General features: G+C 30.8%; 46 protein-coding genes and 1 pseudogene. 19 read left to right on the forward strand and 28 right to left on the reverse strand.

All coding sequences use genetic code 11. The annotated features are described in order from the left end of the window. From CHB81_RS18150 to CHB81_RS18160, 3 genes and pseudogenes are all read right to left on the reverse strand, one after another. Window positions 1–2,291: pseudogene (locus CHB81_RS18150) on the reverse strand (PKD domain-containing protein); the annotation flags it as partial. 430 nt (window positions 2,292–2,721) lie between these two features. Beyond that, the gene (locus CHB81_RS18155) at window positions 2,722–3,582 is read right to left on the reverse strand and encodes an alpha/beta hydrolase family protein (protein WP_089353258.1); all 861 of its coding nucleotides are present in this window, start codon (window positions 3,580–3,582) and stop codon (window positions 2,722–2,724) included. Window positions 3,583–3,972: 390 nt separating this feature from the next. Next, on the reverse strand, window positions 3,973–4,845 hold the full coding sequence (locus CHB81_RS18160; protein ID WP_089353259.1) for an AraC family transcriptional regulator: 873 nt from the start codon (window positions 4,843–4,845) through the stop codon (window positions 3,973–3,975). A 450-nt stretch (window positions 4,846–5,295) separates the two neighbouring features. On the opposite strand from CHB81_RS18160, the gene CHB81_RS18165 reads away from it, so the two are divergent. The 3 genes from CHB81_RS18165 to CHB81_RS18175 all read left to right on the forward strand — a co-directional run bounded on the left by CHB81_RS18165 (window position 5,296) and on the right by CHB81_RS18175 (window position 7,558). After that, on the forward strand, window positions 5,296–5,715 hold the full coding sequence (locus CHB81_RS18165) for a T9SS type A sorting domain-containing protein (protein WP_089353260.1): 420 nt from the start codon (window positions 5,296–5,298) through the stop codon (window positions 5,713–5,715). A 675-nt stretch (window positions 5,716–6,390) separates the two neighbouring features. Further along, a complete protein-coding gene (locus CHB81_RS18170) occupies window positions 6,391–6,798 on the forward strand; it encodes a secretion protein (RefSeq protein WP_089353261.1) in 408 nt (135 codons plus the stop codon). A 373-nt stretch (window positions 6,799–7,171) separates the two neighbouring features. Beyond that, window positions 7,172–7,558, forward strand: coding sequence for a secretion protein (locus CHB81_RS18175; RefSeq protein WP_089353262.1), 387 nt, complete (start codon window positions 7,172–7,174; stop codon window positions 7,556–7,558). A gap of 170 nt (window positions 7,559–7,728) precedes the next feature. On the opposite strand, the gene CHB81_RS18180 is transcribed toward CHB81_RS18175, so the two are convergent. From CHB81_RS18180 to CHB81_RS18200, 5 genes are read right to left on the reverse strand one after another with little or no spacing between them, the layout of a single operon-like run. Beyond that, entirely contained in the window at window positions 7,729–8,670 is a 942-nt protein-coding gene (locus CHB81_RS18180) for a hypothetical protein (RefSeq protein WP_089353263.1), read from the reverse strand. Between the two features lie 6 nt (window positions 8,671–8,676). Beyond that, entirely contained in the window at window positions 8,677–9,582 is a 906-nt protein-coding gene (locus tag CHB81_RS18185; protein WP_254921163.1) for a DUF6175 family protein, read from the reverse strand. Between the two features lie 10 nt (window positions 9,583–9,592). Continuing rightward, window positions 9,593–10,060, reverse strand: a complete 468-nt coding sequence (locus CHB81_RS18190; RefSeq protein WP_089353264.1) for a hypothetical protein — start codon at window positions 10,058–10,060, stop codon at window positions 9,593–9,595. 6 nt (window positions 10,061–10,066) lie between these two features. Beyond that, window positions 10,067–10,894, reverse strand: a complete 828-nt coding sequence (locus CHB81_RS18195; RefSeq protein ID WP_089353265.1) for a hypothetical protein — start codon at window positions 10,892–10,894, stop codon at window positions 10,067–10,069. A 1-nt stretch (window position 10,895) separates the two neighbouring features. Beyond that, window positions 10,896–11,486 (reverse strand): hypothetical protein, encoded by a 591-nt coding sequence (locus CHB81_RS18200; RefSeq protein WP_132022416.1) that lies wholly within the window; start codon window positions 11,484–11,486, stop codon window positions 10,896–10,898. Between the two features lie 447 nt (window positions 11,487–11,933). Between CHB81_RS18200 and CHB81_RS18205 the strand changes: the two genes are divergently transcribed. Next, a complete protein-coding gene (locus CHB81_RS18205) occupies window positions 11,934–12,305 on the forward strand; it encodes a flagellar motor protein MotB (RefSeq protein WP_089353267.1) in 372 nt (123 codons plus the stop codon). A gap of 66 nt (window positions 12,306–12,371) precedes the next feature. On the opposite strand, the gene CHB81_RS18210 is transcribed toward CHB81_RS18205, so the two are convergent. The 3 genes from CHB81_RS18210 to CHB81_RS18220 form a co-directional block, all read right to left on the reverse strand. Next, window positions 12,372–13,574 (reverse strand): hypothetical protein, encoded by a 1,203-nt coding sequence (locus CHB81_RS18210; protein ID WP_089353268.1) that lies wholly within the window; start codon window positions 13,572–13,574, stop codon window positions 12,372–12,374. Between the two features lie 118 nt (window positions 13,575–13,692). Further along, the gene (locus tag CHB81_RS18215; protein WP_089353269.1) at window positions 13,693–14,301 is read right to left on the reverse strand and encodes a hypothetical protein; all 609 of its coding nucleotides are present in this window, start codon (window positions 14,299–14,301) and stop codon (window positions 13,693–13,695) included. Window positions 14,302–14,422: 121 nt separating this feature from the next. Further along, entirely contained in the window at window positions 14,423–14,833 is a 411-nt protein-coding gene (locus CHB81_RS18220; protein ID WP_089353270.1) for a helix-turn-helix domain-containing protein, read from the reverse strand. Between the two features lie 207 nt (window positions 14,834–15,040). Here CHB81_RS18220 and CHB81_RS18225 point away from each other — a divergent pair, with 207 nt between their 5' ends. Further along, the gene (locus CHB81_RS18225; protein ID WP_089353271.1) at window positions 15,041–15,373 is read left to right on the forward strand and encodes a hypothetical protein; all 333 of its coding nucleotides are present in this window, start codon (window positions 15,041–15,043) and stop codon (window positions 15,371–15,373) included. An 83-nt stretch (window positions 15,374–15,456) separates the two neighbouring features. Here the strand turns inward: CHB81_RS18225 and CHB81_RS18230 are convergent, their stop codons facing one another. The 5 genes from CHB81_RS18230 to CHB81_RS18250 all read right to left on the reverse strand — a co-directional run bounded on the left by CHB81_RS18230 (window position 15,457) and on the right by CHB81_RS18250 (window position 22,834). Continuing rightward, complete coding sequence (locus CHB81_RS18230) at window positions 15,457–16,653, reverse strand: hypothetical protein (protein ID WP_089353272.1); 1,197 nt, start codon at window positions 16,651–16,653, stop codon at window positions 15,457–15,459. Next, a complete protein-coding gene (locus tag CHB81_RS18235; protein ID WP_176427546.1) occupies window positions 16,646–18,865 on the reverse strand; it encodes an AAA family ATPase in 2,220 nt (739 codons plus the stop codon). Before CHB81_RS18235 ends, CHB81_RS18230 begins: the two co-directional genes overlap by 8 nt. A 539-nt stretch (window positions 18,866–19,404) precedes the next feature. Continuing rightward, window positions 19,405–20,562: an IS3 family transposase gene (locus CHB81_RS18240; RefSeq protein ID WP_089353274.1), complete on the reverse strand. Its 1,158-nt coding sequence runs from the start codon at window positions 20,560–20,562 to the stop codon at window positions 19,405–19,407. 36 nt (window positions 20,563–20,598) lie between these two features. Next, entirely contained in the window at window positions 20,599–21,696 is a 1,098-nt protein-coding gene (locus CHB81_RS18245; RefSeq protein WP_089353275.1) for an IS3 family transposase, read from the reverse strand. A gap of 253 nt (window positions 21,697–21,949) precedes the next feature. Continuing rightward, window positions 21,950–22,834 (reverse strand): hypothetical protein, encoded by an 885-nt coding sequence (locus tag CHB81_RS18250; RefSeq protein ID WP_089353276.1) that lies wholly within the window; start codon window positions 22,832–22,834, stop codon window positions 21,950–21,952. 164 nt (window positions 22,835–22,998) lie between these two features. Between CHB81_RS18250 and CHB81_RS18255 the strand changes: the two genes are divergently transcribed. The 3 genes from CHB81_RS18255 to CHB81_RS18265 all read left to right on the forward strand — a co-directional run bounded on the left by CHB81_RS18255 (window position 22,999) and on the right by CHB81_RS18265 (window position 24,928). Continuing rightward, window positions 22,999–23,325 carry a hypothetical protein gene (locus tag CHB81_RS18255; protein ID WP_089353277.1) on the forward strand — a complete coding sequence of 109 codons (327 nt, stop codon included), beginning with the start codon at window positions 22,999–23,001 and terminating at the stop codon, window positions 23,323–23,325. A gap of 194 nt (window positions 23,326–23,519) precedes the next feature. Next, entirely contained in the window at window positions 23,520–24,584 is a 1,065-nt protein-coding gene (locus tag CHB81_RS18260; protein WP_089353278.1) for an RNase LS family HEPN domain-containing protein, read from the forward strand. 32 nt (window positions 24,585–24,616) lie between these two features. Next, window positions 24,617–24,928 carry a type II toxin-antitoxin system RnlB family antitoxin gene (locus CHB81_RS18265; RefSeq protein ID WP_217899733.1) on the forward strand — a complete coding sequence of 104 codons (312 nt, stop codon included), beginning with the start codon at window positions 24,617–24,619 and terminating at the stop codon, window positions 24,926–24,928. 248 nt (window positions 24,929–25,176) lie between these two features. Here the strand turns inward: CHB81_RS18265 and CHB81_RS18270 are convergent, their stop codons facing one another. From CHB81_RS18270 to CHB81_RS18280, 3 genes are all read right to left on the reverse strand, one after another. Beyond that, window positions 25,177–26,346: a hypothetical protein gene (locus CHB81_RS18270; RefSeq protein WP_217899734.1), complete on the reverse strand. Its 1,170-nt coding sequence runs from the start codon at window positions 26,344–26,346 to the stop codon at window positions 25,177–25,179. Continuing rightward, a complete protein-coding gene (locus CHB81_RS18275) occupies window positions 26,346–27,593 on the reverse strand; it encodes a hypothetical protein (RefSeq protein ID WP_089353280.1) in 1,248 nt (415 codons plus the stop codon). The genes CHB81_RS18270 and CHB81_RS18275 overlap by 1 nt, the downstream gene beginning before the upstream one ends. Window positions 27,594–27,726: 133 nt before the next feature. Continuing rightward, window positions 27,727–28,071 (reverse strand): hypothetical protein, encoded by a 345-nt coding sequence (locus CHB81_RS18280; RefSeq protein WP_089353281.1) that lies wholly within the window; start codon window positions 28,069–28,071, stop codon window positions 27,727–27,729. A 253-nt stretch (window positions 28,072–28,324) separates the two neighbouring features. On the opposite strand from CHB81_RS18280, the gene CHB81_RS18285 reads away from it, so the two are divergent. Beyond that, on the forward strand, window positions 28,325–32,692 hold the full coding sequence (locus CHB81_RS18285; RefSeq protein WP_089353282.1) for a hypothetical protein: 4,368 nt from the start codon (window positions 28,325–28,327) through the stop codon (window positions 32,690–32,692). A gap of 7 nt (window positions 32,693–32,699) precedes the next feature. Then, window positions 32,700–33,626, forward strand: coding sequence for a hypothetical protein (locus CHB81_RS18290; protein ID WP_089353283.1), 927 nt, complete (start codon window positions 32,700–32,702; stop codon window positions 33,624–33,626). A 644-nt stretch (window positions 33,627–34,270) separates the two neighbouring features. Here the strand turns inward: CHB81_RS18290 and CHB81_RS18300 are convergent. The 5 genes from CHB81_RS18300 to CHB81_RS18320 all read right to left on the reverse strand — a co-directional run bounded on the left by CHB81_RS18300 (window position 34,271) and on the right by CHB81_RS18320 (window position 42,550). Continuing rightward, complete coding sequence (locus CHB81_RS18300) at window positions 34,271–36,697, reverse strand: hypothetical protein (RefSeq protein ID WP_089353285.1); 2,427 nt, start codon at window positions 36,695–36,697, stop codon at window positions 34,271–34,273. Between the two features lies 1 nt (window position 36,698). After that, the gene (locus CHB81_RS18305) at window positions 36,699–36,968 is read right to left on the reverse strand and encodes a helix-turn-helix domain-containing protein (RefSeq protein WP_089353286.1); all 270 of its coding nucleotides are present in this window, start codon (window positions 36,966–36,968) and stop codon (window positions 36,699–36,701) included. A 6-nt stretch (window positions 36,969–36,974) separates the two neighbouring features. After that, window positions 36,975–37,292: a helix-turn-helix domain-containing protein gene (locus tag CHB81_RS18310; RefSeq protein ID WP_089353287.1), complete on the reverse strand. Its 318-nt coding sequence runs from the start codon at window positions 37,290–37,292 to the stop codon at window positions 36,975–36,977. A gap of 423 nt (window positions 37,293–37,715) precedes the next feature. After that, a complete protein-coding gene (locus CHB81_RS18315) occupies window positions 37,716–38,948 on the reverse strand; it encodes a phage integrase SAM-like domain-containing protein (RefSeq protein ID WP_089353288.1) in 1,233 nt (410 codons plus the stop codon). 161 nt (window positions 38,949–39,109) lie between these two features. Continuing rightward, a complete protein-coding gene (locus CHB81_RS18320) occupies window positions 39,110–42,550 on the reverse strand; it encodes a methylmalonyl-CoA mutase family protein (RefSeq protein ID WP_089353289.1) in 3,441 nt (1,146 codons plus the stop codon). Between the two features lie 292 nt (window positions 42,551–42,842). Between CHB81_RS18320 and CHB81_RS18325 the strand changes: the two genes are divergently transcribed. The 8 genes from CHB81_RS18325 to purU all read left to right on the forward strand — a co-directional run bounded on the left by CHB81_RS18325 (window position 42,843) and on the right by purU (window position 49,863). Continuing rightward, window positions 42,843–44,426 (forward strand): murein L,D-transpeptidase, encoded by a 1,584-nt coding sequence (locus CHB81_RS18325; RefSeq protein ID WP_089353290.1) that lies wholly within the window; start codon window positions 42,843–42,845, stop codon window positions 44,424–44,426. A 194-nt stretch (window positions 44,427–44,620) separates the two neighbouring features. Further along, window positions 44,621–44,962 carry a hypothetical protein gene (locus CHB81_RS18330; RefSeq protein ID WP_089353291.1) on the forward strand — a complete coding sequence of 114 codons (342 nt, stop codon included), beginning with the start codon at window positions 44,621–44,623 and terminating at the stop codon, window positions 44,960–44,962. A 206-nt stretch (window positions 44,963–45,168) separates the two neighbouring features. Further along, window positions 45,169–45,813 (forward strand): hypothetical protein, encoded by a 645-nt coding sequence (locus CHB81_RS18335; protein WP_089353292.1) that lies wholly within the window; start codon window positions 45,169–45,171, stop codon window positions 45,811–45,813. 95 nt (window positions 45,814–45,908) lie between these two features. Next, complete coding sequence (locus CHB81_RS18340; protein ID WP_089353293.1) at window positions 45,909–46,328, forward strand: cytochrome c oxidase assembly factor Coa1 family protein; 420 nt, start codon at window positions 45,909–45,911, stop codon at window positions 46,326–46,328. A 47-nt stretch (window positions 46,329–46,375) separates the two neighbouring features. Next, on the forward strand, window positions 46,376–46,990 hold the full coding sequence (locus tag CHB81_RS18345; protein WP_089353294.1) for a hypothetical protein: 615 nt from the start codon (window positions 46,376–46,378) through the stop codon (window positions 46,988–46,990). Window positions 46,991–47,021: 31 nt separating this feature from the next. Beyond that, window positions 47,022–47,582, forward strand: coding sequence for a hypothetical protein (locus CHB81_RS18350; protein ID WP_089353369.1), 561 nt, complete (start codon window positions 47,022–47,024; stop codon window positions 47,580–47,582). Between the two features lie 600 nt (window positions 47,583–48,182). Then, window positions 48,183–48,902, forward strand: a complete 720-nt coding sequence (locus tag CHB81_RS18355; RefSeq protein ID WP_089353295.1) for a DUF4197 domain-containing protein — start codon at window positions 48,183–48,185, stop codon at window positions 48,900–48,902. A gap of 106 nt (window positions 48,903–49,008) precedes the next feature. Then, window positions 49,009–49,863: a formyltetrahydrofolate deformylase gene (gene purU, locus CHB81_RS18360; RefSeq protein WP_089353370.1), complete on the forward strand. Its 855-nt coding sequence runs from the start codon at window positions 49,009–49,011 to the stop codon at window positions 49,861–49,863. A gap of 172 nt (window positions 49,864–50,035) precedes the next feature. On the opposite strand, the gene katG is transcribed toward purU, so the two are convergent. The 4 genes from katG to CHB81_RS18380 form a co-directional block, all read right to left on the reverse strand. Further along, entirely contained in the window at window positions 50,036–52,225 is a 2,190-nt protein-coding gene (gene katG / locus CHB81_RS18365) for a catalase/peroxidase HPI (RefSeq protein ID WP_089353296.1), read from the reverse strand. Window positions 52,226–52,849: 624 nt separating this feature from the next. Further along, the gene (locus tag CHB81_RS18370; RefSeq protein ID WP_089353297.1) at window positions 52,850–53,650 is read right to left on the reverse strand and encodes an ABC transporter substrate-binding protein; all 801 of its coding nucleotides are present in this window, start codon (window positions 53,648–53,650) and stop codon (window positions 52,850–52,852) included. A 233-nt stretch (window positions 53,651–53,883) separates the two neighbouring features. Further along, on the reverse strand, window positions 53,884–54,711 hold the full coding sequence (gene pyrF / locus CHB81_RS18375; protein WP_089353298.1) for an orotidine-5'-phosphate decarboxylase: 828 nt from the start codon (window positions 54,709–54,711) through the stop codon (window positions 53,884–53,886). A 114-nt stretch (window positions 54,712–54,825) separates the two neighbouring features. Next, the gene (locus tag CHB81_RS18380; RefSeq protein WP_089353299.1) at window positions 54,826–57,009 is read right to left on the reverse strand and encodes a DUF5723 family protein; all 2,184 of its coding nucleotides are present in this window, start codon (window positions 57,007–57,009) and stop codon (window positions 54,826–54,828) included. Between the two features lie 162 nt (window positions 57,010–57,171). Between CHB81_RS18380 and CHB81_RS18385 the strand changes: the two genes are divergently transcribed. Next, a complete protein-coding gene (locus CHB81_RS18385; protein ID WP_089353300.1) occupies window positions 57,172–57,645 on the forward strand; it encodes a Dps family protein in 474 nt (157 codons plus the stop codon). The last annotated feature ends 26 nt before the right edge of the window (window positions 57,646–57,671 follow it).

Below are 57,671 nucleotides of genomic sequence, written 5' to 3' on the forward strand. Positions count from 1 at the left end.
GTAATCACATAACTTACACTGGTGGTTCCGCCCTGACATAAGTTGGGTGCAACAGGATTACCTTGAAAAACTCCTTTCGGATCACAACCTCCACTTACGCTAAATCCTTGTTTGAAGGTTTCGAAAGCTGTATTTACAGCCTCCTGATCTGCATAAGCACAAGCTGAAGCGGTAAACGGATCCGGTGATACCGGAATTACTTCCGCCGGAGCGGTGATAGTGAAAGTAGCTGAGCAAGATTTCTGTAATCCGCAAGCATCAGTAACGTTGTAATTTACAGTTACAGATCCACCACATAAAGCCGGAGGAGTCAAATTCTCTAATCCTGTAATTGTTAAAGTTCCGTTACCTCCTGAAGCTGAAAAACCTTGTTTAAAGATTTCGAAAGCAGCATTAACTGCAGTCTGATCAGCATATGTACAAGAACTTTTTATATTATCTCCGGGACAAACTATATTAATAGGTGTTGGCGGAGTATCCGTAATAGTTACGGTATCTGATGCCGGACATCCATTTATTGGGTCGGTGACTGTTAATGTATAAGTTCCTGCTTTATTAATCGTTGGGGTTAGAGTTGTACCGCCCGAAACAATATTCCCGTCCACTGTACTCCATAAATAAGTAGCATTAGGTGTACTTGATGAGCCCGACAATTGTATTGATGTTATCAAACAAGTTAAGGCTTTATCGTTTCCTGCATTAACATTTGGCGGTACTTTATTTTCAAGAACTGTGACGGTTTTTTTTGCAAAACAGCCTTCTAAATTAGTATATGCATATACGGTATAAACCCCTTTAACAGATACAACCGGTGCATTTCCTGCTATAAATGGCCCATCGGCAATACCATCAGGTGAAGGTCCGTACCATTTTATAATAGCATTTGCAGGAGTTGGTGTTGCTGTTAAAGTTGCTGTTGGATTATTACAGGTTAATGGGTTACTAACATTACCTACTACGGCTACATCAGTAATGTTTCCGAATAAAAATGGTCCTGAAAAATCTTTTAATTCTGAAGTAAATGAAGATGAAGATCTTGTTTTTACTAATAGTGAACCTAATAAATTTGAGCAGGGACTTTGATTAATATTTCTACTATCTAATCCTAAGGCTGTCAAATTAAGTCCAAACTCTGCAAACTGCAAAGCTTCAAAATCATTTTGAAAAGAGGCTTGCGAACCTCTCAAAGTTCCCCAAGGTGGCCCTAATGTAGAAGCAGTTACATTAACAACTGCAAAAACATCTCCATTAATACCTCCGCCTTTTGCATTTATTTCTGCATATCCGTAAGGAGGTGCACCATTACCCTGGTCAAAAACACCGGTAAGATCAAAAGGTCTGTTTGGTTTTGAATTAAAAGAAGCTACATCAGCACTAGACATCCAAACTCTTACACTAGCGATTGGTTTTGTACCACCATTTTCAAAATCGATGGCGACAATTACGTCCCCTGGAACAAGTATTTTTCCGGTGCCGTCAAAAGTCCATGCTGTGTGTCCAGACTGACCGCCTGTACCAACTAAAGCTCCACCGTTAAAAGTAACTTCTGTTCTGAAAAATTCAAAATCAAAATGTGAATTCCCATCAGAGGAAATTTTAGATGCTCCTCCATATCCCCATAAAACTCCGTTAGGATTAATTGCTAATGCAGCTGGAGATAAATCTCTTTTCAAATAACCGAATACATCAACAATATCATCTTTTTGAGGAATACTACCTGAGCCTAAAGCCCAAGTGGTAGGATTATCACCATTCTTATTAGAATTTCCAGAAAAAATACTTGAGTCGCTGTTGTTTTGTGTAGAATTTCCATCACGCCCGTAAACGGCATCAATCCACAAAAAATTACCAACCATAGTATTTTTTGGTTTCGACATTCTTTTTTCAAATGTAAAATTATTATTCGATTGGATTGATGTTTTTAGCCCTGCCGCATTAGTCTGATCAATAACATTTTCGCCGGTTCCAGCAGCAAAAGCTGAACTAAAAAACCAGTCATCATAAATACCAGAAGTCGTAGGGGGAACTAAAAATTGCTCTTTGTTTGCATAAACGTCAGCATCAATACCAAAATTAGCTTTTACAGCTGCTCCTGATATGGCTTGCGAATACAAATAAGGGTGGAAAGCAAATAGCATAAAAAGTACCGTCAAGTAAAATTGATACTTTTTGTGCATAATAATTTTCATCAAATTGAAATTTGGGAAAATTAAATTAGTAAAAGAACAACGAAAGATTTTACACAATTCATGACGTGTAATCTTCATGTGATAAAAAATAGTTTTTTTCATAATAATAGTATTTAAAATACCATTACACTAGTAAAAACGCGGAAGTTTACAGATTTGGAAATTACATGAAAAATAATAAACCATCTTCAAAAAGTTATGAAGTACAAAATCTAAAAACTCTTTTAAAAAGAATTGACCCTCAGAAAAAATCTGACTTTAACGATCATGGGGTAAAAACATTTGTTAAAATTAGTTAATAACGTAAATGCTCTTACTTAAAAAGAAGTAAAATCGATATCATTCAAATAAAATCGACGAACGGAATGCAACAATAAGAAAAGTAGTATATAATATTTTAAAAAAATAAAAATCAGAACTTTATAAATTTTAAAAAATAAAATAAAGCTCTGATTTTTATCAATATCTCAAAAAATAGACTTTAAATTAAACTATTAAAAGTCTTGTTAATTAAAAAATATTAATTTCGTAATTACTTCGTTTTGGGTTTAAAAAGTATTTTACTAAAAAACAACACATGATATGGCAATGAATTTTCCCAATAATCCCAGGTATGTGCTCCAGGACGTTCGGTATAATCGTGTTCTACTTTGTTATAAACCAATCTTCGGTGTAATTCTCTATTGGGTTCTATTAAAAAATCATCTACTCCACAATCTATAATCAGGGGTAGTTTGTTGGCTTTAATTTTATCGAGCATATTGATAACCGCATATTGCGCATACATTTCTGAGCTATCGCTTTTGTCGCCAAATACAGGCTGCATTAATTTTACTACTTGCGCCGATGATTCTCTATTTAGCATCACACTCATATCAACTGCACCACTCATACTTCCGGCAGCACAAAATAAATCGGGATGTTTTGCCGACAAATACAAAGCACCGTGACCGCCCATCGAAAGTCCTGTAATCACTCTCCCACTTCTGTTGCTTATTGTTCTATATGTTTTATCTACTTTTTGAACTACTTCCTGCGTAATAAAAGTCTCAAACTGACTACCTTGATTTACGGGGCTATCGAGATAAAAACTAAAAACTTCTCCCTCTGGCATTACAATAATGATATTGTATTGATCTGATAAATTCTGTACTAGTTTTTTATTTGGTGTGTTTTTCAACCAGTCGCTAAAGTGTCCGTAAGCGCCATGCAACAAATACATAACCGGATAAGTAGTTTTGCTTTTAGCATACGAATTTGGCAATACAACAGCGGCTTTGTAGGTTTTGCCCATTGCTGTACTGGCAACTTGTAATGTATCTACTTTTGCAGCGTAACTCATAGACGAGACGCACAAAAGAACCGTAAATACTAAGATTTTAAAGTTTTTCATATTTATTTTTTTTCGATTAAGGATTGTAAATATACCCTTTTTTCGAATTAATTATATGAAAAATCCGACCCGTTTTTTAAGGTGTTGAATTATGAATTTGTGATATTTTTTCTGCCACTCCCGATAGCTATCGGGATGCACAGATTAGAAGGATTTTTTCTTTGTGCTGAAAGAGTTGCCACGAATTACACTAATTTTCACTAATTGATATGCTGGATATTTTTTACCAAAGATTAAAATGATGTTATTAGAATATTAGTTGTAGAAAAAAAGTTTGCCATGAATTTCACTTATTCACAATAATTCAATTCGTGCTAATTTGTGAAATTCGTGGCAAAAAAAACCTGCGAAAACCCGCTCTATCCGTAAAATCCGTGGGCAAATTTTATCTTAGCTAATAATAATCTTATGTTCGTGACGGTATTGCGATGCACTTTTACCTGTATATTGCTTAAAGGATTTACTAAAATGACTGAAATTATTAAAACCGCTTTCGTAGCACACTTCATTTATACTCATTGGTTTTTCAGCCAGAAGTTTTGAGGCGTGAACCAAACGATATTCATTTACAAATTCAGTAAAAGTTTTGTTTGAAATCTTTTTGAAATAACGACAGAATGAGGGCGTGGTCATACTCACCAGACTCGAAATTTCATCTATTGCAATAGATTCCTGAAAGTGATCTTTTACATAATTGAAAACTATATTGATTCGGTCGCTGTCCTGTGTTTGCAATTCCAGCGAGAAACCATCGGCGTTAAGCACAGTATAATCTTGTGAAGAATCTAATTCGTCCAGAATACTCAAAAGTGTCAGCAAGCGCTCAAACGGAAGCTGATGCTCCATCATTTCGATTTTCTTGCCAATATGTTTTTTAGTTTCTCCGCCAAAAGCAATTCCAACTTTGGCCTGTTTAAAAATATTATGAACCTTTTTCATTTCTGGAGCGATAAAAAAATCATTCCCCAAAAATTCCGGTTTAATATGAATAACGGTTTCGTTTTTGTTTCCCGTTTGTTCGTTCGTAAAACCACAATGTGGCAAATTTGCACCTATTAAAATCAAATCACCATTGGTATAATAAGAAACGTGGCTTCCTATTTGTCTCTTTCCTGCTCCACCATTTATAAAGACCAATTCAATCTCCGGATGGTAATGCCATAAATGAGCTTTACTGTTGGTCTTTTCGGCGTGTTTCGTGTAGGTAAAAGAGCTTCCGTAGGAGTTTGATATCACTTCAAGAGCCGGGGCGATAGTCTTCATGATAATATCTTTAAATTATAATAGCAAATTTAACAAAAACACCTATAATAATTTAAAATTTAACCTATATCGGTTTCGTGAATGAGAATACAGCACAAAAAACAGCAAAACTCAACGGATAAAAACGGAGATTATTCGGCTATTTTTTCAAGACTGATTTTTTTATCCTTAATTTTTTAAATATATCTCATTTAATCAAAGATTTTATAAGTATATAGTAATTTTTGTAAGAATATTGGATAATTCAAAAATTGTTAATAAATTTGAAAAGGTTAAAAAATAATAGCTGAATTAACTAAAACGATCAAAATAATTCAAATTTTAACCTATAACGCTTTCGTAAATGAGAATATAGCATATAAATTGGAAAATACAGTTGTGAAAAAATACTAATCCCTGAGGTAATTTAGCATCAGAAAATTAGAAGTAAAAACTTAAACAACAATAGTTATGAAAAATATCTTAAAAGTAAGCTTAATATGTATAGTGCTTTTGACAGGAATGAGTACTTATGCAATTGATGGAAATGATAACGGAAATAACGATTTTAATCTTCATGTATTAAAAACGAATGGAAAAATGATCACGTTTGCTATGAATCAGACTAAAAAAGCAAACTTGACAATTTATGATAAAGAAGGTACTGTACTATATACTGAAAATGCTTCAGGTAAAGACGGAATCTTAAGAACTTTTAGCTTAGAGGAATTGCCAACTGGAACTTATTTCTTAGAAGTTGAAGATAATGCAAAAAAAGTAAGACACGAAATTACTATTACTGATGGCACTTCGGTTTTATCATCAAAAGCAGTTTCGTCTGTTTATAAAGCAGGTTTCTCTGCAAACAATACAAGCGTAGTAGTACGCTAGAAAAGTTTATACTCGCATACAGTATAAAAATGAGGTTAGATAGTTAGTAAAGTTTAAAAACTGTATAGTTTTAGAAACAGCTCTTTGTGGTTATTGAGCTGTTTTTTTTTGCTTTATACTTTTTTGGAAGATTGCCACGAAGGCGCGAAGGCGCAAAGTTTTTTTCTTTATGCTTAATTTTTAACCGCAAAACACGCAAAGACTTTTTCTCTCTACTTAATTTTAATAACAAAGTACGCACAGGTTTTTATATTTAATCTTGCAAAGTCGCAAAGTTTTTTTTAACCGCAAAGCACGCAAAGGTTTTTATATGCAAAGTTTAATACAAACGCAAAGTTCGCAAAGCTAAGTCAACACAAAGCTTTGCGAACTTTGAGTTTATTATACTCAATCCAGAATAAAAAAACCTTTGCGTGCTTTGCGGTTAAATCTTTTTCTATACATTCTTTTTGTAAGAAACACGGATAAATTTACATTCTCTTAATCCATACAAAACGTTGAAAAATAATAATCAAATTAACAAATACGATAAATATAATTCAAACTTTAACCTATATCGGTTTCGTAAATGAGAATACAGCATCGAAATCAGCAAATAGAGTTGTGAGAAAATATGTATTTGATAAGTAATTTAGCATCAGAGAATTAGAACTATTAATTTAAAAACTAAATACCATGAAAAAGATTTTAAAATTGAGTTTAGTATGTGCTGTACTTTTCACAGGAATGAGTACTTATGCAATCGACGGGAATGAAGATTTTAATCTTCACGTAATAAAAACGAATGGAAAACTGATTACGTTTGCCCTTAATCAGGTAAAAAAGGCCAGTTTAGCAATTTATGACAAAGATGGTACTCTAATTTATGCTGAATCTGCTTCAGGTAAAGACGGGATTTTGAGAACTTTTAGTTTAGAAGAATTTCCAGCCGGAACTTACTATCTTGAAGTTGAAGATAATGTAAAAAAAGTGAAACATGAAATTACAATAACTGACGATACTACGGTTTTGTCTAAAAAAGCAGTTTCTTCAGTTTACAAAGCAGGTTTTTCTGCTAAAGAATCCAGCGTTGCAGTACGCTAAAAAATTCTGAATTCAGGAAGTCTAAAAGTGAGATTAGACTTATTGAAAAATTAAAATAATAGTCTTCAAAAAACAGCTCCTTAGACGTTCTCGAGCTGTTTTTTTATGCCTATTTTTTTCCGGCTCTCACTCAACTTATCTTTTTTGAAAAACTATTCTTAATAATTTCAAAAGACTGGTTTTTACGGGGTTAAAAAAATACTAAAAAAAACATCTACGAGCCCAGTAATTACGTACATAGTTCAGCCAAAACTCTGAAACATCTTTAATTCAGCAATTTAGACTTATAAAAAAGTGATTTTTTTGCATAAAATTAAATTTTAATTTTTAGTTTTGGGCTCGCCTCAAATAGTAATAAACAATTAAAAAAGACATGACAAAATTTATCAAAATGGGCTTAGTTGTTGCCGTATTTTTAACAACAATTTTTACTTATGCAATTGATGGAAAAGGTGATTATATTTTAAATATAAAAACCGGAAATGGAAAAGTAGTTAGCTTTGCTATAAACACCATTGAAAAATCAATTTTCTCTATCTATGATGAAAACAATAATTTAGTTTACAAAGGAGATTCTGCTGCAGACAAATTAGAGATTTCAAAAACAATAAGCTTAGAAGGTTTTCCTTCTGGAACTTATACATTAGAAGTAAAAGAAAGCAGTAAAGTTGTAAAACACGAAATTAAAGTTGCAGCTAAAAAAGTAAAAGCAGTTAAGCTTGACGAATCGGTAAACGAAAGTCCTTCTTTCCGTCGTTAATTTTTTTGCCCTAAAAAATTAAAAGCATCAGCCACGGCTGATGCTTTTTTGTTTACTTCCCTTTTCTTATTCTAAATCAGATCAAAATAAAATGATCTGTATAAATATCAAGAAACAAATCAGGGTATGAAGTAGTAATAATAGATAAAGCTAAATTCACTACAGCTTTTCTATTTTACAATTACTGTATAATTAATATCTGATGTTTGGCTTTTATAGTACGAAACAGCAATATCTTTTATAGCATTAACTCTTTGCTTTTCTAAACTTACTTCATCATTATATTGTTTCATTTGAAAATCCCACTGCTTTTTTTCCTCTGCATTCACTTTTCCTTCAGCGACTTTTGCGATAGTTTGTGACTCTTTAAAACAAGGAGAAGAAGGATCAATTTCAGATAAAATATTCAATGCTTCGACATAATCATTTGTTGCGATTGTATTTCTCGCCAATTGCATTTGTTTAGCACAATTCTTTTTTTGAAAACCTTTGTATGCTTCGATTGCTTTTACCTGAACCTGGCTATAACAACTCACGGCATCAGGAATCGACATAAGCAAACCTAAAGCTTCTTCATATTGTTGTGTTTTTACAAATCCGTCTGATTTTTTTATAAGATCAGAGCATTTTGTTTCATAATATTGAAAAATTTTAGTTTTACTCTCATCAATAAACTTTTTGTACCCGGCATCGTTTGCTGCAATTTTGGTAATTGCGTTTGTGAGTGCCAGTTCTTTACTGCTTCCACTCCCTTTGATCGTTTTACTAATTGTTGAAAACAAAATATTATTATCTACTTGTTTCACAAATAAACTAAAATCAACAGAAACTACTGTAATGTTTTGCATTCCGCCTTCAACAACACTAGTTTCATTAACCGCAAATTTTGGATAAATAACAAAGTTGTTGCCATAACCTGAATCAGACAATCCTGAAGCTGTCACGATCTGAGAAATTTTTGTATCTAGTTTTGAAAGCTGAGATTCACTTAAATCCTCCATATATTCAGGAACAACTACCGAAAGAGAAATTTTTCCGATATCCTTACTTGTTTGTGACTTTGATACCAATGAAAAAAACAAAGCGATTATTATAAAGTAAATATTTTTCATCTCTATTTATTTAATTGTAATGTAAATAGTACTGCTTTTAACATCTTTTGCTGGTTGCAATCCTAATCCTTTAAAGAATTTAAAAAGTTCAAGAGCAAATTTATTCGGGTTGTAATTATTACCGGTTGCCTGATCTTTTAATGGAATTTTAACGTCGTCAAGGATCATTTTCAAATCTGTTGTACCTTGGATATGATAATTATTTTTGAATGCATTCTTTTCCATCCATGCCTCAATCTGATCTGATAAAGGCAAACCATCCGAACCAATTTCTGATGACATATTATGTTGAGAACCTGCATCAAAACTAATGTCAACAATTACTGATTTACCATTGTTTACAATATCTGTAAATTTGGCTTGCATTACATTTAAGAAATCCTGAATACAACTTTCAACAGCTTTAGAAGCTAATTTGTTGTAGTCTTCTGTGTAAAATCTTCCGCTTTCACCAACTTTATTTGCTAATGAATTTCCGGTTGATGCTTCATAACCTGTTAAAATTAATTTAACTGAATTTCCAGAACTTGCATTATCAATAATGACTTCGGCTTGCACATACACATCAGCACCAGACATTTGAACAATCTGAGATTTTATATCAGTTTGATTATCAGAAGTAAAAACATGATTATCCTTAGCTGCTTTTAATTTTGCAATAAAATCAACAGTTGTAAAACCTCTGCTGTCAAAACCTTCTTTTATTTTAGTTATTGCAATTCTTTTATTTGGATCGTCTTCCAGAACAGTTCGCAAATCTTCTCCTTCTCTTGTGTAAGGAATCACCATGATCTTAGGTTGAACTGTTACAACTTGCCCGCCTGTACTTGTTGCCGCATTTTGACCAAACGCAAAATTTGTAACGCATAACGTTACAAATAAAACAATGCAATTAATACCTTTATATTTCATATCTTTTATTTTAAAATCCAAACTTGCGGATTATGTTATTTTGTTCAAGATCTGCTCGTAGTGCCGCTAAATTGACTTTAACATCCAAAGGCAAACTTTTCTTACCTCCGTTTTGTCTTGCAAACTTGCCTACCGGAATACTCGACATAATGAAGCTTTTATATCTTTTTTGAGTATAAAACTTATCAAAATACTCTTTATGCTTTTCTATTTCTTCAGATTCATTACTGCCAATTAAAGCCGTTTTTTGCTCTGATTCCGGAAGTCCTCTAAAAAGTAATACGTTGATAGCACTTTTTTCTGCTTCACTAATTGCGTCTTGTTGATTTCCACCTGTACCAATTGCTCTCATTGTAATGGTTCCTGCGTTTCCGGAAAGATAATTAACCGGAGAAGCTGGAACTGTTTTTTGACTAAAGCCATGTATTACTGAAAATAAGAACAGAATAACAATACTTATTCTTTTTTGTAAAATCATACTATGTTATTTTACGATTAGTTTACACGTTAATTTTTCGGCGGCATTAAATCTTGCTAAAATTTCTTTTCCTCCGTCTGAAACAGAACACTCAGAAAAATCACTTCCAGCAATTTTAACTACTTTTAATTCCCCAATTTGCGATGGATAAGGTTTACCGTCAATCAGTTCGTTTTTTTCAACAATTAGTTTGTCACCTTCTTTAAAACCAAATTCTTTACCACCAGCAATTAAAACAGTCGAAGCCGCTTCTTTTTTTGTAGCCAGGACTTTACTAATCTTAGTTGTTAATGGAAATGTCTTGATAAAATAGGCACTCAATTTAGGCTCAATAGATTTTAGAGCTTCATTTACAGCACTTTCAGGAGATAACATTAACGGACTAACTTCTGTTTGAAAACTTTCGGCTTCTGTTGTTTTTCCAGTTTCTACTTCATTTACTTTTAAAGTAAAAGCAACACTGGATTTATAACCATTTACACTGCCATCTGTATTTTTCATTGCATACACGCTCATTTTCAATATATTTCCAATGATCATGTTTTCAGCCGCCAGGGCAGCATCTTGTTTTGCAGTGTTTTTACTATCAAGAAAAGCCTCTGTTTTTTGAAATTCCAATTCGTCTTTCACTTTATCATAACTTGTTCTGTCGACAACAGTAAAACGTCTTGAATTAGTAACAATCTGAACTACTTTTTCAGCAACTGCTCCTGAATATTTAGAGTCTACCTCAGAAGTAAATTGAGCAACACCTATAACGGGTTTTGTTACCCCTTGTGAATAGCCTACCAGACTATTCACAAACAGTAACAAAAGAAAATTAAAATTTCTCATATTAGTAGTTTCCTGATGATTTTAAAGTAGAGATTAGATTGTTTACCACTTTTAAGTTTAAGTTTAATTCTGGTAAAACTAAAGCCATAACATCTTTTGAGTAGCTTAATGATTTTGCTCCTTTAGGCGCTTGCATCATTCCGGCACTTTTTAAATCAGTTGAAGCTGTCGCAACAGTTGCTGATGCATCTGATACTGTTTTAATTTGTGTTGCAATGTTTAAACCTAAAGTATTAAGTTCATCTAAAGTTGGTTTTTTAACCGTTACATCTGCAACACCGTCAACAGATTCTCCAACAGTTCTTTTGTACATTTCAGGAACTAATGTATTAATTTCTTTTGTAGAAGTTAACATTTGAGTTGAATTTGATGCAAGCCCGTCAACACTTGAGATACCTGAAGTTTTAGGTGCAGTTAATTTCTCCAATTTTGCTTTACGCTCTTCTGAATCTTTAGATTTCATTTCAGATTTCAAAACTTCACGTTCTGCTTTTAATTCATCTTTTGTTTTTGCTTGTGCTAAACAATTTTGTTGCATTACTAAGATTAAACCAAGGCAAAGAGCCGTTTTGTAAAATAATTTTGTAATCATGATTGGTGGTATTTTATTTTTGTTTTCTTACTCTTTAGGATTTTCAGGAACTCCTCGTTTATTTAAGTGGTTTCTGAACTCCACCTTCGTTGTGCTAAAATAAATGTAATCTTTGTAATCCTTTTACGGCTTTCCACATTCAGACCATTTTTTTTTAATATTATTTTTCCTGATTTTTTTTTTGCTTGCTATAATTCAAAACAAATACTGTTGTCCAAATAAGACGTTTTTGAGAAGTTTCACTACTTCAAATCACTGCAGAATAAAGATTTTTAATGTGCTTTGTTCCTAAAAAAAACACTTACTTATGTTTTTATGTCATTGATTTACATACATTTGCAAACAAAAATTACCCTTTTAAACAAAAAGATGAAATTTTCTTACATTATAAATTATTCAATAAAGGAAAAAAATGAGTGCCCCTAACATTTTTTTAAACTACTACTTATGCAAAAAAAAATAGTTCTTTTAGCACTACTAACAATTTTTTCATTTCGTATTTCTGCGCAAAATGAAAAAAACTATGTAACCGATAAAGTAAGTGACAAATACGTTTATGTTAATGTAATAGAGACCTACGAAAAAGTTGCTGCAAAAGGCTATAAATCAGTAGATTTATTCCAAAAATTAGGAAATTCTTCTTATTCTAATTGTAAACTGGAAAAAGCTGCGGTATGGTACGGTGAATTGTTTGCCTTGACATCTGATTTAGACCCCATATATTATTATCGTTATGCTGACGCTTTACAATTCATCTGTCAAAATGAAAAAGCCGATGCCATACTTGCAAAATTGAAACGCAAGCCTAAAAAATCCTGAAAAAGTAAAGGCAATTAAGCTTGACTAAACGGTAAAAGAAAGTTTCTTTTTGTCGCTGATGCTTTTTTAATTTGTTTCTGTAATAATTTTATACAATTCTTCACAATAAGCAAACTTATCATTTTGTTGGTTTCTTTTATTTTCCTGCCCAACTTCATAAACCAAAACCTGAAACCAATATAATACTCTAATAGCCATATTCTGGACTAAAGGATTTTTGCCGTCTAACTTCATAACGTTCAAATCCTTAATTTCAGATTTCCAAAATTTAAAACTACTATTACTCTTAGCCGATTTTAATTCCTGGTCAAAGCGAAGCGAAAGTTTGTCTAAAATTTCATTTTCCAAAACCTTTGTCTTCTCTATTTTTGCTATTTCATCTTTATATTCTCTGGATTTTTTGATCTCAGCAATTTTAGCTCTTAGAATGTTGTCTTCATTTGTATTAAATAGAGTAATCCCTTTTTCGTAGACATTCACCGAAAGTACCATTTCTTTATTCGCCTTTAAACTATCGGCTATTCGTAAATTGGTATCATAAATTCTTTTAATAATTGTATCGTTCTTTGGTCTTATATTTTTTCTATAAGCCTGAATTTCCAGCCAGTCAAATGCGCGAAGCATTTCAGATTGTTTGGGCCAAACATGTTCTACATGAGCAACAAAAAGTGTGTTTACAATCTTTGCTTTATCCAGCCACGCTTTGTTTTCTATCATTTCCTGATAATTCATATCCCGATCGCCAACCATGCCTACGTAGGAGAAATTATTAGAAGGAGGTATAAACTTATCCGTACCATTAAAAGAAGCGCCACAAGCAATAACTCCTTGAAAAGCGCCCGTGGATATCCCAAAGAAACTAGCTAGTCTTGCACCGCCTGAAAAACCTGATATATAAAGTTGCGAAACATCAAAACTATAGGCTTGCAGTACATCATCAAATAATCTATTGGCAATAGCAATATTATTTTGAGTTGGTCCATTTCTTAAAGTATTAGAGCATACCAAAATATAATTGTACGTTTCTGCAGCCAGAATAAAAGGCTCAATCCCTCTTTTTCCTTTTCCGCCCGGTTCAAAAATAAAAACCAATGCCAATGGAGTTTTAGCATCGTATTTTTTAGGAAAATATATTGCATACGATTCCGCTGGATTAGTTGTAATTTTCACCGAATCGATAATAACTCCCGTTTGTAACAATTGCTTATTTTGGGTATAACCAAAAGCCGTAACAAAAAGAAACAGAATATAATAGACAGTATTTTTCATAACACTAAAATATAAAAAAACCTCTCACTTCTGAAAGGTTTTATTGATTAAAGAAATCTAAAAAAACAAATTTCTATACTTTCCCTATCTCCAAACAATGTAATCTCGCATTATTTTTTTAAAATTTAAATTTAAATTCTTTTATAGGAGGCAGCTTATCCTTATTCCATTCTAATTCAATGAATTCTGCTGCGTATTCTTTCATATTCTCAATACCATCAAGCAAAATCGCTGAGCCGCCATCTTTTACTGCATCAGCCACCATCTTAAAAGCAAACTCAGTTCCTTCCCAATCCAGTGCAGGTAAATCAAATACTATATCTTTTGTTTTTGAAAGAGTCGCATATAAAGTCAAAAGCTTTCTTTGAGTTCCTGCCAGATTCTCTATTTTCGTTTCTTTCTTAATCCATTTATCTTCATATATTCTATTAGGAAAAGGACTTTTAAGATCTGCGTTTTTCTTAAGATATCTTTCCACTGTCAAAGGGAAAAAAGTATCCCTAAAATATGATCTTCTAAAATAATCCACATATTTCATCTTTCGATGCAGGATCACATTTTCATGCTTAATTTTACCACAAAAAATATCCTTCAGAAACATTTCAGTATCATTGTAATGACTGCGATTATTTAAAAATAAAACAACTACTTCACCTTCCAGCAAAACAAAAGCCGGCAGGTAAAATGTATCTGTTTGGATTCCTTTATTTTCTAATACAATATTCATTATAACTTCAGGATTTGGTTTTAAATATACAATAAAAAATACTTCGAAATATTTGCATTAAAACAGAAAAGCACCAACCGTGGTTGATGCTTTTTTTATGAACAAAACTGTTTAAGGAATATTATTTCCTTGCCAGTAATTTTTCTAAATATTCGTTTTTATCCTGTTCTGCTTTCAACAGACGTTCGTAAAGTTTTTTGTTTTCTTCAACTGCTTCCATTAATTTATCTAATGGATTAAAAGTGCAATGATTTCCAAAATTTACATTACTGTCTTTTGTATCATTAAAAGTATTAAAATAATTAATCATACCTTCTTCAGAAAAATTCTTAATGGCTTCCACCGTTACACCAAGTGCTTTTGCAACTTCTATAAGTCTTTCTTCTTCTATAGTTTCACTGTTTTCAATAGCAGATATAGTTTGCTGACTTATTCCTAAAGCCTGCGCCAAAGCTTCCTGTTTCATATCTCGAAGTTCACGAATACGGCTTATTTTTCGCCCTATATGATTTGGTTTTGTAAGTGTGCTCATAATTCAAAGATAATAATTAAGTGTGAAAAACCTCAACGGGTAAAAAACTTATTTAGAAAGTACAATACCAGCCAAAACGGTTTGGTAATATACAATCTAACGCTTCCTTCGCCAAGCTAAACAAAAGTACGATTTTTCTTTCTATATGAAATATAAAAATCAAACTATAAACCGATTAACAGAATACAAATTAAAAATATACGCCTTATGGAAACCAATGAAATTGAAACTTTAGCAAGACTTAAAAAATTAACTGCACAATATTTTACAACTCTAAAACCAACAAAAGACAAAAACTCTTATACAGTTCAAATTAAGGTTGTGAATTATTTAGAACTAGGTTGTGTTATTACCGATATGCTAAAATTATGCATCTTGGCACTCGATCATGACATGCATAAAATTGACGAGATGAAGCATGAATCTATAAACGTGAGTCTTATTTTAGAAACTGTTGTGCAGATGTTCCCTTTGAATGAGTTTGAGTATTTGAGTTATGTTGGGGAAATGGTTAATGAAGATTTGTATTTCAAACCGTGAGCATCTGTCACGGTTTGATTTTTTTTATCATTTGAATAAATTTTGCAGTCAACTGAAAATATTTTCAATCGCTGGTACTTTTTTTAAATTAATTTTAATTCTTTAGCAATATCTTTTTCAAATTTACCTAATGGTTTTTTATGAAAATTTTCTGAATCATAATGATTTCTAATCATCAACTCATAAATTTCTTTTTCATTATATATCCATTTTTTTCCTTTACTATCTGTAAATATGTTTTCATAAATATCTTTTATTCTTTTACTATTTGTTTTTCTCTGAAGATCAATAAAATTAGTTACAGTTTCCAGATATTCGTTGTAAATATAATCTAATTTAAAAAGTTCAATATTACCGTTTATTTGGCGTTCTAGATTTGATACATTTGATGTATCAATCTTAATTTTCAAATTTCTAGTGTCCCCATAAAAAGCGGATGGATTTTTAGGTTGATAAGTAAATTTTGCATTTTCTTTATCAAAATTACTTAAATAGGGATGTAGATATTTTTCTAATGAAAATGAAACTTTGCCTTTTAGATTGGAATTACAAATATGACAACTAGGAATTAAATTATAAAAAGACAATGCTAATATGGGATGCTGAGATTGTGGAAAAAAATGATCTAATTCAGGCCGAATAATTTTTTTATTACAATTTGTAACTGTTAAAATATAATTTCTATTACAATATAAACAAGTGTTAATCTTTAATTTCTCTGATAATTTGTATGCATCCCACTTTATTGAATAAATTGAATCTTTTTTTGAAAAAGTTTTATAATCAAATAAAAATCCTATCAGTCTCTTAACTTGTTTATTTACATTTTTATTAAATAAAAGTTTGTAATCTTTACTTTCTTGTAAAATAACTGATGGTTTTGAACTCAAAATAGTATTGATTTTTTTATCAGTAAAATAATCTAATTGTAATTTTAATTGTTGTGTGATATTTATGCTAGCTGAGAAAATATGGTTTTTGGAAATAAAAAAATTTTCTGTTTTATGTATAACTCGAATATCTCTTTGTTCGCCATTTCTTGTCTTAGTTTTTCTTGTAGATTTTTTAAGAAACCAATTTACAGCTTGAACTTTAATATTGTCTTCCCCTTTTATGGATTTTAATTTTCGATCAAAATCTTGTTTATGTAATTTTGAGTTCAAATTATAATAATATAAGCATAATCTCACTACTTCAATTTTTATATTTAAAATTTCTAAAAATGCGATACAATGCTCATCACAAGTTTTTGTCAAAGTAGCTTCAGAAATACTAACCATTTTTTTTGAGTTTATTAATTTGTTGTTCTATTTGTCTTTTCTTTTTTTCAAGCTCACTAATTTTTTGTACTTTTTTATTTAAAAACTCAGGTTTAATTTGAGATAATAATTGTTTTAACTTCATTGATATTATTTCATCCCCAATTAGATTTATTAAAAGTAAAAAATTGTTATGCTTATTTTTTTCATATTTATTTGCATTAACATAATCTAACACTTCTTTTATTTTTTCCATTGCCCAAGCTCCTATAAATCCTTTGTCTAAAAAAAAGTCATTTTTCAATAGATCATATAAGTTTGAACCAAAAGTTTTTTCAGACAAATCAAATATTTTTGGCTTCCCTTTTTCTAATTTTAAAATATTATGATGAGGAATATCAGATAAGATAAAAGGAGAATGTGTTGAGAAGAGAATATTTATACCCATTATATTTTTAATCTTTAATCTTTTAATTTCATCTAATAGACTTTTTATGAAATCTCTTTGATATTCAGGATGATAATATAATTCAATCTCATCAAGAATAAGATTAATATTTGAATAACCAATTCTTCTTACACTTAATGAATAAAATACTGAATTTAAATTTTTTATATGATATAATATAGATTGAACAGAGTGAATTAATTGTTGTTCTCCTGAACTTAAAGATCCAAACTCGTAAGACTCTTTTCCTTTATAATCATCATTTATAAAAATTTTTGTTTTAAAAAAAGCATTCGGAATTAGTTGCTCTTCTTCGAATTTATTGACAGTGTTTTTTTGTGCTTCCTTAATCATTGAAATAAACTCTTGCTTATTTTGATTATAGAAATAAGCTTTACTATTTACATTTTTTGGATTTTGAACGACTTTCCATTCACTAGAAAAATATTTATGCTTTATAGTGTTTAAAGCCTGATATAATTTGATAGTTGTGTGACTATTATCATCTTTCAATTTCTTAATTAATTCTGGCAGCTTTACTATTGTTTGTATCGTTATTTTATCGCTACTTATTTCTAAATACCTAAATTCACTATAATCTTCATATTGATAACAAATTTTAAGAACCTTTCTGATGCAATATTTAATTATATAAAATAATATTTTTTGATAATTAATTACTTTTTCGTTTATATTATATTTATAATCAACTTTCGATCCTTCTTCAAAATCTTTAGATATTTCTTGTTGCAATTGATCAAGCTGTTCTTCAGATAAAGTAAAATCTACAAGATTAGTTAATAACGAATTTACGAAATCTAATATCGGTATGCCATTGATTTTTTCAATTTCATTAATAACTAGACTCGTCGTAATATTCTCAAATTCTTCTAAACTACTAGGATCAATAATAAATTCTATTTTTTCAAAAATTTTATTTTTAATGATATATGAGGTGCTCTCATTACCTAGATCCACAATATTCAATAATAATCTAGATTGAGCTAAATGATATTCAGAATTAATATCAATAACACCTTCTGTTCTAAATGGATTAATTACTAGTGGCGTCTGATATCCATCGTTTTTGTGAAATAGTGATTTAATCCAGTTCCCTGAAATTTTACTGTTTAAACCATAAATCGAATAATTAATTACTATTGAATAAAAAAAATAATTAAGATCAAAATCAGGAACATTTACAAAACCAAGATCTTCTTTTTTATAGAAAGAAATCAGCGATTTAGTTATCACTTTAGTCCTTTTATGCAAATAAGGCATGTAGGCGGTCTCTATTGGAGTATCATGTTTTATTTTATAGATTTCATTATTAACAGAAAAATAAATTTCAAATCTACTTTTATAAATTAGGTTGTTATAATCTATAAATTCTTCGTTAGTTAAATTTCCAAAATTTGCTCTAATTCTTTGCATCATTGAAACTGTATCATCAATTAGCCCCAAAAGATCAGACATTACATAACAGCATCTAAAAAAAAATTCGAGTAAACTACTCTTACCTGAGCCATTTTCGCCAACAAGAGCCGAGATATTGACATTAATTAAATTTCCATCAGCAGTTTCAATTTCATAAAGATTATATGGAATTTTTGAACTATACAAAACATCATAAACTTCTTCTTTTGGTTTTACTACTTCTTTATTACTATTTATAAAATTATAATCATTGTAAAATTGATAAATCTTACCTGGAATTAAGTTTTTTATAAATTTTTGATCGCAATTAATTAATGGTCTTATTGCAATTAGTTTAAATCCGCTCATAAATAATATTTTTACCCTTTGTCTGCTAATATAGGTAAACATTTTTTTTTAAAATTACGTTAAACCGTAAAGCCATGGAATTTTAATTATTAAAACTATAAACAAAAAAACCTCCCATTTCTGAGAGGTTTTCATAAATCTATAAAATCTTAAAAAATTACATATTCCTTCTATATTGATTAACCCTTATTTTACTAAAATTAAAACACATTCTAGTCAACCATTAGAAAACTAATCATAAATTTCGTCCATTTATAGCAGATCCCAGTGATATTAATAACCAAATTCCAATTTAAAATGAGCTCCACCTTTTTTGATTAAATATATATATTTTTTTCATCCCTTGAGCACTATTCAAATATAATAAAATGTCAATCTTAATTTATTCTTTGCCTTGATATATTTCATAAAAAATACTGATGTAAATAAACAATATTTTGCATAGTGGGTCTGATGTGATTATGTCTTACATGCTATTATCAATTCATATATTCGATAAAACTAAAAACAACAGACCATCATAGGATTTATCAATTTCTTCAAATTAAATTAATCTTACTAAATTCTTCGATTGTCTTATAGCCTAAATACGAATGCCTTCTCTTTTTATTATACCAATTTTCAATGTATTCATATACTTCGATTCTCATCTGTTTCCTTGGTAAGAGTTTATTCCCATGAATTAATTCACCTTTAAAAGAATGGAAAAAACTTTCGGAAACGGCATTGTCATTATGATTCTGCTTACGACTCATACTACGCCTAACACACTTATACGAGTCTAATGTTTTACTAAAAAGTTTATTAGCATATTGAACACCTCTATCAGAATGAAAGATCAAATCTTTACTGATTTTCCTGTTATTTACTGCCATTTCCCAAGCGGGCAAAGTAGTTGCTTTTGTACTCATTGTGTCGCTTAAACTCCATCCAATAATTTTCCTGTCAAATAAGTCCATAATAATTGTAAGATACAAAAAGCCTCTCATGGTTTGTATATATGTAATGTCTGAAACCCAAGCTGTGGCAGGCTCACTAACTGTAAATTTTCTATTTAAAACATTTGGACATACATAATGATTATGAATTGAATCAGTTGTCGCCTTAAATTTTCTTTTAACTTTGGTACGCAGACCTAGTATCCTCATATAGGCAGATACATGTCCACATGATATTTTAAATCCTCTCCTTTGAAGTTCTTTACTAATTTCGATGTATCCATATCTTCCCTCAAATTCATAAAATATAGTTGTAATTTCCTCTTTTAATAAAATTATTCGAATTTCTGTATCTGAAAGCTCCTGTTTTTTTCTTGTATAATATGTAGTTCTCGATACTTCTAATACTTGGCACATTTTCAAAATTGAAAATTCAGATTTATTGTTTTCAATAAATTGCTTAATCATTACTTTTCCTTGAGAAACATATTTGGTTCCTTTTTTTAAAATTTCCAGCGTAATATGTGAATTTCTAATTTTCTTTTCAAGGTTTGCTATTACAGCCTGTTCAGGAGTTAATTTTAAGTAACCAGTTCCACAAAAACTTCCTTTTCCAAATTTTTCAAAGTCTTGACGCCATCTGTTCAAACAACTTGGAGTTATTCCCAGCTCTCGTTCGATATTTATAATTTGCCCTTTACCTCGTTCATAACTTAATTTAACTGCATACTCTTTGAAAGTTCGTTCATATTTTTTCATATTCTGAAGTTTATTAATTTATAGCAGAATGTCGTTTTAATGAGGATTTTCAAGATATTCAAATATTTTTTCTTCCACTTGTTTTTTAGTTAGAAGCATATTTAAATTAACTATTTCAGATTTAATAGAAGTAAAAAAGCTTTCACAGATAGAATTGTCAGCATGATTTCCTTTTCGATTCATACTTCGTGTAATATACTTATAAGAGTCTAATTTACGGTTAAACATTTTATTTGCATATTGAATTCCTCTATCAGAATGAAATATTAAACCCTTTTTTGTTTTACGATTTTGAACAGCCATTTCCCAAGCAGGCATTGTAGTCTCTTTAACGGTTAATCCATTGCTAAGGCTCCACCCTATAATTTTTCTATCAAATAAATCCATAATAATGGTTAAAAATAAAAGTCTTTTCGCTGTTTGGATTCGAGTTATCCCTGACACCCAAGTTTTAGAAGGTTCTTCAACCGCGAATTGTTGATTTAAAATATTAGGAAAAAGACAAGGATTATAACGCGAAACATTTTTGACCTTATAATTTTCTCTTAGTTTGCTAACTAGACCTAGTACTCTCATATGACTACAAACTTGCCGTTGTGATATCGTAAAGCCTCGACTTAGTAATTCTGCAGCAATTCTCCTGCTACCATATATTTTTTTGTATTCAAAAAAGATTGAAGTTATTTCTTCATTTAATAAATTTGTTTGACTTTGTGTCGGAGAAATTATCTGATTTTTCCATTTAATATATGCGTTTCTACTTACTCCAAAAACTTTGCATATTTTTTTAAGTGTATACTTTTCTACATTATTTTCAATAAAATGATAAGTCATCAGCCTCCCTTGAGAAACAAATTTATGCCCATTTTTAAAAATCTCAATTTTAAGTAATGATTCTTTAAGCTCTCTTTTTAATTTTCTTTGTTGTTTGGAAAATATTTGTTCTTCGGGTGTAAGTCTAGACTTTCCAGTTCCGCAAAAACTTGCCTCTCCATATTTAAGAAACTCTTTTCGCCATCTACTTATATTTGATGACCATATACCAAGTTCTCTTGAAGCTTTTCTCACGCCCATTTCGGAACCCAATTGAATTGCTTTCTCTTTGAAATTTCTATCGTAAATTTTACATTTCATTTCTTAAATTTCAGGTACTATTCTCATGTGAATTTAAGAAATATAATGACGAAATATGCAAATAATAAAAGATAATGACATCCTGAGTACATCATTATCTTTTATTATTAGGCAATTTCCTTGATATCTTGAGCATATGTATTATCTACTATAAATATTTCAGCAAAATCAAAATTGTATAAAAAAAAAATCCCTATACAATAAATAGCATAGGGAGTTGAAAAAAACTCTCATTCTGTTTGATCGTAGGGAATTAATCAATATAACCAAAATCGTTAATATATGTTTGATAGGCATCTTCAATCCTAGTTTGTTTTCCATAATCTGGTATGTCTAATAAATCATATTGTAAAGATTTACTCCCTATTGTCTCCTTATTTTTTGTAATTACATTTTCTCGTTGCGTCTTTAATTTCTTTAATAATTGTTTATAGGTAACAATTTCCATCTTTGTAAATTTGGTGGTATCATAATGTGTTGATAACACATGCCCATATTGATTAACTCTTTGAAACGTATGCTTTTTTTGTATAGCTTCCAATTGATTAACTGTAATTATAGAATTATTCAATATCACACGATAATTTGCAACTGCTGATTTTTCTTTTTGAAGTGCCAATGGATCTGTATACATTTTAATAATTGAACCTCCACTAGTATAGTGATAATCTCTAAAATCAAAAGCATATTTCTTAATTACATATATCTTCTTGTCCTTTAAAGATTTTATCATTTTCAGACCATTATATTCTTTGAAAGCTAGCATTACAAAAATTTCTGTTGGTAAGACTTGAGTTAGTTTGACTGTACCAATTTTTGTAGTAGTCGTCGAATCTGAAAAAACCTCCATAGAAATCATTGCTATTTTTGCGTTTTCAACTTTGGCTTTATATTGTTCATCAGTATCATTTTCATCTTGACTAGCTCCAAATGAATTCCTGTTATCTTTATCATAAACATTCGCAATAAAATATTTTACTATTGTTTGATCGAACGTAAATGGGTTTTCTTTACATTTTCCACATTCGCTATAATTCCATTCATGACGTTTCTTTTCCAGTAAATCCTGTGTAGTTTGCGCTTGTGTTTGTTGCAAAAAAGTAAAAGTTATTACAAATAATAGTAATGCATTTCTCATATTCAATATTGTTTAAACAAATTAATAAAACTGTAATTTATGCACATATTATTCACACAAATGAATATTGATCTAAATTACATGCTGTAAAAATAGAAATAATTACACACATATGCGCAATATTTGTAAATATAATTTCTCACCAAAGTATTAATCTTTGGATTATGCAACATAGAGGAGAAATAATAAAAAAAGCAGTTTATAAAAGTGGATTTCCAATTAGTGAATTAGCTAAAAGATTATCAAAAAGCAGAAGATGGATGTATCTTATGTTTGAAAACAGTAATGTTTCCCTGGATTTAATTCTAGAAATAGGAAAAATTATTCATTATGATTTCAAAGAAGAAATAAAAGAATTCAATCCTTTTCAAAAAACAATTACAGAATCGACCACAGATTATCAAATAGATGAATCCCAGGTGGAATATTGGAAGAACAAATATTTAAAACTCTTGGAAGAATATAATCAACTTCTAAAAAGGCAACAATAATAGTTAAGACAATTGACCATTATTTAACAATTTTCATATTATTTAATTACACAAAAAAGTTAATAAACTGTTTTTTGTAAGTATCAACAAGTTAGTTTAGACCATGAATAACTTCTTGTATTTATGACTCTAGAACTTAGATTTACTCATAAGAATGAAATAAAGCTGTAATAATACTAATTTAAAAAAACAAAATGCCTTTTACAAAACTTAATTTAAATAGAAATGACATTGGACTACTTGTAAATAGATATTGTCAAGAAAGTCTCGTGGATTATAAAATAGACTCAAAGAAAGTGAGACATGGACTTGAAGAACAATTTATTATAATTGGTAATCACGGAGGAAAAACAAAGGAAGTAAGAATCTCTTTTATTTCTAATAATAATGGCTCAACAACCATCAATTATAAAATGGGAAAAGCTCAAGATGTAAGTTCTGAGATAGCACATTTTGTAAAAGAAAAAGGAGTGACAGACAATAGGGAAAACTCAATTAGCTCAATAAGCAATGTCAATATTGACGACTTTAAAACTGTTATCGAATGTCTTGGAATTGATTATCAAACATTAACAATAGAAGATAAAGAAATTCCATACGGCATTCAAAAAAAGATTGTGATAGAAACTGGCGAACAAGTTGTTTTTAATTATTACGAAACTAACACATTAACTATAACAGGAAGACCTTTACTATTACATAATTCGACTATAAATTACTTTACAGAATTAAATTATTTAAAACCAGAACATCGATTTGATACAGCTATTCAATACTATCAAATTCAAACTAAATATGAAGATTATGAGAATGAATTAAAGGCAAGAATACCTTTAGCTTATGACCATTTACCTGAAAATATTAAAGCTTTGATTTTAAGCGCAATAATTCTTGAAAAGATCGAAATTGATTTACCTGATCATTCTTCATTTGCCTTTAACATATTAAAAGCACTAGAAGGTTTAATGAAGCATCTTTTATTTCTAAAAGGAGTTTCAATAGACAGAAATTTTGATATATTTAAAAAAGATATTGAGCCAGTAGAGATTAGAGATTCTAAAAAACAGATTATTGGATGTGCTAAAACAGTAGTTGTTATTGAAAAATTATATGAATACTATAAAAAAGAAAGACATACAATATTTCATACCGAATATATAGATCTAACAACTAGAATTATTGAAAAAAGAGAAGATGCAATTGAAATTCTAAATAATTCGTTAGCTTTGATTAATGATTCATATAATACACTATTATGAAAAATTTTGAGTTGATAAAAAGAGGGGGCTTTATGTTTGTTCAATCGGTTAATTACAACAACCCAATAAATCAATTGAATGAAATATCCAAAGAATTAGTTTATTTTAATTTTGAAGGTAAAGTTGTTTTCGACCTATTATTGACAAATGGTAATTCGTCAGGTCGCTTTCTTATTTCTAGCTTTACAAATAGTAAGTTTGAAATGAGTTCATTTAGAAAAACAGTCGTAGCAAAAAATATTAGAAATGAAATTATTATCTATTATAAAAAGAATCAGGAATACTTATCTAATTCGATCTTATCAAAAAAAACTATTCAAAGTATATTAAATGAAAATGTTTAACGAACAAATTATACTTCATATTAGCTAAAAACTAACAGATAAAACATCCAATTGACAACACACACAGTTCTTTGCTATAAATTAAATTATTCTAAACATCTATATTTCATTATTCTCCTAATAAAACATCTTCTTTAAAAATTTCATCAAAATATATAAATTAGTAAACGAGTAGTCGTCTTTGCTAAAAACAGATAATAAAAATCCACTTTTTAAGTGGATTTTTATTTCTTACACAGTATATCTTGTTATTTTTTAGTTCTAACATTCCCTTTGCCTACAATTTCTTTTGAATCTTTAATAATTTTTGAATCATCAATATTATTTTCGTTACCTTCAAATTCTGTTTTAGTCTTTTCATTTAGACTTTTCAAGTCATCATTAACAATTTCATTTTCTTTTGAAGACTTTGCATTTTCATATTGATTGAAAAATTTTCTTCTTTCAATGTTCATGTAATCCAAAATAACAAATAAAGGTCCCTTTAGTCCTATATTTTCAATCAAATTAGGATTTGTAAAAGTCTTACTATAACCAAGAGTTTCAAATTCTTTTGCCCATGAGTACATTTTTTTTGAAATTTCCAGTTTACTAAAATACTCAATTAGGATATCTAAATTAGTCTGATGAGAAAAAACTACATTTTTTCCTGCAATTTGATAAGCTATTTCTATAATTTTATTAACTCCATCTTTACCTAAGTTCCCATAATTCAATCCTTCAGAAATACGCTTCATCCTAATTGATGTATCTAGAAAAGCAATATCTTTTAAAATAAAATCCATTATAACCAATAAGTGAGATAATAAGATGTATATCATACGGGTTGCAATTTCTGCCTTTTGAACATCAACTAAGGATTTTTCAACAAAATATTTTAAAAGAATTAATGTAGAATTGAAACCAGAATAATCTTGTTCATTCAATAATTTTGACTTTGAATTTTCGTAAAGATATCGCCAATCCTTATTATACGTTTTATAACTTTTATGTTTTGAAAGTTCCGCCAATAATTCTTCTTCACTGAATCTATCGATTATTTCTTTTCCTCTCAGTTTAGATAAAAAAGAGCCATCTAAAATTACTGTATTATGGAGCTGTCCAAACGAATGAATAACTGGTTTTTCATCTGTCGTCGCGACGATACAAGAATCAAAACCTAACAACTTCATTACACCATTAGCCCATATTATCCTTTCAAAAACCTGAGGAGATTTTTTATTTTTAATATCTACATTAATTCTCTCTCTCGTAAGACTTGAAGCTCTTCCGTATAAATATAAATCTATATCAGACACATCAAAATCTTGATATTGAAATTTTACGCCCCTGACAACGTAATAACCTAAACTTAGGAAGTAATTTCTCAACAACTCTTCCATAAGCTCTCCTTTAAATAATTTTTGTTGATTTTCCATTATACTCTTAATGTTCTTAACATGTCTGCTACTTGGTTTTTTGTTTGAGAGGTCTGTTTTCTTCTGTGTACGTCTCTCTGCTGTTCTGGTCCCGAATAATGTGTTACACTTGCAGTGCTGTTTGCGATAACCATAGCTTCATCCACTGTTGTTCCAAATTCTAGTACTTGCAAGGCTAACATTCCAATATCTTTTTTTAATAACCTCATATGATATGTATCCCTCCCTGGTACTCTTCTAACTTCAATTACCCTTTGAAGTTCTAAAAGCTTATAATCTTCACCTATTGCTTGTGCAGGTCCAACCCAATGACCATTAACCAGTTTTCTCATCAAGGCATTAAGCATTGTAATTCTTCCGGCATCAGGGTTTCTAAAGTTCATTCCATAATATAACGAAGAAACAAATGCTTTTGCTAAATCAAAGGCATCCTCTTCAAATGGATTACCATACTTCTCAAAAGCCGCTGGACGAGTAATAAAAACTTTTGTCTCTTGAGGATTACTTACTTCATTGAAGTCATACATCCCAATAGATTGCAATTTTGATAATAATGGAACGCCCAGAACTTGATTTGCATTTTCAATAGCTGTACATCCTTTTGTATTTAAAATTTGATCAAATTCTGCTATACGTCTATTGTCTTCAGGAGTAAGTGAAGAAAGTACTTTACTAGCTTTTTCTGCAACATTTCTCTTAAATAAATTACCATTAAAATAAAACTTCACTTTTAGATCAATATTCTCATAATCTACAAAACCAATCTGCTCCGACTGAAATATTAAATCAGTTGTTTGAGTTTGTGTCAACTGATGTGTATCAGAAATATATTCTTTCAAAATATTTTCTTTTTTTGGTAACTCAGACACATTTTCCGCCAAATCTAATGCCGCTTTTTGATAATTAGTTGGATTTGAATTTAAAAAAATATCAGAAGTATGACCTAAAACTGAAGAAGAGGTTAAACCTAACACTTCGATTGAACCATCCGTAGATGAATCAATTAATTGAGCTTCTTCTAAAGTTGATATAATTTCCTTAAATTCAGTTCGCCCAACATTTGAAATACGAGCAATCGCTCCAACTTTATCTTTATCAATCGTACTTTGTTCTGATGCAGCTAAATTTGAAAGAAACAAACCACTTTTACCTGCAAGTAAAATTTCTCCAAAATCGTATGTATCACGAACATCTAACAGTTTTTTTGTATGATTTATCAACCATGCTCCTTCGGTTTTCTTATCCATATTTTGAAAATTAATCTTATAAAAGTAACTAAAAAGTAGTTTATAAATAACTCAGTCCAACAAATTTATATTTAACCTTATTAAAAAAGGTTTTACTTTTGTAGTGCTTGCAAAAAAAACTAAATTTTAGAAATTAAAAATTCCAGCGCCCATTTATTTTCAATATTCCTTCATCTTTTTTAACTTTCCAAGCGCCATATCCTTCAAGATTTAATTGTACCATAATTCCCAGATCTGTTTTCCCTAAGACTCTCATGGATTTTTCATCTCTGTGCATTAACACTTTATCATCAATTTCTATTTCTGTTGCAGAAATTCTATGGCAATTTTGATCTTTACTCTTAGTAACTATTCTTATTTCGACAGAATTATTACAGACAATACAATTCCAATCTGGATCCACTTCATTTTGTTTTTTGAAATCTGAACAATTTATACAATAATATTCTTCTGAACTATGTGGTAATGATTTTAACATACTTTTATTTAAAATTAATTCAAGCTTACGAGTCAAAACAAATTTACTAATTTGAAACCATTATCTATTGGCATTATTCATAATTATCTAATCTAAATTTACGTTAATCGTACTACATTTCATTAACCAAATTTGTATATCATCTTATACTTTTTTAAAAAATCCAATATTGAATAAAAATATTTTAATAAAAATAGTATGACAAACAATTTAAAATGTAAATTGATCAAAAAATTAAAAATCTTAAATTTTTATGCTCGAATCAATTTCAGAAAAACTTGCACATATTTTAAAATCTGATTATGCTAATCCTTTTTTAAAAGATTTTGATTTAAACAAAATAATAGACAATTACGGGGAAGAATTCACAGAAAAGGAACTTAGTGTCATAAGTTTTGTAAATGAGTGTAATCAAATTTCAAATGAAATTCAAAATTTCATTTTTAATAGTTTTTTAGAACTGAATTTTACAAAGAAAGAACTACTAGATTTTCTTTTTAAAAGCATTAACAAAAATCATTTTGAGATTATACCTTTGATGACCCAACAATTGATGGGAGAAAAAATAGCTTTTCACCAAGGTGATATTGAATTTTCAAAATTTATTTCAGAAGACGGTTCAGAAGTTTCAATGCAACATATGATTGAAGTAGGTGGTGATATTTTGGGGTATTTAATATCACTACTGAACAAATGGAATCCTATTAAGACAGATTACCATCCACGTATTAGTTTTACTGACTTAGAATTGGGACAATTTTTCTATCTAATATGGAATCATGCAAATATTTTTTTAAACATAGAATCTGCATACGCGATTTTAATTTATGAAAATGGCGATTTAGAGGAAAGTGAGAACTCAGAAGTATTAAAAATTTTATCAGGAATAAAATGGATAAAACTACTAAATCAAGCGTCTGAAATCAGGACACATAGTAATTTTTACGAATTAAGATTACCACTATCATATATTTATAAAAAGTTTAATAAAAAAAAGATTGGTGTCACAAACTGCGAAATTAGTTCGGACTACATAAATTTAGTAACCGGAACAATTGATGAAACAGATGTAAACTTGTCAATCACGATACATTTATTAAGTAAATATTATCATTACCAAAATCAAAAATTAGAATATTATAACGGATTAACCCTTGAACAATTAAATAAGGCTTTAATTCCAATGGTTGAATTAACTTATATTTTATTTAATAATAAAACTTTAAGTTCAAAAGAAACATCCGTTAATCAATCTCCAGCAAAAATTAAAAAAGATCATCTAATCAGTTATTTAAAAACATGTACAGATTTTGATGAAATATTGATAATAAAGATTTTGAAAGCTTTAACTTCTAGTTCTGATCGACCTTATCTTTGGAGGAGACCTTTATTTGAAGTTAACAATGATATATATTTCTGTATTTCAACATTATCCGCACCCAATTATACACTTTTATATGAGCAAATATTAATAGAAGCAAACCATGACAATAAAAAGAGAGCGCTAATTTTAAAAAATTACATTGAGGAAGAGCTAACAGCACTGAGAATAAAATTCAATTTCAAAAAAACCGAAATTAATCATTTAGACAGTCTAATAAATCTTGACAATAATCTTTTTTTTGAACTTCAAGATTATTATATTTTAATAGAAACAAAATGTTTTGATTTTCCAATAGAGTCAAAAGAAATACATAATGCAATTATTGAAATTTCTGAATCGACATTTTCCTTAGTTGAAAAAATTGAAGTCCTGTCAAATTATTTTTCGGAAAAAAAAATAGTACCAGTAATAATTTCTAATTACAATAAATTTTCAAATCTCAGCATTAATGGAATATCAATTATTGATTATTCATTATTCACAAATTACATAGAAACCGGAAGTCTTAAACGAGGATTATTCTCTTACGAGAATAACCAACCTATACAAAAAGAATATGCAGAGATAACTTACTATAAAGACGAAAATGAATTTAATAACAACTTTATAAATTTTCTATCCTTTGCTCCGCCAATTAGTGTTATCCGTGAACGAATGATTTGGAGAGAAACCGACCTTACTCCAGAAGGTTTTATCCCAAAAATAATAACTGAGGCAATCGACAAAATTGATGAGGGAGACCATATAGCTAATCGTTTGGTAATTCTTGAAAATGCTCTAAATAATAAATACTACTATGATTTAGATAAAAGAACTAAAGAATTATACGACGAATCTATCGAATATTCCATATCTAACATTCTTAATCAAATAGCTTACGCAGACTATGACATATCAGTCTACAAGTCAGATTTATTAGAAATTATTAAAAAATGTAAGATTGAAGGTTTTACACGCATGGTAAACTCACTAAATAATGCTTTTTCAAATATTTCATATTTAAATATTATTGAAGATAAAACTTTTGATTTAGTTGAATGTGAACCCAATGAATTTTTTGAATTGTTGACAAAAATATTCCAATCACAACCTTCCAATATGTTTAGGCTGTATGATTTTACTGTTCCTGATAAAGTTCTTACAAAAGAAGAAGAAAAAAAGATCATTTCCGTTGCTTTAAACATCCTTTATACATTAAAACCTGAAAAAATCACTGATGAGAGGATAGAGGATTTTATGTTACAAATAACAATAATAAAGGCTTTTAAAAATAAATATTCATTAGACTATGAGTTTTTTACAGTATGTCACAACTTCGTTGACACACTTAATTACAATAGTAAATATCAGCGAGCTAGAAATTTCTCTGAAGAAATTTTGGTAATTTCAATACAAGAAAAAAAGCACTATTATGGGTGGGGATTACTGTTTAATTGTTTCATCTATCAAAACAGTCCATTTGAAGCATCTATTTACGGATCTCTATATTACACTTCGTTATCAAGATATAAAACATTTAAATATTCTGTTCAAAATGATTTATTGCACAATGCATTAAAATTCTATAGAACATTCAATTTTTTTCCCATGATGGAAAACCTTAACATAAGAATTGATGAACTTAAACTTAAAGTATATGATAGACAAAAATTTAAACTAAGTTACTATTTAGGTATAATTAAAATTGGAAGTAAGAAACCTGAAATAATTAATGAGTCTTTAAAATATCTTGATGAAAACATAAATGATATAATTTCTTTTGAAGAGAATGGCATCATACCTTGGCTAAATTATTTATATAATGTAAAGCGTTATGAAGAGCATTTTCATGTAGATTCGTATGGACAACTTGCTAATCTTATATCAAAATTAGAAGCCAAAATAGGCTCAAACACCATTTTAACTATTCGAGCCCAACATTTTGGCGATGAGAAAAATAATAAAAAGAACCTAATAAATTTACTAGTAAGTGTTTTCGAAACAAATTCTTCTCATGACTTTAAATTTGAGGTTAAACACCTAGAACTTAATACCAAAAACTTATTATCACAAGCATTAAAAGAAGAAGACATTGATGGCATATTACTTTGTGGAATAATTATTAATGACAATAATCTTACTTTCAACAACAAATATCACGCCTTTAATACTGTTGTAAAGTCAATACCCGTACCTGATAAAGAAATAATAGATAGATTAAATAACTATTTAACTCATATTAAAAAAGAGGCTATTATAGCCAAAAACAATCTCTTGGTTTGGTTATTTAATCTTAACTCTAATATCTATGTTTTAACCATAAATAGTGAAAAAAACATTTCATTAAAAGAATTAAAAAAATGGGATATTCAAAAAATGAGACTTTGGTCAAAATCAAAGAAAGATTTCTATTTCAATTCTAATAACTACTTTGATCTTGGAGCACAAGATGATGCGTATGTAAACTCATTAGAAACATTTGCATTCACTGACCTTGAGATTAATCTAAATTATGAGGAAGTTTTCTTTTGCAGTTCAATTGATCTTTCGGAATTTTCTTCAAATTTAATAATTAATAATGGTGATTTTTTAAGCTCAAAGGTTCCTTTCACAAATATCATCTCATTAGAATGGTTTATTAAAAATAGTAACGAATATTTGATAAAAGATAAATTTACCTCTACTGCTTGGATACCAATTGAAGATGAAGATATCCCAATAAACATAAGTTTTAAAAATATAAAACCAGTATTGGAAAAACAGAAAACAAACATTCTAACTTCGCGCCACATAAAGAAAAAAATTGACACAGATATAAATATTTTTTTAGCTCATGGAGAATTGGGATTCATGGAATTTAAAGGCATTTATACAAATCATGATTCAAAAAGTGCAATTGTTGATCCAAAATATTTATTTGGACATGGAGAAATAGCAATATTGTTTATCTGTAATTCTGGTGTTGTAACTGAAGATTTTTTTGCAAAAGGTGTTTCTTCACTTTGTCATGACATTCTTGCTCTTGGCTATAAAGCCGTAATTGCTCCTTTTTGGCGCTTAGATATAACTATTCCATCTTATTGGTTAGAAAGCTTTTTGGATTCCTTTAACGAGGGGTATAAAATTTCAGAAGCCGTACATATTGCTAATTTAAATCTAGGAGATTATAAGGAAAACATTTCGACAGCTTTTATAGTTCCTGAAGGTAAATTAGCAATGCATATTTATGGAAATCCAAACATTAGAATAGCAAAATAACAATTTTATGAAAATAGTTAAATCACTTATTAAAGCATTGGGAAACAATTATTATTTAGATTTTATCATTTTGGCTGGTTCAGAAGACATAGATTATATTGAGAATTATGTACTTGTGGAATATGAAAATCAAGATTTTTACGAAAAAAGTTTAGAATCAATTCAACTAAGACAAGAAGAGATAATTAAAGAAATAAAAAAACTCTATCAAGATTCACTAAGTGAAATTTACTTAAACCTCTCAACATCAGATCCTGATAATTTTGATTCATTCATAAAATTTAATATTGAAGCCATCAAGATTCAATTAAAAACTTTAAAGTCTGATTTTTATGTTGATGAAAAAAAATCGAGATATTGTTCAATTTTATTAGACAATGCTGAAGTTGAAGATTTATATTATAAACATATAACAACAACAGATTACAATGATCTCTTAATAGGCAGTAAAATACCAACCCTTTTTAGCAATTTTGATTTTAAAAATGAAAACAGAAGAACAATAGACATTGAAAGTTTTTACTTTAGTGAATTTCATTTGAAAAGATTCAAAACTCTAAGTAATTTACCTCTATCATTATTTTTGATCGGATATAAATTTATTCTCGAACTAATCAAAATTCAAAAGATGATAGTGGATATACGAGAATTGAAAGAAATTAGTCCAAAAATTAAATGGACTGGTAAAAGAACTCACATTGGTTTTCTATTGGGAACACTTGCTCATTATGGATATGTCGATGCACCAAAAGGCAGAAATGGAGAAATAAACTATACAGCATTTGCTAAATTAATAAGGCAAAATTTTGACGTTGAAGGAACTGAAGATACGTTGAGGAAATATTTAAATCCAGACGATGAAAAATTCATTGAAAGTCAAAAAACATTTGACAAAGAAGGATTTAAAATTCCACATTCAAAATTGTTAGGTTAGGCGTTCCGGAACTCGTAGGAACGTAAATTTTTTTTCTTTCTCTATAGATTTGTCTCAACAATAAATGAAAATAAAATGAGCCAAATTACCCCGTTTACAATTAATCTATTAATAATATTATTGTTTTTTTTGGTACTGATAATATTTTTTTGGATAATGCCAAACAAAAAATCTTACGCAGTTGTAAAAAGATTAAAAGAACTATTACAAGTACTTCCTATCAGCCAAATTTGTTTCATAATAGCTGACCACTTAAAACAAAAAAATAAATAAAACTTGATTTTGTTTTTTTGTTTTTGTTTTTGTTTTATACGTAATATCTTAAAGAAAAAAAATCTAATTACACATCCTTTTTCCTACTTAAACAACTAACAATAAACACATTAAAAAAGCACTTACGCTGATTACATATAAAATAAAAAAAACTTACACTAACATAATCAAATATGTATAATGTAAGTTTTTAAAAAAAATTGATATTTTATTTTTCCTTAAATACTATTTATAATTAAACGTAAGTAGTGTCAGCAGTCAACAACTAAGTACCGACACACATGTAAGCATATAAGCAAGTTATACGTAATATTACATAACATTGTAATTTTACTTAGTTCTTAAACATTCTTTCGATTGAATCGGAATACTTACAAATTACTAGGAATTGCACTAAATTTCTTCAATAACGAATTTGTTGAAATATTATCTGGGTTATATACCCACATTCTTTTATCTTTCCTATATGACCAACATTTTATATTATCGTCATTATTTGATTGTTTAGTAAACCACGCATCAATGTATAACTTAGTATTTTTGTTAGTGAAATATTTAGGATTTGTATGTATATATGGCTGTTCTCCATATTTAGTTAAGAAAACGCCAACAGTAAAAAAACTACGTTCACTCATTACTTGCTTCATAACAATATCAAATACTTCTTGTTTTACAGTATCATTAAAAAGAATATTATAATTATCCTTTTCTTTATCGTAAATTGGAGTGATAATGGAGTGATTATAAAAAACAGAAACACAACGATAAATGAATGAATAGAATTTATTCCATTCATTTATATCCCAATCATCAAACAAGGTACAACCAAATTCTTTCTTGGGTGTATTATTTTGATTATAGTGATTATTAAATTGGTACTCGATAAAACGTCTATTTGTGGAGTTATTTTGTTTATTATAACCGACCAAATAGTTAGTGGTAAAAACAAACTTTGGAGATAACTCAAATGGTATTGTTTCAGCTTTGATATTTTTTCTTTGACATACTAAACTACCCGTTATTTGGGTGTATATTTGGTCAAATTTAAATCCCGCAACCGTATCATCAATAACATATAATTGCGTTTCTGGTTCCAGATCGGCAAAAACGTGTGTATATTTCATATCAAACTCTGAACCTCCTTTTACCATTACTGGTAATACATGTTCTAATGCTTTCAAAAATAAAGTCTTTCCTCTTCCTCCGTTTCTGTTAACATTATCTGCATTTTTATCACTTAAAATAATAGCTGGACAACAACTTGCATCTTTATACGATTGAACTAAATAGCCCAACATAGATTGAAAATCTAAAGTATTATTATCACTTACATTTTGTACAACTTTTTCAAACATGCCAACCTCATCAGTGTACACAAATTCATGTTCTTGTATTTTATGTTTTGGAAAAAAACCGTCGATTTGACTGTAATCTTTCATTTTAAATTGTCCCGATTTGTCCATTAAATAAAAACCATTTTTAAATGGCAATCCAAACTCATGTCGCGAATCTCGATAAAGTTTTAATACTTTTGGATCAATAATACGTAAGGCTGGCTTAATCATAAGATCATATTTAATTGAAATCTCGCTAACTACCTTCTCTCGTTGATAACCACATTCAATAACACCAAGTTTTAAAATTGACAACAAATCATTGTTCACATTAAATGGCTCAATAATGTTATTGGTATTTTTATAGATAATTAGTTTGTCAGCTTTAGTTGATATTCTTTGAAAATTCTCTTGCACAAAATAATCTGCAATTGATGATGGTGTTATTTTAACCTGTCCTTTATCATTAAAATAATAAAATAAATTAGGTACTCCATCTCGTTTTACGGGAGGTGTACATTCTTTCTCGACAAATTTAACTTTACCAAAATTAAGCGTATTACATTGAATATCGGTCAATACAAAAATGCCGTCGTGTAATCGAACATAGTATTTTATGCTGTTTAATTTTACTAATTCATAAATGCATTCACTTTCGCATTTTGCAAAATCTCTAAATGCCTTACCTTTATTTAGGTATCTATCTTTTGTTAAAACTGACGTCGCACTATTACCATAAACTTTCTTAAGTTTAAGTATATTTTTTGCATACCATTTTTCATCTCCTTCTTCACTGTTTGCATTTAATATCCGAACAAATTCTTTTTTACCAATACTTTCATAAATATTATGTCTATACTCACACCCAAGTTCATTATCAATGAATGTTGGGAATGCACTTTTAATATCATATTCTTTAATTCGAAACGGTAGAAATGCACGTAATTGCTTTGGTATTTTTGTAAGCGGATTATACTCTCTGTTATCACTGGATTTAACCCGAAAAATTTTATCATCTAACTTAGAATCGTATTGTCCATCTAGTTTCAATGTCATAAAAATCACATAGTTTCTAAATGATAATGTATTGAATCTATTGTGAACCTTTTTTCTCGCACCGTTTTCATCAAATTGTGTGTTTTTCTCATATAATAAATTCAGTTCATCAATATCGTATGGATAATACTTTTCGTTTAGCTTTGTATCATATTCTATAAAAGCTGTCATATATTTAATCAAAGCATTATTTACTGGATTATTTTCAGTCAAATAATTACGTGCCTTTATAAAAGATTCATCGCGTTTATCTATGAGTTCAGATCCTTTTAATAATGCATCCTCTATTGTTTTTATAATTCGGATTTTTTGTTTTACTTTTTTCAAAAACTCTTGTTCCCAAACTTCCATTATGTCTACTATAACATCTGTGCTATTTTCGTCGTTGTTTTCATTAATATCCATCATTTTAAATATTAAGAGGTTTCAAAGCTTGTAGAACTTCGTCACGCTTATACATTATCCTGTTGCCAATTCCATAAGAAGTTAGTTTACCTTCCTTAGTATGTTTCCATAATGTAGCCAATCCAATGTTTAGAATTGTGCACGCTTGTTTTCTTGTAATATTCTCAGGTAATGCCTGTTGAGATTGACTTATAGTAGATTGTAACAATGGAGCTAAAGCTTCTGCTAACTGCTCAATTGTTATTCCGTTTAGTATAATTTGATTTTGTAACATAGTTTTTTATTTAGCAGTTAATATTCTTTTTTTGTTGTTTGTCATTTCTAAAAACAGGTCAATTTCAGCAATATTAAATATTGTTTGATTTTTCAATTTTGTATAGGGTAATTCTTTACGTTTGACCTTTAAATAAATTGCTTGTGGTGATTCATTTAAATATTCAGCAAGTCCAAAGATGTTTAACTGTTGAGGTTTTTGGACAACCAAATTTAATTTGTGTTGTTGGACGTGTACATTCTCTTTTAATTGAATCAATTCTTTAAGAATAATTTCTAACAGCTCTTGCTGTGTTTTACTGTTGACATTAATTTTTTTCGTCATAATAAATATATTAACAAGGGGTATTTAGTTTAATCCCTTGAAGTATGTATTATGGCGAAAAGCCATTTTGACCCTTTTTTGTTGAAAAAAGTATTAATTTTAATAAATAATTACATATTTAACACCTAACACAATTAAAAACAAAATTAAATGTTAAAAAATAATAATATTAATTAAATTTTAACCGTAAAAAACTTATTTAAAATAAATTTTAAATAAGTTTTGAAAGTATTTTCTTAATGCAAACGCGAGCAATTGAGGATAATTAAAGAAATGCAAATTTCAGGTCAAAAAAAACCGCTATCATAGTGGATGATAGCGGTTCAATTCCCATTAAAAAACTTATAGCAATCGACTCATAATAGCTAACATATTTTTAAAGAATCATATTTATTTTTTACTTACTACTAATTGACTAAATATTTATTTTACATCAAGTTTGTTAAAATATTCTAACATTTGATATGCATTGTCATAAGTTGTCTTTCCTATATAAGATAGGAACATACTTTCTGTACTATGACCAGTGATATTCATCAAAACTGGCGTGGGTATTTTTCCGTAAAAATTAGTTGCAAAAGAGCGTCTACAAACGTGAGAACTGACAACCTGCCATTTTTTGTAAAATCCAGCCGTTAAGGTTCTTTTATTATCTATGCGCATCTTCCCTTTTACAGTTGTATCAATTTTAGCTTCTTTACAAACCTCTTTACTATATTTATTAAAATGCTCTAAATTGATTTTATATGGCAATCCATTTTCGATTATTTCAAGAGCATCTGGAAGTAGCGGAATTGCAACCAGTTTTCCTGTTTTCTGTTGCTTCAATTCAATGATTTTCATTCCCTGAATGTCTTTTATATTCTTATCCGTTATATTAAGTAAATCACTTGATCTCTGACCAATTAAGCATCCTAATAAAAGCCATTTTCTAGCATTAATATGAGCTTCACGTACTAAAACTACATTTTTTATAAGGTCTTGTTCTTGTTCATTTAGTATAATAACTTGATCAGGTTCTTTCACTTCTTTAATAGCCTTTATTTGTTTAAACTGAGGATGGATTGGAATGCCACTTAATGAAGCCTTATTAACAACAGCCCTTAATAATGAAATATAAGTTCCAATATAATTTACTGAGCGACCTTTACTTATATGATACTTTTTAAAGGTATCAATAAAATTTAAATCAATATCTCTAATAAGTACCTGCTTTCCTTTCAAATAATCTGTTTCGTAATTAGTAATGAACTTTTTTAGATTTTCTAGATTTTTAATCGAACCTCGTCTTAAATCTTCATTATTATCGATATATGCATTGATGGAATTAGTTAATACATCCAAATCAACAACAACGATCTTATTATTGAATAAATCAATTTGGAGTTGCAACCAAGAACCTGTAAACTCTACACCTGTATTTATTGCATTATTATAAGCATCATTTACAAAAACTGCTAATTTATCTAATTTAGATTTTAAGGCTTTTAACTCTTCATTTTTTTGAATTGGTTGTGATTTGTCTTCACTCCAATCTTTTGGATTAATTACAAAACCCGTTTTTCGTTTAAAAACTGCTGTTCTGTTTATTGAATAGCGAGCATAAATATTTGAATTTTCACTCTTACTCTGAAGTAAGTATTTTAATGTCGCCATAATCTTTAACTTTTAGATGTCAAAGATAACGATAAATCAATACTAGCCAACCCCTAGCTAACCAAACGCATATTAATCTAAATTTAGGTAAACTCAAATATCTTATTAAATACTGAAAACAGTACATTCTTGATTATTTGAGTTTATCTAAATATTACTTTTTACATATTCCTTCTATATTGCCCGCCAACTTCAAACAATGCCGAAGTAATCTGACCAAGCGAACAAACCTTTGTAGCTTCCATTAAATGGTCGAATAAGTTTTCGTTTTTAATCGCGGCTTCTTGTAGTTTGCTTAAATGCTCGTTTACTTTTGCTTCGTGAAACTGGTGTAAGTTATCGAGCATTGTGATTTGATATTGTTTTTCTTCTTCGGTGGCGCGAATTACTTCTGCCGGAATTACCGTTGGAGAACCTTTTGAACTCAGGAACGTATTTACACCCACAATTGGGAAATCTCCGTTGTGTTTTAAGGTTTCGTAATACAAACTTTCTTCCTGAATTTTAGAACGTTGGTACATTGTTTCCATTGCACCAAGAACTCCGCCACGTTCCGTGATTCGGTCAAATTCTTGTAAAACGGCTGCTTCAACTAAATCTGTTAATTCTTCGATTATGAATGAACCCTGAATTGGGTTTTCGTTTTTAGCCAAACCTAATTCTTTATTAATAATCAACTGAATCGCCATTGCACGACGCACAGATTCTTCGGTTGGTGTTGTAATCGCTTCATCATACGCATTTGTGTGCAACGAATTACAGTTGTCGTAAATTGCATACAAAGCCTGCAAAGTCGTTCTGATATCGTTAAAATCAATCTCCTGCGCGTGTAACGAACGTCCGGAAGTCTGAATATGATATTTTAGCATTTGCGCTCTTTCGTTGGCTCCGTATTTGTTTTTCATGGCTTTTGCCCAAATTTTACGTGCCACACGACCAATAACCGAATATTCAGGATCTACTCCGTTCGAGAAGAAGAACGATAAATTAGGCCCAAAATCGTTGATGCTCATTCCACGGCTTAGATAATATTCCACGTAAGTGAAACCATTAGAAAGCGTAAATGCCAATTGCGTAATTGGGTTCGCTCCTGCCTCAGCAATATGATATCCTGAAATCGAAACCGAATAAAAATTACGAACATTTTTGGTAATAAAATATTCCTGAACGTCGCCCATTAATCGCAACGCAAATTCGGTAGAGAAGATACAAGTGTTTTGTGCCTGATCTTCTTTTAAAATATCGGCCTGAACCGTTCCACGAACTTGTGATAACGTTCTGGCTTTAATTTCATTATAAACTTCCTGAGGCAAAACCTGATCTCCGGTAGCGCCCAAAAGCATTAAACCTAAACCATTGTTTCCTTCTGGTAGATCGCCTTGATATTTAGGGCGTTCTGTTCCTTTTTCTTTATATATTTTGTTGATTTTAGCTTCAACTTCTTTTTCTAAATCGTTCTCCTTAATATAATACTCACATTGCTGATCGATCGCCGCATTCATAAAGAAACCTAACAACATTGGCGCAGGCCCGTTAATAGTCATACTTACAGATGTTAAGGCGTGAACCAAATCAAAACCTGAATACAACTTTTTAGCATCGTCAAGACAACAAATCGAAACTCCTGCATTTCCGATTTTTCCGTAAATATCAGGACGAATATCAGGATCGTTTCCGTATAAAGTCACACTGTCAAAAGCTGTCGAAAGTCGTTTTGCCGGCAATCCTGCGCTCACATAATGAAAACGTTTGTTGGTTCTTTCTGGTCCGCCTTCTCCCGCAAACATTCTTGACGGATCTTCGCCTTCACGTTTAAACGGATATAATCCAGACGCAAACGGAAATTCTCCAGGAACATTTTCCTGTAAATTCCAACGCAAAATATCTCCCCAGGCTTCGTATTTAGGCAAAGCAATTTTTGGGATTTGTAAATGCGATAAACTCTCAGTATGTGTTGCGATTTTAATTTCTTTATCACGAACTTTAAACGAGTAAACCGGATTTTTGTATTTGTTTACTTTCTCGTCCCAATTCAGGATAATTTCCCAATTGTACGGATCTAAATCCATTTTTACTTTATCAAACTGATTTAGTAAAAGGTTTAAGAAAATACGATTTTCGTCATGTACTTCGGTTGCGCTTGATAAAACTGTTGAATCGTCAATTCCTGCTTTATTAATTTGCGGAATTTTACCAGAAACTGATTCAATCGTTTTAAAGATTCCATATAGTTTTTGCGCTACTTTTTGTTGAGAAGCAGCGCTTTCATCATAAGATCTGTTATTCTCAGCGATTTCAGATAAATAACGCGTTCTGTGTGGCGGAATCACGAAGATTTTCTCGCTCATTTCTCGTGTAATTTCAAAAGTCGAAACTAGATTTGATTCTGTTTTTTCGACAATTTTATCCATAATCGCTTTATAAAGCGTGTTCATTCCAGGATCGTTAAACTGCGAAGCAATTGTTCCGAAAACCGGCATTTCATCAGGATTTTTATCCCATAAATTATGATTTCTTTGATATTGTTTCTTAACGTCACGAATGGCATCAAGAGCACCTCTTTTGTCAAATTTATTCAACGCCACCAAATCAGCAAAATCAAGCATATCGATTTTCTCCAATTGTGTTGCAGCACCAAATTCCGGAGTCATTACATATAAGGATACATCTGAGTGATCCATAATCTCGGTATCTGATTGTCCAATTCCCGAAGTTTCAAGGATTATCAAATCATACTTTGCCGCTTTTAAAACCTGAATAGCCTCAGCAACATATTTAGACAATGCCAAATTGGATTGACGTGTTGCCAATGAACGCATATAAACACGTGGATTATTAATGGCATTCATACGGATTCTGTCTCCTAAAAGTGCTCCTCCGGTTTTACGTTTCGAAGGATCGACAGAAATTAATCCGATTGTTTTTTCCGGAAAATCAATTAAAAAACGACGAACTAATTCATCAACCAAAGATGATTTTCCGGCTCCACCTGTTCCTGTAATTCCAAGAACCGGGATTTTAGAATCGGCATTATTAGTATGAATTTGATCGAAAACCGGTTTTGCGATTTCAGGGAAATTCTCTGCTGCCGAAATCAAACGTGCAATTGCCGTTGGAATTTTATTTTCGATATGATCGATTTCTCCGTTTAGTTTATCACCAATTGGATAATCGGAACGTTCTACCAAATCATTGATCATTCCTTGTAAACCCAAAGAACGTCCATCATCTGGAGAATAAATTCTTGTTATTCCATATTCATGTAACTCTGAAATTTCGCTTGGCAGAATTACTCCGCCTCCTCCACCAAAAATCTTGATATGTCCCGCTCCTTTTTCATGAAGCAAGTCATACATATATTTAAAGTATTCATTATGTCCACCTTGATACGAGGTCATTGCTATCGCATTTGCATCTTCCTGAATAGCGGTATTTACAACTTCTTCGACACTACGATCGTGACCTAAATGTATTACCTCAACTCCCGTTGACTGAATAATACGACGCATAATATTGATGGCAGCATCGTGTCCGTCAAAAAGTGAAGCAGCGGTTACAATTCTTACTTTATTTTTAGGATTATATGGTTTTTGTTGTTCCATTTTATGAATATGATAATTTTAAGGGAGCAATTTACAAATTATTTTAATATTTGATCACTTCAATAGCTTTATGTTAACAAAAAAAGAAATGTTTTTTTTCATATCAGGGGTAACAATCTAAACCACTAGTTGATATATACATATAAAACCTACAAACATGGCAATTTCGCAACATTTAAACTGAATCTAACAACTTGTTTAGCAGCATGATACATTAATTTAGCAGTGTAGAAAAACCCCAAATTTTTACCAAAACTTCCTAACGAACAATAACGTAAAAATTTAAAATAAAATGAAAACATTATATCCACTCACCCTAATTTTAGTCGCAGGTTTCTTTACTTCATCTTTTAATAACCTTGAGAAAAATGATGTAAATACAAAAAAAACTTCTGCCGACATTTACATGAATACTATTTATAAGAACGATGATGTAGTAGACACAGAAGTATTGAATGATTTTTTTAGAAGATATTCTGATTTAAAAAAATACCAAAATGATGTGATTTCTTTATACAAAAACAGATCTTATGGAACTATATGGTATAAAAATGGAAAAATAACTGACTTCGGAAATATCCTATTCAAAAAAATAAACAACACAGATCAGAAATCAGCGCAAATTGAATTTCCTTATAAAGAAGAAATTAATTTGATTTTTAGTACAGATTCTAAAGATAAACTTTCCAAAACAGATTCTGATATGTTGTTGAGTGCGGCATACATTATCTATGCTAATCAAGCACTTGAAGGAAAACAACAAACAATCTCTTATGAAACCTTATTAGATTCTTTAATGAGTAAACCTGCTTTATTAGATAAAGACCCTAAAAACGGTTCTGTGGTAAATAATATATATTCTAAACTTGAAGATGCTTTAAAGAAATACAAAAAAATAGAGAAAGACGACAACTGGAAACCTATATCTGTAGAAACTCCCTATAAAGACATTCGACCTGATGCAAAATCAAATACTGTAGCTCAAATTAGAAATAGATTGTACGTAATGGGCGATTTGAAAAACGATTCTAAAAGCGATGTTTATGATCAGGAATTAATGGATGGTGTAATGAAATATAAATTGCGTAACGGTTTAAAACCAAACTATATTATTAATGAAGATAATATCAAGGATTTGAATACCCCAATTGATGAAAAAATTAAAACTTTGACACTTAATATCGAGCGTTGTAAAGCTATTATGCCACAACTTGGTGACAACAAAGAATATATAATGGTTAATGTGCCATCGTTTGAATTGATTTATGTAAAAAATGGTAAAATCGAATTGACTTCTAAAGTGTTCGTAGGTGCTCCATTGACCAAAACAACGATTTTTAACAGTAACATTGATAAAATTGTTTTTAGTCCTTATTGGACTGTTCCGCAAAGTATTGTGGATAATGAATTGAAATCAAAAATTGCTGCTGACAAAAATTATTTAGAAGAACACAATATGGAAATTGTAAACGGTCAGGTGAGACAAAAACCAGGTCCGGAAAATTCATTAGGTTTAGTGAAATTTATTTTCCCAAATCCAGATGATATTTACATGCACGATACACCTGCAAAAACATTATTTGATTTCGAAAAAAGAACTTTTAGCCACGGTTGTGTGAATGTTAATAAAGCTAAAGAACTGGCAATTGCAATGTTGAAAGATTATCCGGAATGGACAGAAGAAAGAATTAACAAAGCAATGGATGGTACTGAAGAGACTACTTTTAAATTGGCAAACAAAGTGCCTATCTACATTTGCTACTTTACATCATGGGTAAATGAATCTGGTGAGGTAAGTTTCTTTCAGGATGTTTATGAAAGAGACAGTGATTTGAGTAAAATACTTTTAAACGAAAATACTGTAGCGAATAAATAATATTTAAGTTGGGATATTAATAACCAGAGAACTGTACAAAGTGAATCCTTTTGTACAGTTCTTTTTTTGTTTTATTCTGAACTAAAAAAAATACCTTAACTTATTAATTTTAAATCTTTTAAAGGATAAAAATTTATCAAAATCGAAGGAACTTTGCATCATAATAATACCACTAATTTCTAATACCAATTATCATGAAAACAGAGAATATTGAAGGATTAACTCTTTTTGAAATTAATCTATTAATTCAACAGGGCGCAAGATTTGTGATGTTTCCAAATCTGATGACCAAATTTAAAAGTTCAACCATTTATTTTGTTCGTCCGGAAGAAAATAAAATTAAATATGTTTTAAAACATTTTTTAAAGAATGTATTACTTAGTTGGCGCACTTTCCCTATAAGACCAATGTATCTGTCAAAATCATTGTTTTATTTAGCAATTGGCGGTAGAGATTACACACACAAAATTTTAGCCGATTTAAATCAAATCAATCCTGTTTACAATCCTAATTTGTATTGCCTACAATACATCTAGTTTTTTATAATTATCGTATAACCGCCTTTTTTGCCCCAAAGGTTATTTTTCTGAATATCATCTTATCAATTATCACCTTAAATTGTTAGTTTTTAAACTTTTATTGGTAACTCTGAGAGTTAACAGAAGATATATTTACTAATTGATTTTAGCTCTTTTTTAGGGCTAAAATCTTTTTTTATTTAAATTCTAAACATAACTATAAGATGAAAACCACCACCTTTAAACTGTTTATTTTATGCATCGTTCTTGGTGCAACAGCTTGTTCTTCTAATGATTCTAACGAAAAAGAAACGCCCGCTTCTGAACAAAAACTTTATGATTACTATGTTGATAGTAAGATGCAAACAGCAATAGATCAACTAGGAATTACAATTCATAAAGGCAATACTCCGCCCAATGTAGAAGGTATTTATACGATTGATCCGCTTCGTTGTACAATGTCAAATTTTAATGATGGATATTTAGGTCTCTCCATTGGCACATCTACTCTTACATTATCAAACCAAAATACGGCTCGTTTAAGCGTTGATTTCAAAAATTTCACCATTTATTACGATCCCAAAAATGAAATCTGGGAAGGAAAAGGTTCCTTCATATCTGGTCAGGATAATAAATTCTCGATCTTACTACACAGTCATGGCGAACTTGATACAGGTACAGATAAGGCAAAATATCAAAACTTAATTATTTTCTCAGGTGAGCTGGATGTTCAGGATAATAAAATTAAAGGAATCAAAAATCTGCAACTCGCATCGATCATGTCTGATGACTATAAAGATCCTTACGATATTTTAATCTCAATTGGACAAGGACGTCTTTTTACAAATAAGTATGCCGCTGTAAAATAACAAAAAACACTATTAAAGTAATCTTTCCTGCCAATTTTTTTTCAATTTTAACTAGAATAATAGTATCTTTCTATGCTTAAATTACACATTTAATTATGGAAGAAAATTATACTGAAGTTAAAAAAAATTGGTGGGACAGAAACTGGAAATGGTTTGTACCAACAGGATGTTTAAGTCTATTGGTACTTCTTGGTTTATTTATAGCCGGAATTTTCTTTGGAGTCACTTCGATGATGACCGATTCTGACGCTTACAAAGGCGCTATGACAGCCGCAAAAAATAACAAAACTGTAATTGAAAAACTAGGAAACCCTATTGAAACAGATGGAATGACCTCCGGAAGTATCAATATCAATAATGACACCGGAAATTGTGATCTTCAAATTCCAATAAAAGGACCTAAAGGAAAAGGAACTTTGTTTGTTGTTGCTACCAAAAAAGGAAATTGGAAATACAACGAAATGAGCCTTTATATTGAGGCAACCAAAGAAAATATTGATTTATTGAAGAAGTAAAACACCATATAAAAACACTTTTCCTATTATATCTTATAACTTCAATTATGAGTTCACGTTTTCTCTTTCTGTTATTCTTTCTAAGTTTTTATAATGCCGCTTTTTCGCAAACTTCCAAATTACAAACTGTAAAAAAAGAAGCTGAAGCCAAAACTGATCAAAACAATTTCGTAGAGATCCTTTGGTTAGACAAAAAAGGGGTTCTTCAAATCAATGAAGATTATATAAAAACAATAACCAATGCACAACGTGCTGCACTGGGATATATCACAACAAACATTGGAAACGATTGCTATTGGGATGGCGAAAAAAAAGCTGATGAAAGCAATTTAAAATGTAAATTCCTGTCAGCATTAAATTTAGGGTATCAATGTTCTGAAACACATTTGTCCTTCTTAAGACAATGGTTTAAGAAAGACCCTGAAGTTTTAAAGAATTTAGAAACTTGTACTAAAACAGCGTCTTCAGATAAAATTCAGGATCGATTCGTGGGGTTAAGAATGTCTACAACCAATAATACTATCAAAATTGTTTACGGTGCGATGGGCATGGATACTGAAACGCAAAAACGATGGAGATGGATTGAAGAATCAATCTATTCTTTTACAGAAAAAGAAATCAAGCAAATAAAACGAAAAAATCTACAAGGTGGTTTTTTCTAAATTTATCACCAATACTTTAAAAAAATATCAAATGAAACCATTATTATTTGTGTTTTTGTTCCTTCTTCAAAATATTTGTGTCAACGCTCAATCCGGTTCTAAATACGATGTATATACCAATAAAATAAAGCAATTCTCCCAACCTGCTAAAGTTTTGTCTAATAACATTAAAGCAGACGGAAACGGTTCGATAGAATTTACAAATGCAAAAAAACAAGTACTTCGATTTCGTGTCATGAATCACAAACTGCAAGTATTGCACGGTGAAATTGCTTTTCAACTTTTCTATTACAATAATATTTTTTTACAAAGGGTTGAAACTTTTGATAAAGACGGAAGTTTGGCCGGCGAAAGAGAATCCAATAACGAAGCAGCTGTCGTCTTTATTATTGAAAAACCAGGATTATACTTAAGGAAAAAGAAACTAATTGATGCTGCAGAAGGAAATATCAATCTAAAAGATGACAGCAACGAAAAAATAATAAGAGTACAATTCTACGATTCTAACAATCTTCCGATACCTGAAATACAGCATACCTATATTTCAAGCAAAACCTACTGGAATCAAAACATTAGGATGAATTGGCCTTGATTTAAAGTCGCTATCCCGAAGCTTCTGGACTGAGTTTCTACGTTTTTAAGATGCATAAACCAATTATAATTTTACTCTTTAGAAAAATTACGAAGTATTAAATACTGTAAAATTAAAGAAACAAAAAAAATGGATAAAGAACCGTTTGAAGCAAAACTAGAATCTATCTGGATTGGAGGTTTTTTCTTTTGGATAATAAAAGGCTTTTAAGGAAAACTAACAGATCAGTATATCGAAGAATTTGAAAAGCGAAATATCTGGACTGGCTATATAATTACGCTAATTTTTATTGGGATGATTGTTTATCTAATGATCCGAAATGAGATTCTGTAAACAATCATTTCTTAAAAAAAACAAAATGCCCTCTCTAGCCTCAATAGAAGTGGAAACCCTTTTGCTTTTTCCTTTAAAAAGCAAAAGATTAAAACGGATAGCGGGATCAGCTCCTAAAAAACCTTAGAACCTAAGCAACTCAGAGCCTCAGAACCTCAAAAAAACAAATTGTTAGTTATAAAACAAATTGTTTATGCTCCTAAAATAAAATTGTGGCTTTGTTTTTGAATAAGTAGTATTTTTGAAACTTATATAAAAACCTACTCAATGAAAAAGATTCTAATTTTAGCCCTTGTATTTTCTCTTAGCTCTTGTGCACAAGTACAACAAACCCTAAATCAATTACCTCAATTATCTTCGCAACTTCCGGGAATAGGCGGCGTTGATATCGCATCTGGTTTAAAAGAAGCTCTTAATAAAGGTATTACGCAACAAGTGAGTAAATTAACCGCAGTTGATGGTTTTTACAAAAATGAAGCTGTAAAAATCTTAATGCCTGCCGAATTACAAAAAGTAGACGCAACTTTACGTAAAATTGGTCTTAGTTCTCTTGCCGATGAAGGTATTAAAGTGCTAAATCGCGCTGCAGAAGATGCAGTGAAAGAAGCAACCCCAATATTTGTTACAGCAGTTAAAAACATGTCGTTTACAGATGCAAAAAATATTTTGTTAGGAAATGATAGCGCCGCAACCAGTTATTTGCAAAATAGTACTACTACAGCTTTATACGGGAAATTTAATCCGGTAATTAAAAGCTCTTTTGCAAAAGTAGGTGCTGATGTTGTCTGGACAAACATTATCAACAAGTACAACACGATTCCGTTAGTAAAAAAAGTAAATCCTGATTTGACTGATTATACTACAAACCAAGCTTTGGCAGGAGTTTTTAAAATGATTGCTGTTGAAGAAAAAGATATCCGAACTAATATTAGTGCAAGAACAACGCCTTTACTAAAAAGCGTGTTTGCAATGCAGGACGGAAAATAATTTTTTTGCCACAAATTTCTCGAATTTTCACAAATTTGATTCGTGTTAATTCGTGAAATTCGTGGCTAAAATAAAAAAAACTATAACAACCCAACCGAAAAACAAAATGCAAAAAATTACGATTCTGATTCACTGTAAAGACCAAAAAGGAATTATTGCGGCAGTGACAACTTTTATTGCAAAAGTAGAAGGAAACATTACATATATTGACCAACATGTTGATGTAGAGCAAAATGTGTTTTTTATGCGATTGGAATGTGAATTAACCAATCATAATGTTACTATAGAAAGCTTTAAAGCCGATTTTAATCAGTCCATCGCAACTCAGTTTAATATGTCCTGGGATTTATACAATCAGGAGCAAAAACCAAAAATGGCATTGTTTGTATCTAAATACGATCATTGCTTATTTGATATTTTAGGACGTTACAGCGCTGATGAATTAAATGTCGAAATTCCGGTAATTATCAGTAATCACAACGATTTAAGATCTATTGCGGAACGTTTTGATATTCCGTTTCATTGTGTCCCTTTTACAAAAGACAATAAAGAAGAAGGTGAAGCCAAACAAATTGAATTATTGAAAAGATATCAGATCAATTTTATTGTTTTGGCGCGTTATATGCAAATTATTACGCCAAAATTGATTTCGCTTTACGAGAATAAGATTATCAATATCCACCATTCGTTTTTACCGGCTTTTCCGGGTGCAAAACCTTATCATTCCGCTTTTAAACGTGGGGTAAAAATTATTGGTGCAACAAGCCATTATGTTACCGAAGAATTAGACGAAGGTCCAATTATCGAGCAGGATATTGCGAGAGTTTCGCACATACATTCGGTAGATGATTTTATTATGAAGGGACGTGATTTAGAACGTATTGTTCTTGCTCGGGCCATAAAATTACACGCCGAACGTAAGACAATGGTTTACAGTAATAAAACAGTTGTTTTTTCTTAATATTGTTTTATAGGTTTTGCCCGCGGATTATACGGATTGAAACAGATTTCGCTGGTTTCTTTTTTATCCTTTGAGCCTTTGTAATTCTGAACCTTTGAACCTTCTTATAAACATATAAACCCGACAGGTTTTAAAACCTGTCGGGTTTGCTTTTTAGTATTTAATCTAAAAATTATTTAACTAAATCGAATCTATCCAAATTCATTACTTTAGTCCATGCTGCAACAAAATCTTTTACAAATTTTTCTTTGGCATCGTTACTTCCGTAAACCTCTGCTATAGCACGAAGTTCTGAGTTAGAACCAAATATAAGATCTGCTCGGGTTGCCGTCCATTTTGTTTCTCCTGTTGCACGATTACGCCCTTCAAAAGTTTCTCCGGTTTCATTAGTTGCTTTCCAGGTAATACCCAAATCTAATAAGTTAACAAAGAAATCATTACTCAATGTTCCTGCTTTTGCAGTAAGTACACCATGCTTAGAACCGTCATAATTAGCATTCAGTACTCTTAAACCTCCAACTAAAACGGTCATTTCAGGTGCTGTAAGGGTTAATAATTGAGCTTTGTCTACCAAAAGTTCTTCTGTTATTGCAGTTGTTTTAGCGCTTTTATAGTTTCTGAATCCATCCGCTTTTGGCTCTAACGCTTCAAACGAATGTACATCTGTTTGCTCTAAGAGTGCATCTCCTCTTCCTTGTGTAAAAGGAACCTCTATATTTAATCCGGCATTCGATGCTGCTTTTTCGATCGCTGCTGATCCTCCCAAAACAATTAAATCTGCTATAGAAACTGATTTTCCTGAATTGCTAAATTCCTTTTGTATCGCTTCTAAAGTTGCCAATACATTTTTTAACTGATTTGAAGAATTGACTTCCCAACTGATTTGAGGTTCAAAACGAATACGAGCCCCATTAGCTCCTCCTCGTTTATCAGAACCACGGAATGTAGAAGCCGAAGCCCATGCAGTATGCACTAATTGTGAGATCGAAAAACCGCTTGAAAGGATTTTATCCTTTAAAACAGCAATATCATTTTGGCTTAATTCATTTTTACCAGCAGGAATCGGGTCTTGCCAGATCAATACTTCACTTGGAACTTCAGGCCCTAAGTAACGTACAATAGGCCCCATATCTCTGTGAGTTAGTTTGAACCACGCTCTGGCAAAAGCATCAGCAAATTTGTCAAAATTTTGCATGTAATCTCTTGAAATTGGTTCATAAATAGGATCCAATTTCATTGCCATATCTGCCGTTGTCATCATTGGAGCATGTTTTTTCGTAGGATCAAATGCATCTTCTACGATTGTAGCACTTTCATCAGTTGGTGCCCATTGATGCGCTCCTGCAGGGCTTTTGGTCAATTTCCAATCATATTTAAATAATGTTTCAAAATAACCATTGTCCCAAGTTGTCGGATTTGGTTTCCATGCACCTTCAATACCACTTGTAATAGCGTCTTTACCTACTCCGGTTCCAAAACTACTTTTCCATCCTAAGCCCATTTGTTCAATGCTTGCACCTTCAGGCTCTGCTCCTACTAATGATGCATCTCCTGCTCCGTGTGCTTTACCAAAAGTGTGTCCACCTGCTGTCAAAGCTACGGTTTCTTCATCATTCATCGCCATACGGGCAAAAGTCTCTCTAATATCTCTACCAGATCCTAGTGGATCAGGATTTCCGTTTGGTCCTTCAGGATTTACATAAATTAATCCCATTTGCACTGCTGCAAGAGGATTATCAAGTTCACGTTCTCCTTTATATCTTGTATCACCAAGCCATGTTGTTTCATTTCCCCAATTAACATCTTGTTCTGGCTCCCAAACATCTTCTCTACCACCTGCAAATCCAAAAGTTTTGAATCCCATAGATTCTAAAGCGCAGTTACCGGTTAAGATCATCAAATCGGCCCACGAAATTTTATTCCCATATTTTTGTTTAATTGGCCAAAGTAAAAAACGTGCTTTATCTAAATTACCATTGTCAGGCCAGCTATTTAGAGGTGCAAATCGCTGATTACCTGAACTCGCTCCTCCACGACCATCAGATATACGGTAAGTTCCAGCGCTGTGCCATGCCATACGAATAAACATAGGACCGTAATGACCATAATCAGCTGGCCACCAATCCTGAGAGTTTGTCATTAAATCAAAAAGATCTTTTTTGACTTCATTTAAGTCTAAAGTTTTAAACGCAGCAGCATAATTAAAACCTTTTTCCATAGGATCTGACAAACTAGAATGTTGACGCAATATGTTTAAGTTTAAACGATTTGGCCACCAATCTTTATTAGATGTTCCTGTACCAGCAGTTTCTTTCATTTGTCCATTGTGATAAGGACATTTACTTTCGTTTGAATCACTCATTTCTTTTGTTTTTTTATTAATAAAGTTAACGGTTCTCTAGCAAATGCTAATTTTTTAAGAAATCACATATTACTGATATTTAACACTTTATCAAATATACAAACTTATCTTTACGATATTCATAAACAAAATTGATTGTTATTATATTTTAATAACTAAAAATTATTTAACGTTACAGAAAGCTCAGAAAAGCGTTTTAAAGAATCTTAACTTATGTCCAACAAAGTAATAACAAAACCTTAACAGCTAAACATTCATATATGTTGGATCTTTGTAGTGTAATAAACTGGTTATTTATTATTTTGGTTTTGGTTAGTTAAATGATGCCGGCTTCTTCGAGATGCCGGCATTTTTTTTGTCCGAAAGTTTCTTTCGTTTTGTTTCAGGTTTTCTTTGTTTCAGGTTGCAGGTTGCTTTACTTTGAACATAATTTAACCGCAAAGTGCGCGAAGTTTTTTTATGAGTGTGGTTTTATAAAAACGCGAAGTTCGCAAAGCTTTATGTTGATTTAGCTTTGCGAACTTCGCGTTTACTGTACATACAGTTATATAAAAAACTTTGCGCACTTTGCGGTTAAATACACAATCCAACAAACTTGAAACGTGAAACAAAGAAAACCTGAAACTAACTTTTAAGTCGCTCTTGTAATATTTTAAAATATGGGAAAGCCTTTAATAGTCGGCTTCCGTGCCAGGAGAACATTTCGCCATCAACGAAAATAGTTTTAGCGTGATGTGTAAAACGCCCTATTTCGAAGGCGTCTTCTTCTTTAAACGGATAAGGTTCTGAGGAAAGGAAAACCAAATCAGGATCACCTTCTAAACGCATTTTTTTAAGTTCAACTTCAGGGTAACGGCCTTTATTGCCGTAGATATTCTGAAAATGGTTTAGTTTTAATAACTCATTAATATAAGTATCGTCCCCCGCTACCATATAAGGATTTTTCCAAATAAAGTAAGCGGCTTTTTTAACAGATATATCCTGAACGTATTTTTTGAAATCGCTTAAAGCGAAAGTCAGTTTGTCATTCCACTTTTGGGCTTCGGTGCGGCAATTAAAAAGCTGTCCGAAATCAGATATCATTTGGAAATTGTCTTCGATCGAAATGATATTAGTAACCCAAACCGGGCAAATTGCGCCTAGTTGTTCGACAATTTCGGGAGTATTTTCTTCTTTATTGCAGATAATAATATCTGGCTGTAGTAATTTTATTTTTTCGAAATGAATTTTCTTCGTTCCGCCAACAACCTTCTTAGTTGATTTGAAATGATACGGATGAACACAAAATTTTGTGATTCCGATGATTTTCTCTTCTAAACCTAAATCATACAACAATTCAGTTTGCGAAGGTACTAATGAGATAATACGTTTGGGGGCATTCTCAAAAATATGCAAAGTACCAAGCTGGTCTTTTAATTGTTTCATTTGCTTTTTGTTTCAGGTTTTCTTTGTTTCAAGTTTCAAGTTTGTTGGATTGTGTGGTTTTACCGCAAAGCGCGCAAAGTTTTTCATATAACTGTATGCTCAGTAAAGGCAAAGTTCGCAAAGTTTATAATAAATAGCTTAGCGAACTTTGCGTTTTTACAAAACCACGCAAGTAAAAAACTTTGCACACTTTGCGGTTAAAATCTATGTTCAAAGTCAAGCAACTTGAAACTTTAAACCTGAAACTTAGAATTTATAATCTCTTCCATTTCTTTTTGAACCGTCAATGCTTCTTCTCTGGCTTTTTCAGCAAAATCAGTTCCTTTTGAAGCGTAGATAATTGCTCTTGCCGAGTTTACTAATAAACCAACTTTGTCGTTCATTCCGTATTTGCATACTTCAGACAAACTTCCGCCTTGAGCGCCAATTCCGGGAACTAGTAAGAAACTGTCTGGAACAATTTTTCTGATATCTGCAAAATATTCGGCTTTTGTAGCACCAACAACATACATTAAGTTGTGACTATTTTTCCATGTTTTAGAAGTTTCCAAAACTTGTTTGTATAATTCTTTTCCGTTTGTAGTTAAGGTTTGAAAATCAAAAGCACCTTCGTTAGAAGTCAACGCTAACAGAATTGTATGTTTGTTTTCGAAAGCCAAAAACGGCTCAACCGAATCTTTCCCCATATAAGGTGCAACGGTTACACTATCGAAACTCAAATCTTCAAAGAAAGCTTTTGCATACATACTGGAAGTGTTTCCTATATCTCCGCGTTTTGCATCGGCGATAGTAAACATTTCAGGAAAATTCTCATTGATATAATTGATTGTTTTTTGCAATGAAATCCATCCTTTTATACCATAAGCTTCAAAAAAAGCGGTGTTTGGTTTGTATCCCACTGCCAGATCGTGTGTTGCATCGATTATGGCTTTATTGAACTCGAAAATAGGATCTTCGGTTTCTAATAAATGTTGTGGAATTTTAGTTAGATCGGGATCCAATCCAACGCATAAAAATGATTTTTTTAAAAGGATTTGTTCGTGTAATTGTTGTGTTGTCATTCTTGATTTTTTAGCTCTTCTAATACATCAGAAATAATTCTTTTTAGAAAGTATGCAAAAATAAAAAAAGCCATTCAATTAAGAATGGCTTTTTGACTTTATATTCTGTTTCGCTTATAAATTACCCAAATACACAATTTCAGTTCTTCTGTTCTCTGCTCTTCCTGCAGCAGTTTTATTAGATTGTACCGGTTTTGTTGCTCCAAATCCCTGAGACGTCAAATTCTCCGGGCTTACTCCTTTTGCAATCAAAGCGTCCATTACTACTTTTGCTCTTGCTTCTGATAGTTTTTGGTTTGCTTTTGGATTCCCTACATTATCTGTATGTCCATTGATTGCAAATTTAGCATTTGGATAGTTTTTCAAAATCTCTTTAATAGCGTCTAATCTTCCTGAAGTTTCTCCTTTTTTAGCATCGCTCAATGTTGCTTTTCCAGTTACAAAAAAGATCGACTTAGCTTCTACTCTTAATTTTTCTAAAGTAGATTTAGTCACTTTCGGACATCCTTTGTTATCTGCAGGACCTGCAATTAACGGGCATTCATCTACATTATCAGGTACTCCGTCTTTGTCTGCATCCAGAACCGGACAGCCTTTATTCTCTGCCAAACCAGCAACTGTTGGGCAAGCATCATCTTTATCTAAAACTCCGTCTCCATCAGTATCCGGCCAGGGACAACCTTTATTTTCTACCGGACCCGCAACAGCAGGACAAGCATCTACATTATCTAATAAAGTGTCTCCGTCAGTATCTTGCCAAGGGCAACCCTTATTCTCAACCGGTCCTTTTACATCCGGACAAGCATCGTCTTTATCAAAGACTTTATCTCCATCAGTATCCGGCCAAGGGCAACCATTATTACCTTCCGGTCCTGCTACTTTTCTGCAGGCATCTTCTTTATCAATTACTCCGTCTCCATCAGTATCTTTGAATTTTTTCTCGTAAACCGGAATTTTCATTCCCAAGTGAAAATCTGCTCCTTTTGATTCTTTCGAAACTAAATTGCTAAGAACAGAACCTGAACCTACAAAGAAAACACCTAATCTAATTCCTGACCCCACCTGCATTCCACTATATTCCATCCAGGTCATTGGCACATAAAAACTAAACCATCTGCTTTCGTAACGCGGTGTCAAACTTACTCTGTCGGCAATACTTGTTCCATTTAACTTCGTATCGCTTGCCATACTGATGTCTCCGTTAAGATTCAAATAGAATTTTCGATACATATTCCAGTCAACATCTGCATGTATTGCGGTTGGCAAGTTTGTTTTTACTCCTTTTGAGCTCGAAATTTTAGTATAATGCTCGTTCAGGAAATCATACAAATTACTTGCATCATCAATCATTTGCTGCGTTACAACACCAGTTACATTATAAGTATCGATTTTAGAATTTTTGTAGTTTATAGAACCTATATCCGTAACAGACAATCCAAAACGTAATTTATATTTATTTAAATCACGAAAGTTATTATCCACTTTCGCAGCATTTCTTAAATCGTACTTTTCATATTCCGGTCTCCATTCGTAAACAAGTCCAAGATCAAATCCAAAACCACTGGAATTGATATCAAAATCATAATCCTGATTCGCTTCCCAATCCTGGCTTCCTCCAATAGTAACTTCTCCACTAGACATCAATGTTCCTCCTTGCGGATTTGCATTATCCTGAACAAAAGCTACATTTACATTTTTTCCCTGAACATATCCATTTGCTCCACCTTGTAAATACTTTGCTGTCAAACCTCCTTTTAAAAAGTGTTGGTTATTTTGATATAAAACAGTTGCATAAGAAACACCTAATTCTCCCCATGAATTTGAGGCTCCGTTAGGGCTTCCAGTATTAAAATTAAAACTGTTGGCCTGATCTAAACCATCTTTAACCTGGTCTACAAGATATCCGTTTACATTTCTTGCATTACTAATAGATCTTGCTCGTGTAAAAACAGCCAAAGTGTGTTTTGGTGCGATATTAAACATAAAAGATAGCCCCATAATATCAACATTAGCAATACCGCTATTGTTGTTTTTTGGACTCATAACAGATTCCTTATCAAAATCGTAGCCTTTTTTATAGACATCAAAAAGTTTAACACCATACAAATCATTTTGTACAGAACCACTTATGGAAAATAAATTTATGTCTGTTTTAAAACGAGAATCCGCTATAGAAGCCGGATTAAAAAGTACGCTTTGCACACCTGCGTAGTTGTCATGAAAATAGCCAATATAAGATTGTGCTTTGGTCGAATAAGTGATTGCAATAAGTAATAAACTAAGTACTAGTTTTTTCATTAAAATTTGGATTTTTAGTTTGGTTTGGCGGCAAAACTACAATAATTGATTTATAAATATGTTACCAAAACATTGAATTCATGTAACATCTTCAATAAATTATGTAAGAAAAAAAGAGAACCGTTTTTCTAACTTTGATAATGAACCTTAAATCAGGAAATTATGAGTCTTCATATCGGAATAACACCTAAAAACTTAAAAAAGAGTACTGCAATATTAGCCACAATTTTATCTAATGAAATGACCTTATATGTAAAAACGAGAAAATTTCATTGGAATATTTCCGGTAATAGTTTTATGGAATTGCATAAATTATTTGAAGATCAGTACAGGATTTTAGAAGCTCAAATTGACGATGTTGCAGAACGCATTAGTCAGCTTGGAGAAAAAACGATTGGAACCATGAAAGAGTTTATCGAAAATTCGACGCTGAAAGAATCTCCTAAAGAATATGCTTCACAAAAACAAATGCTTGAAGAACTTTTAGAAAATCACGAGCAATTGGTGACTGAGTTTAGAGATTATATTCCGGTTTTTGAAAAGGAAAATAATGATATTGGTTCGGCAGATTTTATAACCGGTTTATTACAGGAGCATGAAAAAATGGCTTGGGTTTTACGCCGTTATCAGGTTTGATAAAGTAAAATGTGAATTATGAAACG

Origin of the sequence: Flavobacterium sp. ov086 (assembly GCF_900187965.1) — a bacterium.
Lineage (GTDB): Bacteria > Bacteroidota > Bacteroidia > Flavobacteriales > Flavobacteriaceae > Flavobacterium.

What these genes read in the sequence shown, in the direction of transcription:
- CHB81_RS18155 (WP_089353258.1), bottom strand. Translation starts at nt 3,582, where the DNA reads ATGAAAAACTTTAAAATCTTAGTATTTACGGTTCTTTTGTGCGTCTCG.
- CHB81_RS18160 (WP_089353259.1), bottom strand. Translation starts at nt 4,845, where the DNA reads ATGAAGACTATCGCCCCGGCTCTTGAAGTGATATCAAACTCCTACGGA.
- CHB81_RS18165 (WP_089353260.1), top strand. Translation starts at nt 5,296, where the DNA reads ATGAAAAATATCTTAAAAGTAAGCTTAATATGTATAGTGCTTTTGACA.
- CHB81_RS18170 (WP_089353261.1), top strand. Translation starts at nt 6,391, where the DNA reads ATGAAAAAGATTTTAAAATTGAGTTTAGTATGTGCTGTACTTTTCACA.
- CHB81_RS18175 (WP_089353262.1), top strand. Translation starts at nt 7,172, where the DNA reads ATGACAAAATTTATCAAAATGGGCTTAGTTGTTGCCGTATTTTTAACA.
- CHB81_RS18180 (WP_089353263.1), bottom strand. Translation starts at nt 8,670, where the DNA reads ATGAAAAATATTTACTTTATAATAATCGCTTTGTTTTTTTCATTGGTA.
- CHB81_RS18185 (WP_254921163.1), bottom strand. Translation starts at nt 9,582, where the DNA reads ATGAAATATAAAGGTATTAATTGCATTGTTTTATTTGTAACGTTATGC.
- CHB81_RS18190 (WP_089353264.1), bottom strand. Translation starts at nt 10,060, where the DNA reads ATGATTTTACAAAAAAGAATAAGTATTGTTATTCTGTTCTTATTTTCA.
- CHB81_RS18195 (WP_089353265.1), bottom strand. Translation starts at nt 10,894, where the DNA reads ATGAGAAATTTTAATTTTCTTTTGTTACTGTTTGTGAATAGTCTGGTA.
- CHB81_RS18200 (WP_132022416.1), bottom strand. Translation starts at nt 11,486, where the DNA reads ATGATTACAAAATTATTTTACAAAACGGCTCTTTGCCTTGGTTTAATC.
- CHB81_RS18205 (WP_089353267.1), top strand. Translation starts at nt 11,934, where the DNA reads ATGCAAAAAAAAATAGTTCTTTTAGCACTACTAACAATTTTTTCATTT.
- CHB81_RS18210 (WP_089353268.1), bottom strand. Translation starts at nt 13,574, where the DNA reads ATGAAAAATACTGTCTATTATATTCTGTTTCTTTTTGTTACGGCTTTT.
- CHB81_RS18215 (WP_089353269.1), bottom strand. Translation starts at nt 14,301, where the DNA reads ATGAATATTGTATTAGAAAATAAAGGAATCCAAACAGATACATTTTAC.
- CHB81_RS18220 (WP_089353270.1), bottom strand. Translation starts at nt 14,833, where the DNA reads ATGAGCACACTTACAAAACCAAATCATATAGGGCGAAAAATAAGCCGT.
- CHB81_RS18225 (WP_089353271.1), top strand. Translation starts at nt 15,041, where the DNA reads ATGGAAACCAATGAAATTGAAACTTTAGCAAGACTTAAAAAATTAACT.
- CHB81_RS18230 (WP_089353272.1), bottom strand. Translation starts at nt 16,653, where the DNA reads ATGGTTAGTATTTCTGAAGCTACTTTGACAAAAACTTGTGATGAGCAT.
- CHB81_RS18235 (WP_176427546.1), bottom strand. Translation starts at nt 18,865, where the DNA reads ATGAGCGGATTTAAACTAATTGCAATAAGACCATTAATTAATTGCGAT.
- CHB81_RS18240 (WP_089353274.1), bottom strand. Translation starts at nt 20,562, where the DNA reads ATGAAAAAATATGAACGAACTTTCAAAGAGTATGCAGTTAAATTAAGT.
- CHB81_RS18245 (WP_089353275.1), bottom strand. Translation starts at nt 21,696, where the DNA reads ATGAAATGTAAAATTTACGATAGAAATTTCAAAGAGAAAGCAATTCAA.
- CHB81_RS18250 (WP_089353276.1), bottom strand. Translation starts at nt 22,834, where the DNA reads ATGAGAAATGCATTACTATTATTTGTAATAACTTTTACTTTTTTGCAA.
- CHB81_RS18255 (WP_089353277.1), top strand. Translation starts at nt 22,999, where the DNA reads ATGCAACATAGAGGAGAAATAATAAAAAAAGCAGTTTATAAAAGTGGA.
- CHB81_RS18260 (WP_089353278.1), top strand. Translation starts at nt 23,520, where the DNA reads ATGCCTTTTACAAAACTTAATTTAAATAGAAATGACATTGGACTACTT.
- CHB81_RS18265 (WP_217899733.1), top strand. Translation starts at nt 24,617, where the DNA reads ATGTTTGTTCAATCGGTTAATTACAACAACCCAATAAATCAATTGAAT.
- CHB81_RS18270 (WP_217899734.1), bottom strand. Translation starts at nt 26,346, where the DNA reads ATGGAAAATCAACAAAAATTATTTAAAGGAGAGCTTATGGAAGAGTTG.
- CHB81_RS18275 (WP_089353280.1), bottom strand. Translation starts at nt 27,593, where the DNA reads ATGGATAAGAAAACCGAAGGAGCATGGTTGATAAATCATACAAAAAAA.
- CHB81_RS18280 (WP_089353281.1), bottom strand. Translation starts at nt 28,071, where the DNA reads ATGTTAAAATCATTACCACATAGTTCAGAAGAATATTATTGTATAAAT.
- CHB81_RS18285 (WP_089353282.1), top strand. Translation starts at nt 28,325, where the DNA reads ATGCTCGAATCAATTTCAGAAAAACTTGCACATATTTTAAAATCTGAT.
- CHB81_RS18290 (WP_089353283.1), top strand. Translation starts at nt 32,700, where the DNA reads ATGAAAATAGTTAAATCACTTATTAAAGCATTGGGAAACAATTATTAT.
- CHB81_RS18300 (WP_089353285.1), bottom strand. Translation starts at nt 36,697, where the DNA reads ATGATGGATATTAATGAAAACAACGACGAAAATAGCACAGATGTTATA.
- CHB81_RS18305 (WP_089353286.1), bottom strand. Translation starts at nt 36,968, where the DNA reads ATGTTACAAAATCAAATTATACTAAACGGAATAACAATTGAGCAGTTA.
- CHB81_RS18310 (WP_089353287.1), bottom strand. Translation starts at nt 37,292, where the DNA reads ATGACGAAAAAAATTAATGTCAACAGTAAAACACAGCAAGAGCTGTTA.
- CHB81_RS18315 (WP_089353288.1), bottom strand. Translation starts at nt 38,948, where the DNA reads ATGGCGACATTAAAATACTTACTTCAGAGTAAGAGTGAAAATTCAAAT.
- CHB81_RS18320 (WP_089353289.1), bottom strand. Translation starts at nt 42,550, where the DNA reads ATGGAACAACAAAAACCATATAATCCTAAAAATAAAGTAAGAATTGTA.
- CHB81_RS18325 (WP_089353290.1), top strand. Translation starts at nt 42,843, where the DNA reads ATGAAAACATTATATCCACTCACCCTAATTTTAGTCGCAGGTTTCTTT.
- CHB81_RS18330 (WP_089353291.1), top strand. Translation starts at nt 44,621, where the DNA reads ATGAAAACAGAGAATATTGAAGGATTAACTCTTTTTGAAATTAATCTA.
- CHB81_RS18335 (WP_089353292.1), top strand. Translation starts at nt 45,169, where the DNA reads ATGAAAACCACCACCTTTAAACTGTTTATTTTATGCATCGTTCTTGGT.
- CHB81_RS18340 (WP_089353293.1), top strand. Translation starts at nt 45,909, where the DNA reads ATGGAAGAAAATTATACTGAAGTTAAAAAAAATTGGTGGGACAGAAAC.
- CHB81_RS18345 (WP_089353294.1), top strand. Translation starts at nt 46,376, where the DNA reads ATGAGTTCACGTTTTCTCTTTCTGTTATTCTTTCTAAGTTTTTATAAT.
- CHB81_RS18350 (WP_089353369.1), top strand. Translation starts at nt 47,022, where the DNA reads ATGAAACCATTATTATTTGTGTTTTTGTTCCTTCTTCAAAATATTTGT.
- CHB81_RS18355 (WP_089353295.1), top strand. Translation starts at nt 48,183, where the DNA reads ATGAAAAAGATTCTAATTTTAGCCCTTGTATTTTCTCTTAGCTCTTGT.
- purU (WP_089353370.1), top strand. Translation starts at nt 49,009, where the DNA reads ATGCAAAAAATTACGATTCTGATTCACTGTAAAGACCAAAAAGGAATT.
- katG (WP_089353296.1), bottom strand. Translation starts at nt 52,225, where the DNA reads ATGAGTGATTCAAACGAAAGTAAATGTCCTTATCACAATGGACAAATG.
- CHB81_RS18370 (WP_089353297.1), bottom strand. Translation starts at nt 53,650, where the DNA reads ATGAAACAATTAAAAGACCAGCTTGGTACTTTGCATATTTTTGAGAAT.
- pyrF (WP_089353298.1), bottom strand. Translation starts at nt 54,711, where the DNA reads ATGACAACACAACAATTACACGAACAAATCCTTTTAAAAAAATCATTT.
- CHB81_RS18380 (WP_089353299.1), bottom strand. Translation starts at nt 57,009, where the DNA reads ATGAAAAAACTAGTACTTAGTTTATTACTTATTGCAATCACTTATTCG.
- CHB81_RS18385 (WP_089353300.1), top strand. Translation starts at nt 57,172, where the DNA reads ATGAGTCTTCATATCGGAATAACACCTAAAAACTTAAAAAAGAGTACT.